52 protein-coding genes and 2 pseudogenes (2 of these 54 running past the window's edge) are annotated in these 55,393 nt (G+C 73.3%); 21 read left to right on the top strand and 33 right to left on the bottom strand.

All coding sequences use genetic code 11. The features are described 5' to 3' along the window. The 4 genes from ACZ8ZB_RS05035 to ACZ8ZB_RS05020 form a co-directional block, all read right to left on the bottom strand. Positions 1-492, bottom strand: partial view of a SpoIIE family protein phosphatase gene (locus ACZ8ZB_RS05035; protein ID WP_470736508.1) — the beginning only. Its footprint begins 1,956 nt before the window's first position; the window shows 492 of its 2,448 coding nt (coding positions 1-492); it begins with the start codon at positions 490-492; its stop codon lies beyond the left edge, outside the window. A gap of 124 nt (positions 493-616) precedes the next feature. Beyond that, complete coding sequence (rocD, locus tag ACZ8ZB_RS05030) at positions 617-1,843, bottom strand: ornithine--oxo-acid transaminase (protein ID WP_470736507.1); 1,227 nt, start codon at positions 1,841-1,843, stop codon at positions 617-619. Next, positions 1,840-2,652, bottom strand: coding sequence for a dimethylargininase (gene ddaH, locus ACZ8ZB_RS05025; protein ID WP_470736506.1), 813 nt, complete (start codon positions 2,650-2,652; stop codon positions 1,840-1,842). The genes rocD and ddaH overlap by 4 nt, the downstream gene beginning before the upstream one ends. A gap of 124 nt (positions 2,653-2,776) precedes the next feature. Next, entirely contained in the window at positions 2,777-3,280 is a 504-nt protein-coding gene (locus tag ACZ8ZB_RS05020) for an Lrp/AsnC family transcriptional regulator (protein WP_470736505.1), read from the bottom strand. A 77-nt stretch (positions 3,281-3,357) separates the two neighbouring features. On the opposite strand from ACZ8ZB_RS05020, the gene ACZ8ZB_RS05015 reads away from it, so the two are divergent. From ACZ8ZB_RS05015 to ACZ8ZB_RS05000, 4 genes are read left to right on the top strand one after another with little or no spacing between them, the layout of a single operon-like run. Beyond that, positions 3,358-4,128 carry a LytR/AlgR family response regulator transcription factor gene (locus ACZ8ZB_RS05015; protein ID WP_470736504.1) on the top strand — a complete coding sequence of 257 codons (771 nt, stop codon included), beginning with the start codon at positions 3,358-3,360 and terminating at the stop codon, positions 4,126-4,128. A 14-nt stretch (positions 4,129-4,142) separates the two neighbouring features. Further along, entirely contained in the window at positions 4,143-4,502 is a 360-nt protein-coding gene (locus tag ACZ8ZB_RS05010; RefSeq protein ID WP_470736503.1) for a hypothetical protein, read from the top strand. 19 nt (positions 4,503-4,521) lie between these two features. Then, positions 4,522-6,234, top strand: a complete 1,713-nt coding sequence (locus ACZ8ZB_RS05005; protein WP_470736502.1) for a sodium/solute symporter — start codon at positions 4,522-4,524, stop codon at positions 6,232-6,234. After that, positions 6,231-7,436 carry a sensor histidine kinase gene (locus ACZ8ZB_RS05000; RefSeq protein WP_470736501.1) on the top strand — a complete coding sequence of 402 codons (1,206 nt, stop codon included), beginning with the start codon at positions 6,231-6,233 and terminating at the stop codon, positions 7,434-7,436. Before ACZ8ZB_RS05005 ends, ACZ8ZB_RS05000 begins: the two co-directional genes overlap by 4 nt. Positions 7,437-7,456: 20 nt before the next feature. Here the strand turns inward: ACZ8ZB_RS05000 and ACZ8ZB_RS04995 are convergent, their stop codons facing one another. From ACZ8ZB_RS04995 to ACZ8ZB_RS04970, 6 genes are all read right to left on the bottom strand, one after another. After that, entirely contained in the window at positions 7,457-7,633 is a 177-nt protein-coding gene (locus tag ACZ8ZB_RS04995) for a membrane protein (RefSeq protein WP_030822347.1), read from the bottom strand. A gap of 13 nt (positions 7,634-7,646) precedes the next feature. Further along, positions 7,647-8,456, bottom strand: a complete 810-nt coding sequence (locus ACZ8ZB_RS04990; RefSeq protein WP_470736500.1) for a septum formation family protein — start codon at positions 8,454-8,456, stop codon at positions 7,647-7,649. Positions 8,457-9,171: 715 nt separating this feature from the next. Continuing rightward, a complete protein-coding gene (locus tag ACZ8ZB_RS04985; RefSeq protein ID WP_470736499.1) occupies positions 9,172-10,122 on the bottom strand; it encodes a cytochrome c oxidase assembly protein in 951 nt (316 codons plus the stop codon). A 206-nt stretch (positions 10,123-10,328) separates the two neighbouring features. After that, the gene (locus ACZ8ZB_RS04980; protein ID WP_470736498.1) at positions 10,329-11,354 is read right to left on the bottom strand and encodes a 6-phosphofructokinase; all 1,026 of its coding nucleotides are present in this window, start codon (positions 11,352-11,354) and stop codon (positions 10,329-10,331) included. 213 nt (positions 11,355-11,567) lie between these two features. After that, positions 11,568-12,296 carry a type 1 glutamine amidotransferase gene (locus ACZ8ZB_RS04975; RefSeq protein ID WP_470736497.1) on the bottom strand — a complete coding sequence of 243 codons (729 nt, stop codon included), beginning with the start codon at positions 12,294-12,296 and terminating at the stop codon, positions 11,568-11,570. A gap of 25 nt (positions 12,297-12,321) precedes the next feature. Next, positions 12,322-13,560 (bottom strand): MurT ligase domain-containing protein, encoded by a 1,239-nt coding sequence (locus tag ACZ8ZB_RS04970; protein ID WP_470736496.1) that lies wholly within the window; start codon positions 13,558-13,560, stop codon positions 12,322-12,324. Between the two features lie 146 nt (positions 13,561-13,706). Between ACZ8ZB_RS04970 and def the strand changes: the two genes are divergently transcribed. Next, the gene (def, locus tag ACZ8ZB_RS04965) at positions 13,707-14,252 is read left to right on the top strand and encodes a peptide deformylase (protein WP_470736495.1); all 546 of its coding nucleotides are present in this window, start codon (positions 13,707-13,709) and stop codon (positions 14,250-14,252) included. Between the two features lie 4 nt (positions 14,253-14,256). Here the strand turns inward: def and ACZ8ZB_RS04960 are convergent, their stop codons facing one another. Beyond that, the gene (locus ACZ8ZB_RS04960; protein WP_030822369.1) at positions 14,257-14,898 is read right to left on the bottom strand and encodes a TetR/AcrR family transcriptional regulator; all 642 of its coding nucleotides are present in this window, start codon (positions 14,896-14,898) and stop codon (positions 14,257-14,259) included. A 169-nt stretch (positions 14,899-15,067) separates the two neighbouring features. Here ACZ8ZB_RS04960 and ACZ8ZB_RS04955 point away from each other — a divergent pair, with 169 nt between their 5' ends. Then, positions 15,068-16,297, top strand: a complete 1,230-nt coding sequence (locus ACZ8ZB_RS04955) for an acyl-CoA dehydrogenase family protein (protein ID WP_470736494.1) — start codon at positions 15,068-15,070, stop codon at positions 16,295-16,297. A gap of 101 nt (positions 16,298-16,398) precedes the next feature. Next, positions 16,399-17,055, top strand: a complete 657-nt coding sequence (locus ACZ8ZB_RS04950; RefSeq protein ID WP_470736493.1) for a thiaminase II/PqqC family protein — start codon at positions 16,399-16,401, stop codon at positions 17,053-17,055. 65 nt (positions 17,056-17,120) lie between these two features. On the opposite strand, the gene ACZ8ZB_RS04945 is transcribed toward ACZ8ZB_RS04950, so the two are convergent. From ACZ8ZB_RS04945 to ACZ8ZB_RS04925, 5 genes are all read right to left on the bottom strand, one after another. Beyond that, the gene (locus tag ACZ8ZB_RS04945; RefSeq protein ID WP_371238970.1) at positions 17,121-17,354 is read right to left on the bottom strand and encodes a DUF6213 family protein; all 234 of its coding nucleotides are present in this window, start codon (positions 17,352-17,354) and stop codon (positions 17,121-17,123) included. A gap of 25 nt (positions 17,355-17,379) precedes the next feature. After that, on the bottom strand, positions 17,380-18,765 hold the full coding sequence (locus ACZ8ZB_RS04940; RefSeq protein ID WP_470736492.1) for an NADP-dependent succinic semialdehyde dehydrogenase: 1,386 nt from the start codon (positions 18,763-18,765) through the stop codon (positions 17,380-17,382). A gap of 76 nt (positions 18,766-18,841) precedes the next feature. Further along, positions 18,842-19,306, bottom strand: coding sequence for an NUDIX hydrolase (locus ACZ8ZB_RS04935; protein ID WP_470736491.1), 465 nt, complete (start codon positions 19,304-19,306; stop codon positions 18,842-18,844). Then, on the bottom strand, positions 19,303-20,841 hold the full coding sequence (locus tag ACZ8ZB_RS04930) for an ATP-dependent DNA ligase (RefSeq protein WP_470736490.1): 1,539 nt from the start codon (positions 20,839-20,841) through the stop codon (positions 19,303-19,305). Before ACZ8ZB_RS04930 ends, ACZ8ZB_RS04935 begins: the two co-directional genes overlap by 4 nt. Before the next feature lie 52 nt (positions 20,842-20,893). After that, positions 20,894-21,838 (bottom strand): NAD(P)/FAD-dependent oxidoreductase, encoded by a 945-nt coding sequence (locus ACZ8ZB_RS04925; RefSeq protein ID WP_470736489.1) that lies wholly within the window; start codon positions 21,836-21,838, stop codon positions 20,894-20,896. A 77-nt stretch (positions 21,839-21,915) separates the two neighbouring features. Here ACZ8ZB_RS04925 and ACZ8ZB_RS04920 point away from each other — a divergent pair, with 77 nt between their 5' ends. The 6 genes from ACZ8ZB_RS04920 to ACZ8ZB_RS04895 all read left to right on the top strand — a co-directional run bounded on the left by ACZ8ZB_RS04920 (position 21,916) and on the right by ACZ8ZB_RS04895 (position 27,171). Beyond that, positions 21,916-22,491: a helix-turn-helix domain-containing protein gene (locus tag ACZ8ZB_RS04920; RefSeq protein ID WP_470736488.1), complete on the top strand. Its 576-nt coding sequence runs from the start codon at positions 21,916-21,918 to the stop codon at positions 22,489-22,491. Positions 22,492-22,607: 116 nt separating this feature from the next. Beyond that, the gene (locus ACZ8ZB_RS04915; protein WP_470736487.1) at positions 22,608-23,585 is read left to right on the top strand and encodes an NADPH:quinone oxidoreductase family protein; all 978 of its coding nucleotides are present in this window, start codon (positions 22,608-22,610) and stop codon (positions 23,583-23,585) included. Beyond that, positions 23,582-24,763 carry an acyl-CoA dehydrogenase family protein gene (locus tag ACZ8ZB_RS04910; protein WP_470736486.1) on the top strand — a complete coding sequence of 394 codons (1,182 nt, stop codon included), beginning with the start codon at positions 23,582-23,584 and terminating at the stop codon, positions 24,761-24,763. The genes ACZ8ZB_RS04915 and ACZ8ZB_RS04910 overlap by 4 nt, the downstream gene beginning before the upstream one ends. After that, a complete protein-coding gene (locus tag ACZ8ZB_RS04905; RefSeq protein WP_470736485.1) occupies positions 24,760-25,836 on the top strand; it encodes an acyl-CoA dehydrogenase family protein in 1,077 nt (358 codons plus the stop codon). Before ACZ8ZB_RS04910 ends, ACZ8ZB_RS04905 begins: the two co-directional genes overlap by 4 nt. Before the next feature lie 174 nt (positions 25,837-26,010). Next, positions 26,011-26,874: a phosphatidylinositol-specific phospholipase C/glycerophosphodiester phosphodiesterase family protein gene (locus ACZ8ZB_RS04900; protein ID WP_470736484.1), complete on the top strand. Its 864-nt coding sequence runs from the start codon at positions 26,011-26,013 to the stop codon at positions 26,872-26,874. 102 nt (positions 26,875-26,976) lie between these two features. After that, positions 26,977-27,171, top strand: coding sequence for a hypothetical protein (locus tag ACZ8ZB_RS04895; RefSeq protein ID WP_470736483.1), 195 nt, complete (start codon positions 26,977-26,979; stop codon positions 27,169-27,171). Between the two features lie 21 nt (positions 27,172-27,192). On the opposite strand, the gene ACZ8ZB_RS04890 is transcribed toward ACZ8ZB_RS04895, so the two are convergent. The 3 genes from ACZ8ZB_RS04890 to xylB form a co-directional block, all read right to left on the bottom strand. After that, entirely contained in the window at positions 27,193-27,588 is a 396-nt protein-coding gene (locus ACZ8ZB_RS04890; RefSeq protein ID WP_470736482.1) for a luciferase domain-containing protein, read from the bottom strand. A gap of 314 nt (positions 27,589-27,902) precedes the next feature. Continuing rightward, the gene (locus tag ACZ8ZB_RS04885) at positions 27,903-29,111 is read right to left on the bottom strand and encodes an ROK family protein (protein ID WP_470736481.1); all 1,209 of its coding nucleotides are present in this window, start codon (positions 29,109-29,111) and stop codon (positions 27,903-27,905) included. Between the two features lie 177 nt (positions 29,112-29,288). Continuing rightward, positions 29,289-30,734, bottom strand: coding sequence for a xylulokinase (gene xylB, locus ACZ8ZB_RS04880; RefSeq protein ID WP_470736480.1), 1,446 nt, complete (start codon positions 30,732-30,734; stop codon positions 29,289-29,291). A 127-nt stretch (positions 30,735-30,861) separates the two neighbouring features. Between xylB and xylA the strand changes: the two genes are divergently transcribed. Further along, on the top strand, positions 30,862-32,028 hold the full coding sequence (gene xylA, locus ACZ8ZB_RS04875) for a xylose isomerase (RefSeq protein WP_470736479.1): 1,167 nt from the start codon (positions 30,862-30,864) through the stop codon (positions 32,026-32,028). Between the two features lie 467 nt (positions 32,029-32,495). Here the strand turns inward: xylA and ACZ8ZB_RS04870 are convergent, their stop codons facing one another. Together ACZ8ZB_RS04870 and ACZ8ZB_RS04865 are read right to left on the bottom strand one after the other, a co-directional pair. Next, a complete protein-coding gene (locus ACZ8ZB_RS04870) occupies positions 32,496-33,767 on the bottom strand; it encodes an SWF or SNF family helicase (protein ID WP_470736478.1) in 1,272 nt (423 codons plus the stop codon). Beyond that, positions 33,764-36,580 (bottom strand): DEAD/DEAH box helicase, encoded by a 2,817-nt coding sequence (locus ACZ8ZB_RS04865; protein ID WP_470741422.1) that lies wholly within the window; start codon positions 36,578-36,580, stop codon positions 33,764-33,766. Before ACZ8ZB_RS04865 ends, ACZ8ZB_RS04870 begins: the two co-directional genes overlap by 4 nt. 336 nt (positions 36,581-36,916) lie before the next feature. Between ACZ8ZB_RS04865 and ACZ8ZB_RS04860 the strand changes: the two genes are divergently transcribed. Next, positions 36,917-37,099, top strand: a complete 183-nt coding sequence (locus ACZ8ZB_RS04860; protein ID WP_030822433.1) for a hypothetical protein — start codon at positions 36,917-36,919, stop codon at positions 37,097-37,099. A gap of 4 nt (positions 37,100-37,103) precedes the next feature. Here ACZ8ZB_RS04860 and ACZ8ZB_RS04855 read toward each other — a convergent pair. The 3 genes and pseudogenes from ACZ8ZB_RS04855 to ACZ8ZB_RS04845 form a co-directional block, all read right to left on the bottom strand. After that, positions 37,104-37,274, bottom strand: a pseudogene (locus tag ACZ8ZB_RS04855) (tannase/feruloyl esterase family alpha/beta hydrolase); the annotation flags it as partial. Further along, positions 37,234-38,059: pseudogene (locus ACZ8ZB_RS04850) on the bottom strand (hypothetical protein); the annotation flags it as partial. The pseudogenes ACZ8ZB_RS04850 and ACZ8ZB_RS04855, both read right to left, overlap by 41 nt. 137 nt (positions 38,060-38,196) lie before the next feature. After that, on the bottom strand, positions 38,197-38,493 hold the full coding sequence (locus ACZ8ZB_RS04845) for a hypothetical protein (protein ID WP_470736477.1): 297 nt from the start codon (positions 38,491-38,493) through the stop codon (positions 38,197-38,199). A 96-nt stretch (positions 38,494-38,589) separates the two neighbouring features. Between ACZ8ZB_RS04845 and ACZ8ZB_RS04840 the strand changes: the two genes are divergently transcribed. Continuing rightward, positions 38,590-39,471, top strand: a complete 882-nt coding sequence (locus ACZ8ZB_RS04840; RefSeq protein ID WP_470736476.1) for an oxygenase MpaB family protein — start codon at positions 38,590-38,592, stop codon at positions 39,469-39,471. A gap of 24 nt (positions 39,472-39,495) precedes the next feature. Here ACZ8ZB_RS04840 and ACZ8ZB_RS04835 read toward each other — a convergent pair whose 3' ends face one another. Beyond that, complete coding sequence (locus ACZ8ZB_RS04835) at positions 39,496-40,095, bottom strand: class I SAM-dependent methyltransferase (protein WP_470736475.1); 600 nt, start codon at positions 40,093-40,095, stop codon at positions 39,496-39,498. Positions 40,096-40,696: 601 nt separating this feature from the next. On the opposite strand from ACZ8ZB_RS04835, the gene ACZ8ZB_RS04830 reads away from it, so the two are divergent. Continuing rightward, positions 40,697-41,104, top strand: coding sequence for a roadblock/LC7 domain-containing protein (locus ACZ8ZB_RS04830; protein ID WP_470736474.1), 408 nt, complete (start codon positions 40,697-40,699; stop codon positions 41,102-41,104). 340 nt (positions 41,105-41,444) lie between these two features. On the opposite strand, the gene ACZ8ZB_RS04825 is transcribed toward ACZ8ZB_RS04830, so the two are convergent. Together ACZ8ZB_RS04825 and ACZ8ZB_RS04820 are read right to left on the bottom strand one after the other, a co-directional pair. Continuing rightward, a complete protein-coding gene (locus tag ACZ8ZB_RS04825; protein WP_470736473.1) occupies positions 41,445-42,311 on the bottom strand; it encodes an acyl-CoA thioesterase in 867 nt (288 codons plus the stop codon). 19 nt (positions 42,312-42,330) lie between these two features. Further along, the gene (locus ACZ8ZB_RS04820; protein ID WP_470736472.1) at positions 42,331-44,844 is read right to left on the bottom strand and encodes a DEAD/DEAH box helicase; all 2,514 of its coding nucleotides are present in this window, start codon (positions 44,842-44,844) and stop codon (positions 42,331-42,333) included. A gap of 145 nt (positions 44,845-44,989) precedes the next feature. On the opposite strand from ACZ8ZB_RS04820, the gene ACZ8ZB_RS04815 reads away from it, so the two are divergent. Further along, on the top strand, positions 44,990-45,784 hold the full coding sequence (locus ACZ8ZB_RS04815) for a metal-dependent hydrolase (protein WP_470736471.1): 795 nt from the start codon (positions 44,990-44,992) through the stop codon (positions 45,782-45,784). Positions 45,785-45,804: 20 nt separating this feature from the next. On the opposite strand, the gene ACZ8ZB_RS04810 is transcribed toward ACZ8ZB_RS04815, so the two are convergent. The 5 genes from ACZ8ZB_RS04810 to ACZ8ZB_RS04790 form a co-directional block, all read right to left on the bottom strand. Next, positions 45,805-46,059 carry a type B 50S ribosomal protein L31 gene (locus tag ACZ8ZB_RS04810; RefSeq protein ID WP_470736470.1) on the bottom strand — a complete coding sequence of 85 codons (255 nt, stop codon included), beginning with the start codon at positions 46,057-46,059 and terminating at the stop codon, positions 45,805-45,807. A gap of 15 nt (positions 46,060-46,074) precedes the next feature. Then, entirely contained in the window at positions 46,075-46,548 is a 474-nt protein-coding gene (locus ACZ8ZB_RS04805) for a DUF5709 domain-containing protein (RefSeq protein ID WP_470736469.1), read from the bottom strand. A 545-nt stretch (positions 46,549-47,093) separates the two neighbouring features. Further along, on the bottom strand, positions 47,094-48,875 hold the full coding sequence (locus ACZ8ZB_RS04800; RefSeq protein ID WP_470736468.1) for an ABC transporter ATP-binding protein: 1,782 nt from the start codon (positions 48,873-48,875) through the stop codon (positions 47,094-47,096). Beyond that, the gene (locus tag ACZ8ZB_RS04795) at positions 48,872-50,704 is read right to left on the bottom strand and encodes an ABC transporter ATP-binding protein (RefSeq protein ID WP_470736467.1); all 1,833 of its coding nucleotides are present in this window, start codon (positions 50,702-50,704) and stop codon (positions 48,872-48,874) included. The genes ACZ8ZB_RS04800 and ACZ8ZB_RS04795 overlap by 4 nt, the downstream gene beginning before the upstream one ends. Before the next feature lie 193 nt (positions 50,705-50,897). Further along, complete coding sequence (locus tag ACZ8ZB_RS04790) at positions 50,898-51,362, bottom strand: MarR family winged helix-turn-helix transcriptional regulator (RefSeq protein ID WP_470736466.1); 465 nt, start codon at positions 51,360-51,362, stop codon at positions 50,898-50,900. A gap of 105 nt (positions 51,363-51,467) precedes the next feature. On the opposite strand from ACZ8ZB_RS04790, the gene ACZ8ZB_RS04785 reads away from it, so the two are divergent. Next, complete coding sequence (locus ACZ8ZB_RS04785) at positions 51,468-53,270, top strand: ABC transporter ATP-binding protein (protein ID WP_470736465.1); 1,803 nt, start codon at positions 51,468-51,470, stop codon at positions 53,268-53,270. 43 nt (positions 53,271-53,313) lie between these two features. Continuing rightward, positions 53,314-54,192: an endolytic transglycosylase MltG gene (gene mltG / locus ACZ8ZB_RS04780; RefSeq protein ID WP_470736464.1), complete on the top strand. Its 879-nt coding sequence runs from the start codon at positions 53,314-53,316 to the stop codon at positions 54,190-54,192. An 18-nt stretch (positions 54,193-54,210) separates the two neighbouring features. Here the strand turns inward: mltG and ACZ8ZB_RS04775 are convergent, their stop codons facing one another. Further along, positions 54,211-55,290 carry an NAD(P)-binding domain-containing protein gene (locus tag ACZ8ZB_RS04775; RefSeq protein ID WP_470736463.1) on the bottom strand — a complete coding sequence of 360 codons (1,080 nt, stop codon included), beginning with the start codon at positions 55,288-55,290 and terminating at the stop codon, positions 54,211-54,213. An 83-nt stretch (positions 55,291-55,373) separates the two neighbouring features. On the opposite strand from ACZ8ZB_RS04775, the gene ACZ8ZB_RS04770 reads away from it, so the two are divergent. Next, positions 55,374-55,393: the 5' portion of a secondary thiamine-phosphate synthase enzyme YjbQ gene (locus ACZ8ZB_RS04770; RefSeq protein WP_470736462.1), read on the top strand. 403 nt of this gene lie beyond the right edge of the window; the window shows 20 of its 423 coding nt (coding positions 1-20); its start codon is at positions 55,374-55,376; its stop codon lies beyond the right edge, outside the window.

Below are 55,393 nucleotides of genomic sequence, written 5' to 3'. Positions count from 1 at the left end.
CGGCCCGCCGCCGAACTGCTCGAGCGCGGCGTTGGACCACACGAAGCGCAGCTCCGTGTCCACGATCGCGACGCCGATCGGCGCACCGGCGACCATCTGCTCCAGCACGGCGCGGCTCATGTCCCAGCCGGCCGAGCCGGCCAGCTCCGACAACAGGGCCAGCATCGACGAACGGCCCTGCGGCTCCACGGCCGGCGTGATCCGCACCATCACCGCGACCGGCCGCCCGTCCCGGTGCCGGGCCGTCAGCAGGCCCGCCCAGTCGCCGTCCGACCGGCACCGCTCGACCAGGTCCGGCACCCGCTCGGCGTCCTCGGGGACCAGCAGCTCGGCGAACTTACGGCCCACGGCCTCGGAGGCGCGGTACCCCAGCAGCCGCTCGGCCCCGCCGGTCCAGCCCGACACCATGCCGTGCGGGTCGAGCAGCAGGGGAACGGCGTCGGCCACATCGAACCCCTGCCGGGCAACGTCCTGCTCCTTGTGTCCGCCCACGGCCGACCTCTCTGTCGCTGAGAGTGGTCTACCCCCTCTTGTCCCCATCTTCACCCTTGGGGCGGTATGAGAGCTCTGTGGGGCGAGCCGTCCCCTTCCGGGCCCGGAAGGGGACGGCGGCGGCTCAGGCGTTCCCGGCCAGGACCTTCTCCACGGTGTGCAGGGCGCTCTGCAGCTCCTCCGCCGTGACGGTCAGGGGCGGGGCCAGGCGGATGGTGGAGCCGTGGGTGTCCTTGACCAGGATGCCCTCCCGCATCAGGCGCTCGCTGATCTCGCGGCCGGTGCCGAGCGCCGGGTCGATGTCCACGCCCGCCCACAGACCGCGGGACCGGAAGCCGACCACGCCCTTGCCGACGAGCGACTCCAGGCCCTCGCGCAGGATCCCGCCCAGCTCCGCCGCCCGGCGCTGGAACTCGCCCGTCTCCAGCAGCTCCACCACGGCCGTGCCGACCGCCGCGGCCAGCGGATTGCCGCCGAAGGTCGACCCGTGCTCACCCGGATGGAGCACCTGGAGCACCTCCCGCCGGGCCACCACCGCCGACACCGGGACGATGCCGCCGCCCAGCGCCTTGCCGAGCAGGACGACGTCCGGGACGACCGACTCGTGCTCCACCGCGAGCGTACGGCCCGTGCGGCCCAGACCCGACTGGATCTCGTCCGCGACGAACAGGCACCCCGCGCGGCGCGTCAGCTCCCGCACCCCGGCGAGGTAACCGTCGTCCGGGACGATCACCCCCGCCTCGCCCTGGACCGGCTCGATCAGCACCGCCGCCGTCGTCTCGTCGACCGCCGCCTCCAGTGCCGCCGGGTCGTTGTACGGCACCACCCGGAAGCCCGGGGTGAAGGGCCCGAACCCGCTCCGGGCGACCTCGTCCGTCGAGAAGCTCACGATCGTCGTCGTACGGCCGTGGAAGTTGTCCGCCGCCACCACGATCGTCGCCCGGCCGTCCGGGACGCCCTTCACGTCGTAGGCCCACTTGCGGGCCACCTTGATCCCGCTCTCCACCGCCTCCGCGCCGGTGTTCATGGGCAGCACCATGTCGAGACCGGTCAGCGCGGCCAGCCGCCGCGCGAACTCGGCGAGCCGGTCGTTGTGGAAGGCGCGCGAGGTCAGCGTGAGCCGGTCCAGCTGGCGGTGCGCCGCCTCGATCAGCGCCGGATGCCGGTGGCCGAAGTTGAGCGCCGAGTAGCCGGCCAGCATGTCGAGGTACCGCCGGCCCTCCACGTCCTCCACCCACGCGCCCTCCGCGCGGGCGACGACCACGGGCAGCGGGTGGTAGTTGTGCGCGAGGACCGGCTCCTCCGCGCCGATCAGCTCGGCGGACGTACGCGCGGGAACGACAGCGGTCATGAGCGGATCTCCTGTGTGCAGCACTTGATGCCCCCGCCCGCCTTGTGGAACTCGGACAGGTCGACGGGGACGGGGACGTAGCCGCGGTCGGCGAGCCGGGCGGCGAGGGCCGTGGCCCCCGGGGAGACGAACACGTGGCGGCCGTCGGAGACGGAGTTCAGCCCGAACGCCGTCGCGTCCTCACGGGTCGCGAGCACCGCGTCCGGATACAGCCGGGCCAGCACCTCGCGACTGCCCGGCGAGAACGCCTCCGGGTAGTACGCGACGTTCTCCTCGTCCAGCACGAACAGCGCCGTGTCCAGGTGGTAGAAGTACGGATCCACCAGCGTCAGGCCGATCACCGGAACCCCGAAGAACTCCTGCGCCTCGCGGTGCGCCTCGGGGGTGGTGCGGAAGCCGGTGCCGGCGAGGATCCAGCGCCCTGCGGGCACCAGGTCGCCCTCGCCCTCGCACACCGACCCGGGGCGGTGCACCTCGTACCCCCCGGCCTTGAACCAGGCCTCGTACGGCACGGACTCCGGGCGCCGCTCGGGCGCCAGGAACAGGGAGCCGAAGACGCGGCCCGCCACGACGACCGCCGCGTTCGCGGCGAACACCATGTCGGGCAGTCCGGGCTCCGGCTTCACGGTCTCCACGGTATGGCCGTGGTCGCGGTAGGTGTCGATCAGCGTCCGCCACTGGCGTAGGGCGAGGGCGACGTCGACGGGACGGTCGGGGTGCATCCAGGGATTGATCGCGTACCGCACGGCGAAGTGTCTGGGTTCGCAGACGAGGTATCGCCGCCGGGACGCCACACGGAAGTCGGGCACAGAGGGGTTCCTCCGCTTCCACGCGGTCTCGACAGGGGGTGGGACCACGGTAGGAAGCGGGCGATACGGGCGACAAGGAACAGGAGCTGCGTGTTCGCGCAGGAACGCTGCGCAGTTCCGCGGTTCAGCGCACGTCTGATGCGCCCTCCGGCGCGGGCTGACTCACTCCTGCCTCAGGACTGTCCGGCAGCAGATGGGACAGCACCATCACGCTGATCGTCTTCCGGATGAACGGCTCCTGGCGGATCCGCTCCAGCACCTCCTCGAAGTGCTGCACGTCCCGCGCCCGCACGTGCAGCAGCGCGTCCGCACCGCCGGTCACCGTCATCGCCGCGGCGATCTCCGGATGGTTGCGCACCACCTCCGCCAGCCGCCGGGGCGGCGCCGCCCCCTCGCAGTACACCTCGACGTACGCCTCGGTGCGCCAGCCCAGCGCCGACGGCCGTACCGTCGCCGTGAAGCCGGTGATCACGCCGCTCTCGCGCAGCCGGTCCACCCGGCGCTTGACCGCCGTCGACGACAGCCCGACGGCCGCGCCGATCTCGGCGAAGGACGTCCTGGCGTTCGCCATCAGCGCGGTGACGATCTTCCGGTCGAGTTCGTCGAACGACGCGGGCCTGCTGTTCATGCGGGCACTGTATCCAGCGCGAACGCCCACGTCCGGGGCATGTCCAGACGTGGAAAACCCCCCTACACTCCACCTTCATGCTGCGCGCCCTCGCCGTCGACGACGAACGCCCCTCACTGGAGGAACTGCTCTACCTGCTGAACGCCGACCCCCGGGTCGGCAGCGCCGAGGGCGCAGGCGACGCCACCGAGGCGCTGCGCCGCATCAACCGCGCCCTGGAGTCGGGCCCCGAGGGGCCCGAGGCCATCGACGTCGTCTTCCTCGACATCCAGATGCCCGGCCTCGACGGCCTCGACCTCGCCCGGCTGCTCAGCGGGTTCGCCCGGCCGCCGCTCATCGTGTTCGTCACCGCCCACGAGGACTTCGCCGTCCAGGCCTTCGACCTCAAGGCCGTCGACTACGTGCTCAAGCCCGTCCGCAAGGAACGGCTGGCCGAGGCCGTCCGCCGCGCCGCCGCGCAGCGCGGCGCCACCCCGCGCGACACCGCCCCGCGCATCCCCGTGCACGAGCCCGACCCCGACCACATACCCGTCGAGCTCGGCGGCGTGACCCGCTTCGTCGCCGTCGACGACATCACCCACGTCGAGGCCCAGGGGGACTACGCCCGCCTGCACACCGACCGGGGCAGCCACCTCGTACGGATCCCGCTCTCCACCCTGGAGGAGCGCTGGCGCTCCCGCGGCTTCGTCCGCATCCACCGCCGTCATCTGGTCGCCCTGCGCCACATCGGCGAGCTCCGGCTCGGCGCGGGCACCGTGAGCGTCCTGATCGGCTCCGAGGAACTCCAGGTCAGCCGCCGGCACGCCCGCGAACTGCGGGACCTGCTGATGCGCCGGACCACGAGCTAGGCGGGGGAGCGCACATGCCACAGGACCCGGCCGAACGCCGCGTGGTCGTCACCGGCCCGCCCCGCCGCACCCTCCGCTCCTCCGGCTACTACCGTCCGCGCACCGAGATCGACGAGCAGACCACCCTCGGCCACACCTACGTCCGCTCCCTGATGCGCATCCAGCTGCGCACCGGACTCGCCGTGTTCGCCGTCCTCGCCCTGCTCATCGGACCGCTCCCGCTGGTCTTCGCCGTCGCCCCCGACGCCCGCCGCCTGGAGTGGGCGGTGCTCGGCTTCGGGCTCTACCCCCCGCTGGTCCTGCTCGCCCGCTGGTACGTGCGCCGCGCCGAACGCAACGAACGCGACTTCGTGCGGCTCGTCGAGGACCGCTGAGACCGGGACCGCCAGCACCGTGAACTCCACCTACGCCGTTCCCGCCGTCGCCCTCGTCGTCCTCGCGACCGTGCTCGTCGGCGCCTTCGGCCTGCGCATCTCCCGCACCACCTCCGACTTCTACGTCGCCTCCCGCACCGTCGGCCCCCGCCTCAACGCGGCCGCCATCAGCGGCGAGTACCTCTCCGCCGCATCCTTCCTCGGCATCGCGGGACTCGTCCTCGTCCAGGGCCCGGACATGCTCTGGTACCCGGTCGGCTACACCGCCGGCTACCTGGTGCTGCTGTTGTTCGTCGCCGCACCGCTGCGCCGCTCCGGCGCCTACACCCTGCCCGACTTCGCCGAGGCCCGGCTCGCCTCGCAGACGGTACGGCGGCTCGCGGGCGCCTTCGTCGTCGGCGTCGGCTGGCTGTACCTGCTGCCGCAGCTCCAGGGCGCCGGGCTCACCCTGACCGTTCTCACCGGAGCACCCGACTGGCTCGGCGGGGTGATCGTCGCCGTGGTGGTGACCGTCATCGTCGGCGCGGGCGGCATGCGCAGCATCACCTTCGTGCAGGCCTTCCAGTACTGGCTGAAACTCACCGCCCTGCTCGTCCCCGCCCTTTTCCTGATCGCCGCCTGGCAGAGCGACGGCGCCCCCAGCCGCGCCTTCGACGAACCGGCCGCCTTCCGCGAACAACGAGTGGTCCGCGTCGACGACACCCTCGACCTCCGGCTCGAGAGGCCGCTCACCGTCACGGTGGACGGCACCGTCGACGGCCGCGAGCTCGACGGCGCCGAGACCGGGCTGTCCGCGGGCCCCCACCGCATCGACGGCGGCACCCGGCTCACCTTCGCCGAGGGCGCCGAGGTCCCCGCCGCCGGACGCGGCGCCGACGACGCCCTGTCGCCCTCCCGCGCCGAGTCCCGCGAGGAACGCCCGCTGTACGCCACGTACGGACTGATCCTCGCCACCTTCCTCGGCACCATGGGACTGCCCCACGTCGTGGTCCGCTTCTACACCAGCCCGCACGGTGTGGCCGCCCGCCGCACCACCGTCGCGGTCCTCGGCCTGATCGGCGCCTTCTACCTCCTCCCCCCGGTCTACGGAGCCCTCGGCCGTCTCTACGCGCCCGAACTCACCCTCACCGGCGACGCGGACGCCGCCGTCCTGCTCCTGCCCGGCCGGATGATCGGCGGGACGGGCGGCGACCTCCTCGGGGCGCTGGTCGCCGGGGGCGCCTTCGCCGCGTTCCTGTCGACGGCCTCCGGCCTCACCATGGCCGTGGCCGGCGTGCTCACCCAGGACGTGCTCCCCTCGCGTGGCGTACGGCACTTCCGGCTCGGCACCGTCCTCGCCATGGCCGTACCGCTCGGGGCGAGCCTCCTGGTCGGCGGACTGCCGGTGGCCGACGCCGTGGGGCTCGCCTTCGCCGTCTCCGCCTCGTCGTTCTGCCCGCTGCTCGTCCTCGGCATCTGGTGGCGCCGGCTGACCCCGCCCGGCGCGGCGGCCGGGATGCTGGTGGGCGGCGGCTCCGCGTTCGCCGCCGTCGCCGCGACCATGGCCGGCTACCCGGGCGCGGGGCCCTGGCACGCCCTGCTCGCCTGGCCCGCGCTCTGGTCGGTGCCGCTGGGCTTTCTCACCATGATCCTGGTGTCCCTGGCCACCCCCGGCCGGGTGCCGCCCGGCACGGCGGCGGTCCTGGCCCGCTTCCACCTGCCGGAGGAACTCCGTACGGAGGTGTCCGCATGAGCGGTTTCCTCGCCGGTCTGCTCGTCGCCGTCCTGCCCCTGCTGGCCGCGGGATTCTGGATCGGCCGGCGCACCGCCCGTCCCACCAGCCTCGCCGGACTCGGCACCCCCGTCGAGCACGCCACCTTCGAGACCCTGCACACCGCATCCCTGGCCACGCCCCCGCTGCGGGCCGGCCTGACGGAGGAGGCCGCCGGCAAGTCCGCCCGCAAACTGCGCTCCCTGCTCGGCACGGACGCCCTCTGCCTCACCGACCGCGAACGGGTCCTCGTCTGGGACGGCGCCGGCGCCCACCACCGCGCCGAGATCATGGAACGCCTCACCGGCCCCCTCGACACCGGCCGCGGCGAGGCCTTCCCGCTCACCTGCGACACCCCCGACTGCTCGGTGCGCTGGGCGGTCGTCGCCCCGCTCACCGTCGACGACCGGGTGCACGGCGCGCTCGTCGCCTGCGCGCCGCGCGAGTCCGCCGTCCTCGTCCGGGCCGCCGGGGAGGTGGCCCGCTGGGTCTCCGTCCAGCTCGAACTCGCCGACCTCGACCAGTCCCGCACCCGCCTCATCGAGGCCGAGATCAGGGCCCTGCGCGCCCAGATCTCCCCGCACTTCATCTTCAACTCGCTCGCCGTGATCGCCTCGTTCGTACGCACCGACCCCGAGCGGGCCCGCGAACTGCTCCTGGAGTTCGCCGACTTCACCCGCTACTCGTTCCGCCGGCACGGTGACTTCACCACCCTCGCCGACGAACTCCACGCCATCGACCACTACCTGGCGCTGGTGCGGGCACGCTTCGGCGACCGCCTCTCCGTCACGCTGCAGATAGCCCCCGAGGTACTGCCGGTCGCCCTGCCCTTCCTCTGCCTCCAGCCGCTGGTGGAGAACGCCGTCAAGCACGGCCTGGAGGGCAAGGCCGACACGTGCCGCATCCAGATCACCGCGCAGGACGCCGGCGCCGAGGCCCTCGTCGTCATCGAGGACGACGGCGCCGGGATGGACCCCGGCCTGCTGCGCCGCATCCTCGCCCGCGAGGTCAGCCCCACCGGGGGCATCGGACTGTCCAACGTCGACGACCGGCTCCGCCAGGTCTACGGCGACGACCACGGCCTCGTCATCGAGACCGCCGTCGGCGCGGGCATGAAGATCACCGTCCGGCTGCCGAAGTACCAGCCGGGCGTGCACCTGACGGGGCGGCTCACCCCGAAGTGAGGCATGCCGCCCGGACCCCCTCAGGCGCTGCGGGTGGCGACCATTCCCAAGGTGATCAGCCCCAGGACGACCCAGCCGAACCACAGCCAGCCGTTGCTGCCGAGCGCCACCGTGTACGCCGTGACGGCGACCAGACCGCCGACGGTGAGCACTCCCATGGTCTTCGTCGACGTGGAACCGTTCGTGGAACCGGGCATCGCGGCACCCTCCTCATGGTTCGGCTCCCTCCATGGTGCCCCCGTTCCGCCTCCTCACGGTGCGCACGGCGACATGTGTGACGGATTTCCACGCCCCTTCGCCGGTCCACGACCCGGCTTCGTGGACCGACGGGTCGAAGCCGTGGTCACGCGGCGGCACGTCGCGCGCGCACGCCGCGTCCGACGCGGTGCGCGCCTCGGCGAGCGTGACGTCCTCGCCCAGTCGGGTGAACCCGAGCACCTGCTCGTCGTACCTCCCGGCGCACGACACCAGCCGCGCCTCACGGCGGGACCGCACGTCCAGGCAGTCCCGCCGTCGCATCGTCGCCGTGTCGGCGGACGCCGTCCCCGAGCGGCCCGTACACCGGCCCGTGCGCCCCCAGCACCAGACAGGCGGTACGCCCCCCGGCCGCCTCGAACCCGTCCGCCGTCGGTACGACGGCCGGACCGCGGACGTCGGCCGGCCGGCCGCACAGCTCCCACGTCCGCTCCTCGCACAGGGCGGGGCCCCGCTCTCGCGCCTCCTCGTCCGAGGAGGCCTCGGCGAACGCCACGCCTGCCCGTCGGGCGCCCGGTCCGCACAGGTCGGGTCGAGGGTCAGCCGGGGCGCGCCGTCGAAACGGGCGCCACCGGGCCGGTCGGCCCGTACGCGGTCGCCCTCCTCCAGCGGCTCGGCCAGCCCGACGGCCTCCCCGTACGGCGCCGCCGTCCCGCCGCCGCTCTCCCGGTCGGCCGGCGCGTACCAGGCGCCGCCCAGCCGGTGCGGCAGCAGATAGCGGCCGGCGACCACCCGGCCCGCTCCCGGCGGCGGTGATGAGGCCATCCGGTCACTCCCGGGTTCGCCGGGGGTGCTCGGCGGGGTGCTCGCGGTGGACGCGTCGGAGGCGGCGGGCACGCTCGTGGCCGGAGCGCCGCCCGCGGGCCCGCCGGCGGGCGGCGTGGGGCCGGCCGGTGCGGACGTGTCAGCCGGCGATCCGCCGGGCGACACCGGCCGCCCGGACTCCGCCGCCCCCGAGGCCGACGCGGACGGCGGCGAGCCGGAGGCCTTCGTCTCCCGAGACGGATCCGCGCCCGGGGGAGCGGCCCCGCCGCCGGACGTCCCCGTGTCCTCCGCCACGCTCAGCATGACGTGCGTCCCGGCGAGGGGCGGAACCGCCCGCCGCTTGCGCGCGCCGAAGGCGGTGTCCTCCTCGCCCGTCGCCCGCCGGCCGCACGACCACGACCTCGGAACGGTCGTACCCCTTCCGTTTCTCGTTTCCGTCGTCGAACGGGACGGAGATCCTGTTCCGTTCTGTTCTTCTCGAAGGGGCGCAATGGATTTCCGCAGGAGCACCTCACCGCCGGAAGTCCCCGTTCATCGGCCGGAGACGCGATTCCCGTCCGTCGGCGACGAGAAGTGGCAACGACAGGACGGCGATCTTCCGGGACACCGCTTTCCCGCCCTGTGCGTGAATGCGCGAAGTACCGTCACCGCTCCCCCTGAAGCATTCAGGCTACCGGTGGACATTCCTGTTCAAAGGGGACGGGGGACGGCGAACTCAGTTTCCGCGTGTGTTCAGTGAGGCCAGGTAGGCGTTGTACGCCTCGAGTTCCTTGTCCCCGTCCCGGTCGGCGGCGCGGTCCTCGCGCTTCGCCTGCCGCTGGTCCGAGGCGTACCACTGGAACAGCAGCGCGAGCAGCACCAGGACGGAGGGGACTTCGCTGAACGCCCAGGCGATGCCGCCGGCCGCGTTCTGGTCGGACAGGGCCTCGACCCCGAGCGAGGCGGGCGGGTTCTCGAACGTCGTGACCATCGGGGTGGACGCCATCATCAGCGCGATGCCGAAGAACGCGTGGAACGGCATGCCCGCGAACAGCTCCAGCATCCGCATCAGATACCCCGGCCGGTGCGGCCCCGGGTCCACACCCATGATCGGCCAGAAGAAGACCAGGCCGACGGCGAGGAAGTGCACCATCATCGCGATGTGCCCCGGCCCGGAGTCCATCAGGAAGTCGAAGAGCGGAGTGAAGTACAGGCCGTACAGGCTGGCGATGAACATCGGGATGGTGAACACCGGGTGGGTGACGACCCGCATGTAGCGGCTGTGCAGCAGCATCAGCAGCAGCTCACGCGGCCCCTTGCGGCCCCGTCCGGCCGGCGGCAGCGCGCGCAGGGCGAGGGTGATCGGGGCGCCGAGCAGGATCAGGATCGGCGACACCATGCTGATCACCATGTGCTGCACCATGTGCACGCTGAACATGACCATGCCGTAGTCGTTCAGCCTGGTGCACATCATGAGCCCGATGCTCAGCACACCGGTGACGAACGCGACGGTCCGTCCCACCGGCCACTTGTCGCCGCGCCGGACCAGACGGACCACGCCCCAGCCGTACAGCGCCAGCCCCAGCAGGCAGGCGACGAGGAAGAAACCGTCCGCCGACCAGGCGAGCCCCCGCCCCAGCGTGAACGGCGGCAGATCCATGGTCGTGCCGTGCCCGCTGTGATCCATCCACCGGCTCCTGTTTCGTGCAGGTTACGCGCAATCTGTCCGCACTCAGAGTACGGCCGACCCCGGCCACGCCTGTGACCGGGGTCGGCAAAGCGCCCTCGGGGGCGCGGGGCTGTACGGACATGCGGCTGCGCCGTGCGGGCGCGATCGACCACCCACGGCCCGCACCCGCGGCGGACCGCCACGGCTTGGGCCCTACCGGCGTCTCACAGAACGCACTCCGCTTCCGCGTACCGCGATTCCGGCACCGTCTTCAGCGTCTCGACCGCCTCGGCGAGGGACACCATCACGATGTCCGTGCCCCGCAGCGCGGTCATCCGCCCGAACTCCCCCCGGTGCACCGCCTCCACCGCGTGCCACCCGAACCGCGTCGCCAGCACCCGGTCGTACGCCGTGGGCGTCCCGCCCCGCTGCACGTGCCCGAGGATCACCGGCCGCGCCTCCTTGCCGAGCCGCGACTCCAGCTCCAGGGAGAGCTGCCGCGCGATCCCGGCGAACCGCTCGTGGCCGTAGACGTCCTTGCCGCCCTCGTCGAAGTCCATGGTCCCGGCCTTCGGCTTGGCCCCCTCCGCGGCGACCACGATCGCGAACCGCTTGCCGGCCGAGAACCGCTCGCCGACCTTCGCGGTCAGCTCGTCGATGTCGAAGGGCCGCTCGGGGACGACGACGGCGTGCGCGCCGGCCGCCATGCCGGAGTGCAGGGCGATCCAGCCCGTGTGCCGGCCCATGACCTCGACGATCAGCACCCGCTGGTGCGACTCGGCGGTGGTCTTCAGCCGGTCCAGGGCCTCGGTCGCCACGCCGACGGCCGTGTCGAAGCCGAAGGTGACGTCGGTGACGGCGATGTCGTTGTCGATGGTCTTCGGCACACCCACTATCGGCAGGCCGTTGTCCGACAGCAGCCGGGCCGCCTTCAGCGTGCCCTCACCGCCGATCGGGATGATCGCGTCGAGGCCGAGTTCCCGGACGTGCCCCTTGGCCCGCTCCACGCCGTCCCGCAGATGCTCGGGACGCACCCGGGAGGAGCCGAGGACGGTGCCGCCGAGGGCGAGGATGCCGCTCACCGCGTCGAGGTCGAGCTTGAGGTAGTCGCACTCCAGGAGGCCCTTCCAGCCGTCCCGGAAGCCGATGACCTCGTCGCCGTGGTCGACGACGGCACGGTGCACGACGGACCGGATGACGGCGTTCAGGCCGGGGCAGTCGCCGCCGGACGTGAGGACACCAATGCGCATAGCCCGAAACAACCTTCTCGATGTGGGCCGGGACCGGACCGCGCTGTCCGGCTCGATCACCGCCACCCTAGCCGCTCCGGGGGGCGGGACAGCACCTGGCGTCCGCCTGCTGGACGACCCCGCTCACCTGTGCGGACCAGCCGTCAGACGGGCCGGCCGGGCCCGTCCGACGCCCAGGTGTCCGCGCTCCGCGGACGGGGTCCGCGGACCTGCTCAGGCGGTCTGCTGCGCCGCCGCGATGCGCTCGTTGCGCAGCGCCTCGTACCAGCGGTCGTCGGTCGGCGGCAGCGCGTTGACGTCGAGCGCGAGCTTCAGCAGCAGGTCCGCGATCTGCGGGTTGCGGGCCAGCACCGGACCGTGCATGTACGTGCCGAAGACGGTCTCGTTGAACGCGCCCTCCGTGCCGTCCCCGGTGCCGTTGCCGTTGCCGAAGCGCACCTGGGCGAGCGGGCGGGCCGTGGGGCCCAGGTGGGTGACGCCCTGGTGGTTCTCGAACCCGGTCAGCGGGGGCAGCCCCAGCTGCGGGTTGACGTCCCCCAGCACGTCGCCCACGCACCGGGCGCCCTCACCGCGTACCGAGACCACGTCGAGCAGGCCGAGACCGGGCTCGCGCTGGCCGAGGTCGTTGATGAACTCGTGGCCGAGGATCTGGTACCCGGCGCAGACCGAGAAGACGATCGCGCCGTTCCCCACCGCCCGGTGCAGACCGCCGTCCCGGCGCAGCCGCTCGGCGGCCAGCCGCTGCGGACGGTCCTCGCCGCCGCCGATCAGGTAGATGTCGCCGGAGGTCGGGATCGGCTGGTCGCTGCGGACGTCGAGCCGCGCCACGTCCAGGCCGCGCTGCCGCGCCCGGCGCTCCACGACGAGGACGTTGCCCTGGTCGCCGTACGTGCTGAGCAGGTCCGGGTAGATCCACACGACCCGCAGCTGGTTGTCGCTCACTTCAAGTCCCCTGGGGTGTCGTTGGTCAGTTGCCGACGCGGCGGCGCAGGTCCTGGAACGCGGTGTAGTTGGCGATGACCTCGATCCGGCCCGGCGGGCACAGCTGCACCGCCTGGTCGAGGTTCTCGCAGACCTGGAACTGCTGGTCCGCGACCTCCAGGCGCACCGCGAGGTCCAGCTTCCGGTCGCCGACGACACAGATCGGGTGGCCGGTCAGCCGGGTGTAGTCGACGTCCCACAGCCAGGAGGTGTCGGTGCCGTCGGCGGAACGCGCGTTCACCGAGAGGATCACCGGCGTGGGCGGCGGGTCGATCAGCGAGAACGTCTCGAGCCAGCCCGCGGGGTTCTTGGCGAGCAGCAGGCGCAGGTCACGGCCCTCGAACTGCACGACGTCGTAGCGGCCGGCCACGGCCTGGACCTGGTACATGCGCTCCAGGGCGACCTGCGGCGGCACCCCGAAGACGGCGGCGACGGCCGCGGAGCTCGCGGCGTTGGCCTTGTTGGCACGGCCCGGCAGCTGGAGGTGGATCGGCCAGGCGGAGCCGTGCGGGTCGAGCACGTGGTCGCCGGAGAGCGCCCAGCTCGGAGTGGGCCGGCGGAAGCCGCACTCGCCGCAGAACCAGTCGTCGCCCGGGCGCTGCATCACACCGCCGCAGGACGGGCAGGACCAGGCGTCGTCCTTCCACATCTGGCCGGCGGCGACCCAGATCACGTTGGGGGAGGAGGACGCGGCCCACACCACCAGCGGGTCGTCGGCGTTGGCGACGATCACGGCCTTGGTTCCGGCCAGGCCCTCGCGCCAGTTCTCCGCGAGCATCCGGGTCTCGGCGGCCCGGTCCAGCTGGTCGCGGGAGAGGTTGAGCAGGGCGATGCACTTGGGGTCGGTGTCCCGGGCGACGCCCGCGAGGTACTTCTCGTCGACCTCGATGACGCCGAACTTGGCGTCCGAGCCGCCGGCCAGCGCCGAGGTGATGCCGGCCGGCATGTTGGCGCCGAGCGCGTTGGAGACGACGGGTCCCGCGGCCCGCAGCGCCTCGGCGATGAGCCGGGTGGTGGTGGTCTTGCCGTTGGTCGCCGAGACCAGGACGCAGTCCAGGTTCTGCGCGAGCCGGGCGAGGAGATCGGGGTCGAGCTTGAGCGCCACCCGGCCGCCGATCACCGAACCGCTGCCGCGCCCGGCGGCGCGGGATGCCGCCGCGACCGCCTTGCCCGCGGTCACGGCCAGCTTGGCCCGCGGCGTGAGCGGGTCCGAGTTGCCTGCCATCAGTTCTCGATCCTCCTTGCGTACGCGCCGCATCTGTGCCTGACGGCCACGTGGTGAGACCTCAGCCTATCGAGATCCATTCGCACTCCTGAACCGCGGCACCATCGTGAGACGGGCGCTGCTGGTAGGACCGTACTCTTGCCGTCATGCGACACGGCTCCATCCCCGGCGTCCACGGACGTGTGCGGCCCCTCACCCTGCTCGGCGGCCCGGTGCTGCACGCGCCCTGCCGGGAGGTCACCGACTTCGGCCCGGAACTCGCCCGCCTGGTGGACGACTTGTTCGCCACGATGTACGCGGCGCGGGGCGTGGGCCTGGCCGCCAACCAGATCGGCGTGCCGCTCAGGGTGTTCGTCTACGACTGCCCGGACGACGAGGACGTCCGCCACCTGGGCCATGTGGTGAACCCGGGGCCGGTCGAGACGGACGGGGTGGTGGTGCGCGGCCCGGAGGGCTGTCTGTCCCTGCCCGGCCTGGAGGCGGGGACGGAGCGGTACGACCACGCGGTCGTCGAGGGCTTCACGGTGACCGGCGAGCCGGTCACCGTCCACGGCACCGGGTTCTTCGCCCGGTGCCTGCAGCACGAGTGCGACCACCTGGAGGGCAGGATCTACGCCGACCGTCTGACGGGGCGGCGGCGCCGCAGGCTCATGCGGCAGGTGAGCCGGGCCTCCTGGCGCCGGCCGGATTGAGCGGTCAGAATCCGGGTCCGCCGACCTTGTCGCCCGCGGCGGCCAGCCGCCCCCACAGCAGGTCCGCCAGGCTGCGCACCAATTCGGCCCGGGAGCAGGGGCGCTCGCCGAGCCACCAGTCGCCTGCCGCGTGCATCATGCCGACGATGCCGTGCCCCCACACCCGGGCCAGCTGCCGGCCGCCCGGCCCGAGGTCCAGTCGTTCCCCGATGACCTGGGCCAGCTCCTCGCCCATCCGGCGCAGCAGCGGAGCCGAGTGCTTGCCGACGTCGAAGCCCTGGTCGCTCTGCGACTCCTCCGCCGGGTGCATCAGGAACCGGTACACCTGGGGCCGTGCCTCGATCGCCGAGAGGTAGGTGTCCAGGGTGGCCTCGACCCGTTCGCGCCGGTCCGCCGGGGCGTCCAGCGCGGCCCGCAGCGAGTCCAGGAGGGCGTCGGTGTGCCGTTTGGCCAGGGCGGCGTAGAGTCCCCCCTTGTCACCGAAGTGCCGGTAGAGGATCGGCTTGGTGATGCCTGCCTCGGCGGCGATCGCGTTCATCGAGGCCTGCGGGCCGTCGCGGAGCACCACCCGGTCGGCGGCCTCCAGCAGCTCGCGCCGGCGTCGGTCGGCGGACCGCTGCTGGTCGGTCCGCTGTGTGGTGTTCATGAGCTCTCCCCACCCGTGCTGATTCGGTGACGCCTGCGCAAACTAACACTGAAGGCGATCCGCTCCTCGAACGGGATGCCGACGGTCCCGGGGAGTTGACTTTCCCTACCCGCTGGTAACAGACTCGGTGTTACCGCAAGTAACATGCATGTGCGCCGCTGGAGGGGTCATGGCCGAGTTCACCATGGAGCTCAACGACGAACAGAAGGAGGTCCGGGACTGGCTGCACGGCTTCGCCGCCGATGTGATCCGCCCCGCGGCCGCCGAATGGGACGAGCGTGAGGAGACCCCCTGGCCGGTCATCCAGGAGGCCGCCAAGGTCGGCATCTACTCCCTGGACTTCTACGCCCAGCAGTACTTCGACGCGACCGGCCTCGGCATCCCGATGGCCATGGAGGAGCTCTTCTGGGGCGACGCCGGCATCGCCCTGTCGATCGTCGGCACCGGTCTGGCCGCCGTCGGCGTCCTCGCCAACGGCACCGAGGAGCAGATCGGCACCTGGATCCCCCAGATGTACGGCGACGCCGACGACGTCAAGGTCGCCGCGTTCTGCTCCTCCGAGCCCGACGCCGGCTCCGACGTGGCCTCGATGCGCACCCGCGCGGTCTACGACGAGGCCAAGGACGAGTGGGTGATCAACGGCACCAAGACCTGGGCCACCAACGGCGGCATCGCCAACGTCCACGTCGTGGTCGCCGTCGTCGACCCGGACCTCGGATCCAAGGGTCACGCCTCCTTCATCATCCCGCCGAACACCCCCGGCTGCTCCCAGGGCCAGAAGTTCAAGAAGCACGGCATCCGCGCCTCGCACACCGCCGAGGTCATCCTGGACGATGTGCGCGTCCCCGGCTCCTGCCTGCTCGGCGGCAAGGAGAAGCTGGACGAGCGCCTCGCCCGCGCCCGTGAGAAGGCCGGGAAGGGCGGAATGGGGAGGGTCAAGAACGCCGCCATGGCCACCTTCGAGGCGTCCCGCCCCGCCGTCGGCGCCATGGCCGTGGGCACCGCCCGCGCGGCCTACGAGGCCGCCCTGGAGTACGCCACCACGCGCGAGCAGTTCGGCCGTCCGATCATCGACAACCAGGGCGTCGCCTTCCAGCTCGCCGACATGCGCACCCAGATCGACGCCGCCCGCCTCCTGGTGTGGCGCGCCTCCTGGATGGCGATCAACGGCAAGCCGTTCACGGCAGCCGAGGGCTCGATGTCCAAGCTGTTCGCCAGCGAGACCGCCAAGAAGGTCACCGCCCAGGCGATCCAGATCCTCGGCGGCAACGGCTACACCCGCGAGTACCCGGTGGAGCGCATGCACCGCGACGCCGCGATCTACACCATCTTCGAGGGCACGAGCGAGATCCAGCGCCTGGTGATCGCCCGCACCCTGTCGGGCGTGCCCATCCGCTGAGGCGGCCCCCGGACGACCCGGCGGTGCGGGCGGCACCGCCGGGTTACCGCCTCCCCCCTCCCGGGGAACGCTCGTGGGTGACCGACACGAGGGAGGACGCGATGACACGCACGGCCCGGGAACTGCTGGAGACGACGACGAGGGAACTCGCTCCCGACCCGCGCTCCAATCCCCTCGTGCCCCTGATCGCCCGCGGCGAGGCGGACCGCGCCGTCCTGGCCGCGCTGGCCCTGGAACAGAGCCGGGTGATCCCGGCGGACCGCCGCGCCTTCCTGCATCTGGCGGAGCGGGCCGCCCCGGAGCCGGCCGCGTACTTCACCGCCCTGGCCGAGGGCGAGGCCCTGGCGGAGCAGCACCTGCGGACGTTCGCGGCGGCGTGCGGCGTGGACGGGGCTCGCGCGTCGGCCTACGCCCCGCTGCCGGGCTGCCAGGCCTACCCCGCGTACGTCGCCTGGCTGGCCCTCAACGCGGACCCGACCGACGCGGTCCTGGCCCTGACCGCCAACTTCTCCGCCTGGGGCGGCTACTGCGCGACGATCGCGCAGGCCCTGCGCACCCACTACGGCTTCACGGAAGAGGCGTGCGCGTTCTTCGACTTCTTCGCGGAACCGGCCCCGCCCCTGGACACCCTGGCCACGGAGGCCGTCCGGAGGGGGCTGGAGGAGGGAAGCCTGGACGAAACCCGCGCACACCAGTACGCCCATGCGCTCCAGATCTACGAGGCGATGTTCTGGAGGGCGCTGGCGCAACCGGTCTGACAGGGGCGCGGGGGAGCGCGCGACGAACAGCCGACCGTCCGCACGCGGCAGCGGGGCGCCGTGTCCTACGGCGTCCCGCTGCTGTGGGCGATGCACGCCACGTCGATCCGGTCGGCGAGCTTCGCGAGCTCGATGGTCAGCGCGGCCACCGTGTCCTCGTCGAGCCCGTCCTCCCCCGCCTCGACAAGCCGGACCCACCGCCCGCCCACCGTACGCAGCAGCTTGCTGACATCGGCGGCGGCCACCTGCAAGGTCCCGCGGTCGTCGACGATCAGAGGCAGAGTCACTTCGCGGTTCACAGTCGGGATCGTAACCGCGCGGCCGTCACGCACCCTGCCAAACCGTGGTGATGTTGCAGAACTCGCGGATTCCGTGCCCGGACAGCTCACGTCCGTAACCCGACCGCTTCACCCCGCCGAAGGGGAAGGCCGGATGGGACGCCGTCATCCCGTTCACGTACACGCTTCCCGCATCCAGGTCCCGTACGAACCGGTCGACCTCCGCCTCGTCGCGGGTCCAGACGTTGGAGCTCAGCCCGAAGTCGGTGTCGTTGGCGATCAGGACCGCCTCGTCGACGTCCGCCGCGCGGTACAGCGTGGCCACCGGGCCGAAGGCCTCCTCGCGGTGGATGCGCATCTCCCGGCCGATGCCGGCCAGGACGGTCGGCGGGTAGAACCAGCCGGGCCCGTCGGGGCGCTCGCCGCCGCACAGCACGGTGGCGCCCGCGCGGACGGCGTCGTCGACCAGTTCCTCCAGATCGTCCCGGCCCCGTTCGCTGGAGAGCGGGCCGACGTCGGTCTCCTCGTCCGTCGGATCGCCGACCCTCAACGCCTTCATGCCCGCGACGAACCGCTCGGCGAAGGCGTCGTAGACGTCCGCGTGCACGATGAACCGCTTGGCGGCGATGCAGGACTGCCCCGCGTTCTGCGTCCGCGCGGTGACCGCGACCTCGGCGGCCCGGTCCAGGTCGGCGGAGGGCATGACCACGAACGGGTCGCTGCCGCCCAGCTCCAGCACCGTCTTCTTGATCATCTCCCCGGCGGTGGAGGCGACCGCCCGGCCCGCGGGCTCGCTCCCGGTGAGGGTGGCCGCCTTCACCCGCTCGTCCCGCAGGATGTCGTCGACCGCGGCGGAGCCGATGAGCAGGGTCTGGAAGCAGCCCTCGGTGAAGCCCGCGCGGTGGAAGAGGTCCTCCAGGTACAGCGCGGTCTGCGGCACGTTCGAGGCGTGCTTGAGCAGTCCCACGTTGCCCGCCATCAGCGCGGGCGCGGCGAACCGCACCACCTGCCACAGCGGGAAGTTCCACGGCATCACGGCGAGCACCGGGCCGAGCGGCCGGTAGCGCACCAGGACCCGGGAGGCGCCGGAGTCCTTCACGTCGGTGGCGTCGGGTTCCTCGTCGGCGAGGAGCCGCGCCGCGTGATCGGCGTACCAGTGCATCGCCTTGGCGCACTTCGCGGCCTCCGCACGGGCCTGGGTGATCGGCTTGCCCATCTCCGTGGTGATCACCCGGCCGATGGTCTCCCGGTCCTCGTCGAGGATCTCGGCGGCCCGGTGCATCAGGCGGGCGCGCTCGTCGAAGGTCGTCGTCCGGTACGTGCGGAACGTGGCCTCCGCGAGCTGGATCCGGTGCCCGATCTCCTCCTCGTCCATGGGGTGGTACGTCTTGACCGTCTCCCCGTTCGCCGGGTTCACCGTGGCGATGTGCATCGCTGACCTCCCTGGGGCGGGCTGTGCCTTCCGACCTTCCCGCGCGGTGGTGGGCGGCGCAACGCGGGAGGTCTCCTCAGGGCGAGTGCTCCGCCAGGCGGTCGAGAAACGCGGCCTGCGCGCCGACGATCACGCCGCGGGCCCGCTCCAGGGGGAACCACGCCACCCGGTCCAGCTCCGGGAACTCCTGGACCCGCCCCGATCCCGGCGGCCACTCCATCGCGAAGGTGCCGGGGACGACCGCCGCCGGATCGAGGTCCGCCTCCACCGCCCAGGCCGTGACGGTCTTCCCGCCGGACTGCCGGACCTCCCCGAGCGGCAGCGCCTTCCCGTCCGGCGGCTCCAGCCCCAGCTCCTCCCGGAACTCGCGGCGCGCCGCCTCCCAGGCAGGCTCACCGGGGTCGTACTCGCCCTTCGGCACGGTCCACGCCCCGCTCTCCCGCCGGGCGAAGAACGGGCCGCCCATATGACCGAGCAGCACCTCGACGCCCTGACCGGTGTGCCGGAACAACAGCAGCCCGGCGCTCCGGGCGCCCTTCACGGCCGTACCCCGGGATGCGCGGCGAGCAGGGCCTCGACCGTGTCCGCCTCCTCCGGGCGCTTGTCCTCGCGGTAGCGGATCACGCGGGCGAACCGGAGGGCGACCCCGGCCGGGTAGCGGGTGGAACGCTGGAGCCCGTCGTAGGCGATCTCCACGACGAGTTCGGGGCGCACCGTCACGACGTGTCCGCTCTCGTCGACCGCCAGCTCCCGCAGCCGTTCGGTCTGCCAGGCCAGCACCGCGTCGGTCAGGCCCTTGAAGGTCTTGCCGAGCATGGCGAAGCCGCCGTCGGAGGTGCGGGCGCCCAGGTGCAGGTTGGAGAGCTTCCCGGTGCGGCGGCCGTGGCCCCACTCGGCGGCCAGCACCACCAGGTCGAGCGTGTGGACGGGCTTGACCTTCAGCCAGGACGCGCCGCGCCGGCCCGCGCTGTAGGGGGCGTCCAGGCCCTTGGCCACGACGCCCTCGTGGCCGCGTTCCAGCGTCCCGGCGAGGAACTCCTCGGCCGCGCCCAGGTCCCCGGGGCCGGACACCAGGGTGCGGCGCACCCGCAGGGGCTCCGGGACCAGCCGGGCCAGCTCCGCGTGGCGCTCGCCGAACGGCAGGTCCAGCAGGTCGCTGCCGTCGACGGAGAGCGCGTCGAAGAAGACGGGGGAGACGGGTACCTCCCGTGCGGCCGCGGCCACGTCCACCCGGGAGCCGACCCGTCCGGCGGTCTCCTGGAAGGAGCGGGGGCGGCCGTCCTCGCCGAAGGAGATCACCTCCCCGTCCAGGATGAACCGCTCGCCCCGCAACTCCCGTGCCACAGCCGTCACTTCCGGCAGCCGGGCGGTGATGTCGTCGAGGGTACGGGTGTACACGCGCACGGTGTCCCCGTCGCGGTGCACCTGGACGCGGATGCCGTCCAGCTTCTCCTCCACCGCGCAGGCCCCCAGCTTCTCGACCGCCTCCGCGACCGAGGAGGCGCTGTGCGCCAGCATCGGCAGCACCGGGCGGCCGACGGTGAGCCGGAACCGCTCCAGCGCCCCGGGGCCGCCCGCGAGCAGCGCCTCCGCCACCGACTGGAGCGAACCGGCCAGCATCACGGCCCGCCGCACGTCCGCCGGGGGCGCCCCGGTCGCCCGCGCCAGCCCTTCCACCGCGACCGCGTCCAGGGCGCCCTGCCGGACCTCGCCGGTGAGCAGTCCGGACAGGAACCGCTGCTCGTCCTCGGTGGACGCGCCCAGCAGTTCGCCGACCAGCCGGGCCCGCTCCGCCTGGGAGCCCGGGCCGGACACCCCGCCGAGCGTGGTGAGCAGCGCGTCGACCTCGCGCACCGTCAGGGACGGTTCGGCGGCGGGGGCGACCGGACGGGCCAGCACCTTCCACCCGACCCCGATGCGGCCCTGCGGCAGCCGGCCGGCCAGGTACGGGATGACGACCGGCACGTCGTCCGCCTCCGCCTCCCGGAACAGCTCGGCGAGCAGATCGATCTTCCGGGACCGCGCCGAGACGGCGGCGACCTCCTGGGACACACGGGCCAGCCGGGACAGCAGCATGCAGTCATAGTGCTCCGGAGACGGGCGCTCCACACCCCCGGCCGTCCGGCGCCTACCCGTTCACCGCGGCGTCCAGGCCGGACATCAGCAGGTCCCCGACGATCGCGGCCGCCGCGCGGTAACCGCCGCTCGCCGCGTGCACCACCTGCTCGGCGAAGCCGATCGCGTTGCCCGCCGCCCAGACCCCGGGCACCGTGGTCAGGCCGGTCGGGTCGACCACCGGGTACGTGCCGAAGGGGGTCTCGTTCATCTCGGCGCCCAGCCGCTCCAGCAGGCTCGTCCGCGGCACCGGACGCGGCCCGACGAACAGCACGGAACGGGCGTGCGTGGTGCCGTCGGCCAGCCGCACCCCGGTGAGCCGGTCGTCCTCGACCACCAGTTCCGCGACCTCTCCGGGCACCACCTCGACCCCGGCGGCGGCCAGCCGGCGCAGGTCCTGGTCGGACAGCTCCTCCTCGGCGACCCGGTGCAGGAAGAAGGTGACGTCCTTCGACCACTGGGACACCATCAGCGCCTGGTGCACGCTCGCCGCGCTCGACGCGAGCACACCGAACGGCTCGTCGCGCACCTCCCAGCCGTGGCAGAACGGGCAGTGCAGCACGTCCCGCCCGAACCGCTCGGCGACCCCGGGGACCGCCGGCATCTCGTCCTTCAGCCCGGTGGCGACGACCAGCCGCCGGGCCCGTACGGCCGGTCCCTGTTCGAGTACGACGGTGAAGTCCCCGTCCCGGGCGACGTCCGTGACCCGGTCCTGGACGAGCTCCACGCCGTAGCGCGCGATCTCCTCCCGGCCCAGCGCCAGGAACTCGGCCGGCGCCATCCCGTCCCGGGACAGATAGCCCTGCATGTGGGACGAGGGCGCGTTGCGGGGCTCGCCCGCGTCGACGACCAGCGTGCGGTGCCGGGCCCGGCCGAGCACCAGCGCGGCGGACAGTCCCGCCGCCCCGCCGCCGACGACGACCACGTCGTACGTCTCGTTTCCGAATGTCTCGTTCATCGTGACCACCTCCACCACGACGGTGGCCCAGGAGCTGCCGCATTGACAAACGACTTTGCCGAACCTGCAATATCCGTATGACTACGGACGACGTTCTTACGGAAGTGGGCCCCCGGCTGCGGCGGATCAGGAAGGAGCGGGAGGTGACCCTCACGGCGCTGTCCGAGGCGACCGGCATCTCCGTGAGCACCCTCTCCCGGCTGGAGTCCGGGCTGCGCAGACCCAGTCTGGAACTGCTGCTGCCGATCGCCCAGGCACACCAGGTGCCACTGGACGAACTGGTCGGCGCGCCGCCGGTCGGCGACCCGCGCATCCGCGCATCCGCGCCGATCGTGCGCCACGGCCGCACCCACTGGCCGCTCACCCGTCAGCCCGGCGGTCTCCAGGCGTACAAGGTGCTGGAGCCGAAGCGGAGACTCGAACCCGAGCCGCGTACCCACGAGGGCTACGAGTGGCTGTACGTGCTGTCCGGGAAGCTGCGGCTGGTGCTCGGCGAGCACGACGTGGTGCTGGCGGCGGGGGAGGCGGCCGAGTTCGACACGCGCGTGCCGCACTGGTTCGGTTCGACGGGGGAGGGGCCCGTGGAGTTCCTCAGCCTGTTCGGGCCGCAGGGGGAGCGGATGCACGTGCGGGCGCGGCCCAGGCGGTCGTGACGGACGGGAATCGCGGCGTGCGGGACGAGACTGTTCCCCGATGGGCAAGCGACCGCTTAGTATGCGGTGGACCCGGTCAGGCGAACACGACGTTCACACTCCCGTGGAGGCCCCGCATGCAGGCATGGCAAGTGCACGAGCTCGGCGAGCCGGGCGAGGTGATGCGCCTCGTGGAGGCGGAGCGGCCGGCGCCCGGTGACGGGCAGGTCCTGCTGAAGGTGCGTGCCGCCAACGTCAACTTCCCGGACGCCCTGATGTGCCGGGGCCAGTACCAGGTCAGGCCGCCGCTGCCGTTCACCCCCGGCGTGGAGGTCTGCGGTGAGACCGAGGACGGGCGCCGCGTGATCGCCAATCCCGTGCTGCCGTACGGCGGCTTCGCCGAGTACGCCGTCGCGGACGCCGCCGCGCTGCTGCCCGCGCCCGAGGCGCTGGACGACGCCGAGGCCGCCGCCCTGCACATCGGCTACCAGACCGGCTGGTTCGGTCTGCACCGCAGGGCCGGTCTGGAGGCCGGCGAGACCCTGCTCGTGCACGCCGCCGCGGGAGGGGTCGGCAGTGCGGCCGTGCAGCTCGGCAAGGCGGCGGGCGCCACCGTCATCGGCGTGGTCGGCGGCGCCGCGAAGGCGTCCGTCGCCCGTGAGCTGGGCTGCGACGTGGTGATCGACCGGCGCGAGCAGGACGTCGTCGCCGCCGTGAAGGAGGCCACCGGCGGCCGGGGCGCCGACGTGGTCTACGACCCCGTCGGCGGCCAGGCCTACGCCCAGTCCGCCAAGGCCGTCGCCTTCGAGGGCCGGATCGTCGTCGTCGGCTTCGCGAGCGGGTCCATCCCGAGCCCCGCCCTGAACCACGCCCTCGTCAAGAACTACGCGATCCTCGGCCTGCACTGGGGCCTGTACAACACCAGGAATCCCAAGCTGGTTCAGCACTGCCACGAACAGCTCACCGAACTCGCCGCGCGGGGCGCGATCAGGCCGCTGGTGAGCGAGCGGGTGCCGCTCGCCGGGGCCGCCGACGCCGTGCGGCGGGTCGCGGACGGCGTCACCACCGGGCGCGTCGCCGTGCTGCCCTCGCTGGAGAACGGAGCCGCCGCATGACCGACGCCGCCGAACTGCGCCGCCGTACCCAGGAGTTCCTGTCCGCGTACCCACCGTCCCGCACCGGCCGCCTCGACTTCCTGCGCGCCCGCTTCGACGCCGGACTCGCCTGGGTGCACTTCCCCGAAGGACTCGGCGGACTCGGTCTCCCGCGCTCGCTCCAGGCCGTCGTGGACGCCGAACTGGAGGCCGCCGGGGCCCCCGACAACGACCCGCGCCGCATCGGCATCGGCCTGGGCATGGCCGCGCCGACGATCCTCCAGTACGGCACGCAGGAGCAGAAGCGGCGCTTCCTGAAGCCCCTGTGGACCGGCGAGGAGGTCTGGTGCCAGCTCTTCAGCGAGCCGGGCGCCGGATCCGACCTGGCGGCGCTCGGCACCCGTGCCGTCCGGGAGGGCGAGCACTGGGTGGTGAACGGGCAGAAGGTGTGGACGTCCAGCGCCCACCTCGCCCGCTGGGCCATCCTCATCGCCCGCACCGATCCGGACGTGCCCAAGCACCGGGGCATCACGTACTTCGTGTGCGACATGACCGACCCCGGTGTCGAGGTGCGGCCACTGCGCCAGATCACCGGTGAGGCCGAGTTCAACGAGGTCTTCCTCACCGGCGTCCGCATCCCCGACACCCACCGTCTCGGAGAGGTCGGCGACGGCTGGAGGGTCGCGCAGACCACCCTGAACAACGAACGCGTCGCCATCGGCGGCATGCGGCTGCCCCGCGAGGGCGGCATGATCGGCCCGGTCTCGAAGACCTGGCGCGAACGGCCCGAACTGCGCACCCACGACCTGCACCAGCGGCTGCTGAAGCTCTGGGTCGAGGCGGAGGTCGCCCGGCTCACCGGCGAGCGCCTGCGCCAGCAGCTGGTCGCCGGACAGCCCGGCCCCGAGGGCGCCGGCCTGAAGCTCGCCTTCGCCCGCCTCAACCAGGAGATCAGCGGCCTGGAGGTGGAACTGAGGGGCGAGGAGGGCCTGCTGTACGACGACTGGACCATGCGCCGCCCCGAACTGGTCGACTTCACCGGCCGCGACGCCGGCTACCGCTACCTCCGCTCCAAGGGCAACAGCATCGAGGGCGGGACCAGTGAGGTCCTGCTGAACATCGTCGCCGAGCGTGTCCTGGGCCTGCCCGCCGAGCCGCGCACCGACAAGGACGTCGCATGGAAGGACCTGGCCCGATGAGCGATCTCCTGTACTCGGAGGAGGAAGAGGCGCTGCGCGCCGCCGTCCGGGACCTGCTCACCGACCACTGCGACGCGGCGGGCGTGATCGCCCGTACCGAGTCGGACGCCCCGCACGACCTGTCCCTGTGGAAGGTGCTCGCCGACGGCATGGGACTCGCCGGTCTGCTGGTCCCCGAGGACCGGGGCGGCCAGGGCGCCACCCACCGCGAAGCCGCCGTCGTGCTGGAGGAGTTGGGGCGCGCGGTCGCCCCCGTGCCGTATCTGACGAGCGCCGTGGTGGCCACCGAGGCGCTGCTGGCCTGTCAGGACGGCGACGACCTGCTCGCCGAGCTGGCGTCCGGGCGCGGGATCGGCGCCCTCGCCGTCGGCCTGCACACCGCTCCCGGTGCCGCGTTCGCCACCGTACGGACGACGGACGGCACGCTGCACGGGGAGCTGACCGGCATCGCGGACGCCGCCGTCGCCGACGTCCTGCTCGTACCGGCCGACGACGGCGGGCTGTACGCGGTGCGGGCCGACGCGGTCACCGTCACCCCGCAGGTCTCCCTGGACCTGACCCGCCCGGTGGCCCGCGTGCTCCTGGACGGCGCGCCCGGGCGCAGGCTGGGCGACGCGGGGACCGCCGTGCCCCGCGCCCTGCGGGCCGGCGCCGGACTGCTCGCCTCGGAGCAACTCGGCCTCGCCGACTGGTCACTGACGGAGACCGTCCGCCACCTGAAGGACCGCACGCAGTTCAACCGTCCCGTCGGCGGCTTCCAGGCCCTCAAGCACCGGCTCGCCCAGCTCTGGCTGGAGACCGTCAGCCTCCGCGCCGCCGCCCGGGGCGCCGCCGACGCGCTCGCGGCCGGGGAGGACGCCGACGTGGCGGTCGCCGTCGCCCAGGCCTACGCCGCGCCCGTCGCGGTCCGGGCCGCCGAGGAGGCGCTGCAACTGCACGGCGGCATCGGCATGACCTGGGAACACCCGGTGCACCCGCACCTCAAGCGGGCCAAGGCCGACTCGATCGCCTACGGCACGGCGGGCGCCCACCGCGAGGCGCTCGCCGAGCTGGTCGACCTGCGAGCGCCCTGACCGATCGAACCACGGAGGAAGCCCGCCCCCGGGGCGGGCTTCCTCCGTGGTTCGCACCGCTGAGGTGAACACACGACGGCGGATCGGCCAACTCCCCCCGCGGCCCTGCTCTTCGGACACCGGCGGACCCCATACTCACTGAGGTCCCGTCCGGCCCTTCCAGGAAGGCAGAGCATGGCCCTCACCACCCGTCGCAGAGCCCTCACCACCCTCGGCGCCGCCCTCGCCGGCTCGGTCGCCCTCCCCGCGACCCAGGCGCTGGCCGGCGGACGCCAGCACCGCCCCCGCCCGTTGTGGCAGGCCCACGCCCACAACGACTACGAGCACCCCCGTCCCCTCCTCGACGCCCTCGACCACCGCTTCGGCAGCGTCGAGGCCGACATATACCTGGTCGACGGCCAACTCCTGGTCGCCCACGACCCCGAGGACCTCGATCCGTCCCGCACTCTCGAATCCCTCTACCTCGACCCGCTCGCCGCCCGGGTCCGCGCCCACCACGGCTCGGTGTACCGCGGGCACCGCGGGTCGCTCCAGCTGCTGATCGACATCAAGACCGAGGGCGCGTCCACCTATCTCGAGCTCGACCGCCGTCTGCGCCGCTACCGGCACCTGTTCACCACCTGCGCCCACGGCAGGGTGCTGCCCGGACCGGTCACCGTCGTCGTCTCCGGCGACCGCGCGGCCCGTGCCCCCATGGAGGCCCAGCGGGTCCGCCGCGCCTTCTACGACGGCCGGCTCACCGACCTCGGCAGCACCGCACCGGCCTCCTTCGCCCCCCTGATCAGCGACAACTGGACGCTCAACTTCACCTGGCAGGGCGTCGGCGCCTTCCCCGCCGCGGAGCGCCGGAAACTGCGCGGCATCGTGGGCGCCGCCCACGCGCGCGGGCAGCGGGTGCGGTTCTGGGCCACCCCCGACCTGCCGGGCCCCGCCCGCGACGCGCTCTGGGGCGAACTGGTGGCGGCGGACGTCGACCACCTCAACACCGATGACCTCGCGGGCCTGGAATCCTTCCTCGACGCCCACCGGCGGGTGTGACACCACACGTTCGGAGGACAGGCCAGCAGCCCGGACGAACCCTCCGCTACGCCACACTTGCGGCCGAACGCCGCAAAACGGATGTGGCGGAGGAGGTTGACGATGGCCATTTCCATCTCTGTGGTGCTGTTGCTCTCGGTCCTTGCGGTGATCTTCCTGCGCAACAGCGGTCTGAAGATCTCCCACGCGCTGGTCTGTCTGCTGCTCGGTTTCTACCTGGCGAGCACGAGCATCGCGCCCACGATCCACAGCGGCCTCACGGCGACCGCCGACATCGTCGGCGGCCTGCGGCCGTGAGGCCGCCGCGACGGGCGCGGTTCAGCGGTCGGAGACCGCGTCCCGCGGCAGCACGGTGACGCGGTGGAAGTTGCACCCCGCCGGTGCCGGCGGTGCGGAGGGGGATGTGTTCTGGTGCGCCTTGAGGGCGACGCTCACCAGGCTCAGCAGCAGGTCCACGTCCGTGGCGCAGTCCAGATGCACCGTCACCCAGCAGGAGTCCGGCACCAGTTGTATCGCGCTCGACCCGTCCAGGTCGTAGTGGAAGCGCTGGATGGCGCGACGGGTGAGGTGGAGGTCCACGTCCCGCGCCGAGTGGAAGTGGACGATCTCGTCACGGGCGGTGCGGAGTGCCTGCCCCGTACCGCAACCGGCCGGACAGGCCGTGAGATCGGACCAGGTGAGCAGTCTCTCCATGGCTCGCTGTGCCGGTGTCATGACCTCATCGTTACCTGCTAAACGTACGGACACCAGGAGTTGGGCGATTCGTAATCGAGCGGTGAGGTGGTGGGGCGGGCGGGAGCCCGGCACGTGATCATGTCATGGCGGTCGACGGGCTCGTGGCCCGGCGCGGCGTTCCCGTCCTCGCGCGCGACCGGGACGGCCGGAAGCCGAGCGGCGGTGACACCGCCCCCGATCCGCGGCGCCCTGCGGGAGGCGGACCGCGGCCACCGGATGCGGTCCGCGGCCGGCCGCGCGGAACCCGGGGGAGGGCTCGCGCGCGGGTGGTCCGCGTGCTCCGGGGCCGCGCGTCAGCCCCGTTCGGCCACCGCCGCCGGGTCGTCCAGGACTCCCCGCACCACCGAGTGCGCCGCGCCCAGCAGCGGGCCCTCGGGGCCCAGCGGGGAGACGGAGACGGGACAGGCCGGCCCCGCGGTACGGCGGGCCAGTTCGGAGCGGAGCGACGGCAGCAGCCAGGGCGCGAGCCCGGACAGGGCTCCGCCCAGCACCACGCTCTCGGGGTCCAGCAGGTTGACCGCCCCGGTCAGGGCGATCCCGAGCGCCGTCCCCGCGTCCTCCAGGGCGCGTCGTACGTCCGTGTCGCCCTGCTCGGCGCGCCCCGAGAGGAGGCCGACGCGGTCCTCGCCCGGCTCCAGTCCGGCCGCGCGCAGCACCGCCTCCTCACCGGCGTACTGCTCCAGACAGCCCCGTCCGCCGCAGGCGCATTCCGGCCCGTCCGGCCGTACCGGTACATGGCCCAACTCACCCGCGAAGCCGCGGTTTCCGTGCAGCAGCCGTCCGTCCACGACGACCGCGGCGCCGATGCCGATCTCGGCGGACACATGGAGGAAGTCGCGCGGGGTGTCCTCGCCGAGCCACAGTTCGGCCAGCGCGCCGAAGTTGGCCTCGTTGGCCACGGTGAGCGGCAGGCCCGCCGGGAGCAGGTCGCCCAGGTCCGTGTCGAGCCAGCCGAGGTTCGGGGCGCGCACGACGGTCCGGGCGTCGCGCGCCACCAGACCCGGTACGGCCACGGCGAGCCCCGCCGGCCACAGGCCCTCGGCCTCCACCTCGGCGACGACCCGCTCCGTCAGCCCGGTGAGCTCCCCGAGCACCGGTCCGGGGGAGCGGTCCCGGTTCGGGACGTGCCGCACCGCCCGGGACCGGACCCGTCCGCGCAGGTCGACCGCGCAGACCGCGAGGTGGTCGACGCCGATCTCGGCGCCGATCCCCGCGGGGCCGCGCCCGCTGACGGCGAGCGCCGAGCCGGGACGGCCCACGCGTCCGGGCCGCTCGGGTCCCAGTTCCTCCAGCAGGCCCGAGCGGATGAGCTCGTCGACCAGCGTGGACACCGCCGCGCGGGTCAGGCCGATGCGGGAGGCGACGGCGGCCCGGGACAGCGGTCCCTCGGCTCTGACCGTGTGCATCACCCGCGAGAGGTTGCGGCGGCGCATGCCCTGCTGGGTGTCGGGCAACACGCGCCCCGGGCCGGCCGGGCGGGCCTTGTGCAGCGGTGCGCTCATTCCTCCGTCGTTCCTCGGTCTCCGCGGCCGTCGGTGCGCTGACGGCCGCTGCGGCTGGTCGGCCTGTCGGTCGGTGCGGCTGGTCGGCCTGTCGGTCGGTGCCGGCGGTCCGTGACTGCCGGCCCGTACCCGCCGGGCGGCGGGCACGGGCGGCCGGTGCCGTGCCGGTGGGCGCCGTCAGCCGGCGGTCGTGCCGCGGTTCAGCAGCGGGGCCGCGTCGGAGAGTACCCCGGCCAGCCCGGCCAGCGTCTCCTCGTCCCGTTCCACGGCCTCCAGCACCGGGCCCGCCGCCGTGTCCCAGCGCCGGGCGACCGCGGCCGGGTCCTCCCCGGTGAGCAGCCCGGCGGCCTGCGCCGCCGCACCGAGCGCGACCAGTTCCTTGGCCCGGGGCACCTGCACCGGCCGTCCCGACAGCCGCCGCACGGTCTGCTGCCAGGCCGTGCCCCGGGCGCCGCCGCCGATCAGCAGCAGGGGCGCCGACGGGTCGGCGTCCTCGTCGAGGACGAGGTCGAGCGCGGCCAGCAAGGAGTACACGGCGCCGTCGTAGGCGGCCTGGAGCAGCTGACCGCCGGTGGTGTCGTGGCGCAGCCCGTGCAGCAGGCCGGAGGCGTGGGGGAGGTTCGGGGTGCGTTCGCCGTCCAGGAAGGGCAGCAGCGTGACGCCGCGCCCGGGTTCGACGGCCTCGCGGTCCAGGTTCAGCAGCGCCGCGACCCGGTCCACGGCCAGCGTGCAGTTGAGCGTGCAGGCCAGCGGCAGCCAGTCGCCGCGCGCGTCGGCGAACCCCGCCACCGTGCCGGTCGGATCGGCCGGCCTGCGCTGCGTCACCGCGTACACGGTGCCCGAGGTGCCGAGGCTCATCACCGGCGTGCCGGGACGCACCCCGAGGCCCAGCGCGGCGGCGGCGTTGTCACCGGTGCCGCACGCCACCAGGGTTCCCTTGGAGAACGGCAGGTCGTGGCCGTCGCGCACGGTCCCGGCGACCTCCCCGGGACGCACCACGCGCGGCAGCAGCGCCGGGTCGAGCCCCACGTGCGCGAGGATCTCCTCGTCGTACGCCTCCGTCCCCGAGGCCCACCATCCGGTGCCGGACGCGTCGCCGCGGTCGGTCGTGCCCTGCCCGGTGAGCCGCTCGGTGAGGTAGTCGTGGGGGAGACGGACCGCCTTGGTGGCGCGCACCGCGTCCGGCTCGTGCTCCGCCAGCCAGGCCCACTTGGTGACCGTGAAGGAGGCGGCCGGCACGCTTCCGGTGCGCTCGGCCCAGAACTTGGAGCCGCCCAGCTCCTCGATCAGCCGCCGGCCCTGCGGAGCGGAACGCACGTCGTTCCACAGCAGCGCCGGACGGACCGGCTCGCCGTTCCCGTCCAGGGTGACCAGGCCGTGCTGCTGCCCGCCGATCGACACCGCGGCGGCCTCGTGCGCCGCCTCGCCGCACTGGCGCAGCGCCTCCGACAGGGCGTCCCACCACTGGCGCGGATCGCTCTCCCGGCCGGCCCCCGAGGTCACCGTGTGCGGGGCCTGGCCGCTCGCGACGACCCGGCCGGTGGCCACGTCGACGACCAGGGCCTTGGTGGACTGGGTGGATGTGTCCACGCCGACGACGAGCGGACCCTCGGCTGCTGACATCGGTCTCTCCCTCTCCCACGACCCACTTCCGCGACTCGGCGGGGTGTGTCTCTTCCCAGAAATGTTCCTGCATACTAATTTGTAAACCGCCATGACGAAATAGCCTCAGCGAGCAAGGAGCCGCGGCATGAACTACCAGCCCACCCCCGAGGACAAGTTCACCTTCGGACTGTGGACCGTCGGCTGGCAGGGACGGGACCCCTTCGGCGACGCCACGCGGGGTGCCCTCGACCCGGCCGAGTCGGTGCGGCGCCTGGCCGAGCTGGGCGCCCACGGCGTCACGTTCCACGACGACGACCTCATCCCCTTCGGCTCGAGCGACAGCGAGCGCGAGGAGCACATCAAGCGGTTCCGGCAGGCGCTGGACGACACCGGCATGAAGGTGCCGATGGCCACCACCAACCTGTTCACCCACCCGGTGTTCAAGGACGGCGGGTTCACCGCGAACGACCGCGACGTGCGCCGCTACGCGCTGCGCAAGACCATCCGCAACATCGACCTCGCGGTCGAGCTCGGCGCCGAGACCTACGTGGCCTGGGGAGGTCGTGAGGGTGCCGAGTCCGGCGGCGCCAAGGACGTGCGGGACGCCCTCGACCGCATGAAGGAGGCCTTCGACCTGCTCGGCGAGTACGTCACGGCCCAGGGCTACGACATCCGCTTCGCCATCGAGCCCAAGCCGAACGAGCCGCGCGGCGACATCCTGCTGCCCACCATCGGCCACGCCCTGGCGTTCATCGAGCGTCTGGAGCGCCCGGAGCTGTACGGCGTCAACCCGGAGGTCGGCCACGAGCAGATGGCCGGGCTGAACTTCCCGCACGGCATCGCGCAGGCGCTGTGGGCGGGCAAGCTCTTCCACATCGACCTCAACGGCCAGTCCGGCATCAAGTACGACCAGGACCTCCGCTTCGGCGCGGGCGACCTGCGCGCCGCGTTCTGGCTGGTGGACCTGCTGGAGTCGGCCGGGTACGAGGGCCCGCGGCACTTCGACTTCAAGCCGCCGCGGACCGAGGACTTCGACGGCGTGTGGGCCTCGGCGGCCGGCTGCATGCGCAACTACCTGATCCTCAAGGAGCGCGCGGCGGCCTTCCGCGCGGACCCCGAGGTGCAGGAGGCGCTGCGCGCGGCCCGGCTGGACCAGCTGGCCCAGCCCACGGCGGCCGACGGCCTCCAGGCCCTGCTCGACGACCGGTCCGCCTTCGAGGACTTCGACGTCGACGAGGCCGCCGCGCGGGGCATGGCCTTCGAGCGCCTGGACCAGCTGGCGATGGACCACCTGCTGGGCGCCCGGGGCTGAGCCCCGACCGCGAGGGCGCGGCCGTCCCGCCCCTGCCACGGGACGGCCGCGCCCTCGCACGCGCGTCCGGGAGGGCCGCGCCCCCGCGTGCGGTTCGCCCCCGGTCGTGCGCGCGGTGGCACGCGTCCGGGCCGACGCGGGACCTCCCGGCGGCGACGTCCCGCGCGTGACGGCGCGGTCCGCACCGGCCCGGTGCGCATCCCGCGTGCGCCCTCGCGCGGCACGGCCGTGCCGCGCACGCGAGAGCGGGCCGCCGAGCGGCCTGGAGTCGCTCCTGCCGTCCCCGGGCGACGCGGAACCGCCCCGACGACACCGCACGAGACGCGGTCACCCCCCGGAGAGGCCTTCCCCCGAGACCGTCGCCGGATCCCTGCGGGAACTCCCGCCGGGGTCCGGCGACCGTGTTCCTCGCGGCACGGCCGCCGGGGCCGGTCGTGGTCCTGGCGTGGTGGCGAACTCGCCGGCGGCTACCTTTCGGGTGCGCGCTCCGCCGAGGCCAGTGCCGTCGCCGGGTCCCGGGAGGAATCCCCCGCCGGGACCCACCGGCCGCGTTCCTGGCGGTACGGCCACCAGCGCCCCTCGCGGCCCAGGCGCAGCTGGACGGGTGCGCCGGCCACCGTCCACCGGTTGGCCCGGGCCCGAAGCACCGGACGTTCGCCCTCGTCCCACGCCGTGTCGAGGGCGGCACGCGCGCGGGCCAGCCGTTCGCCGTCCACGGTCCACTCCTCGTCGAGCACGGCCAGGGCCGCCGTACCGCCGTGCCGCCAGGCCCGTACGGCCACGGCCAGCCCTTCCCGGCCGCGCCCCGACCCCTCGGCGAGCCGCCCCGCCAGCGCGCTGCCGGGTTCCCCGGCGGCCAGCCGCACCGCGTCCTGCGCGACGGTCGGTTCCGGTTCCACGGGCTGCCGTTCGTGCCCGTCCCGGAGCGCCCGGGCCAGCATCCGGTGGGCCTGTACGGCGGTCCGGGCGGCCAGGAACTCCAGCGCGGGCGGATCGATCCCGGCCGCGGGCTCCGCCTCCGTGTCCAGCGACGGCGGAATCCCCGGCTCCGCGGGGAGGGCGGGGGCGTCGGGAAGCGACGGCAGGATGTCACCGGCCGCGTACGCCTCGGCCGCGTCCACGCCTTCCGGGCCCCGGGCGGGCCGCCCGGCGGACGCGTCGCCCCCGGCCTGGAGCGCGTCCAGCAGGGTGCGTTCGCCCCGCCCCCGCACCAGCAGCAGGACGAACGGGTCCTGGTCCAGCAGCCGGGCCACCTGATAGCACAGCGCCGCCGTGTGACCGCAGTGGTCCCAGGCGCCGCAGCCGCACTCCGGCTCCAGATCGCCCGGGCCCGGCAGCAGTCCGACGCCGGCCAGCTCCGCGTCCTCGACCAGATGCGTCGGCATCTCGCGGTCGAGCAGCGCCGCGACGTGCCCGGCCCGCTCCACGGTCATGGCCAGGAAGCGGTCCCACTGTTCCTCGGACAGCTCCTGCAGCAGCACGTCCGCGCGGTGGGCCGTGCCGTCCCGGTCCTGTACGACCGCCGTGATGCGTCCCGGCCGCACGGACACCGCGCCGACCGCGCCCGCGCGGGCGAGCCCGCGGCCCGCCTTGAGCTGCCCGGAGTCCAGTGCCGTGCCCTTCAGCGCCGTCAGCCAGGCCCGGCCCCACCAGGTCTGTGCGAAACCCCGCCCCCGGGCGGGCGGCAGCGCGGCGAAGGTGCGCTCCGCGCCGGCCCCGTCACCGTCGTACCGGGTCATCCCAGTCCCCCTCGCAGTTCGACCAGCTCCGCCAGCTCGGTGTCGGTCAGTTCGGTGGGTGCCGTCTCGCCGGAGCCGAGCACCGCTTCGGCCAGCTCGCGCTTGCGCTCCAGCAGTCCGGCGATGCGGTCCTCGACGGTCCCCTCGGCGATGATGCGGTGCACCTGCACCGGCCGGGTCTGGCCGATGCGGTACGCGCGGTCCGTCGCCTGCGCCTCGACAGCGGGGTTCCACCAGCGGTCGTAGTGCACGACGTGCTCCGCGCGGGTGAGGTTCAGTCCGGTCCCCGCCGCCTTGAGCGACAGCAGGAAGACCGGGACCTCGCCGTCCTGGAAGCGGCGCACCATCGCCTCGCGTTCGGCGACCGGCGTGCCGCCGTGCAGGAACTGCGTCGGCACGCCCCGTGCGGCCAGGTGCCGCTCCAGCAGCCGGCCCATCCGTACGTACTGCGTGAACACCAGGACAGCGGCCCCCTCGGCCAGGACCGTGTCGAGGAGTTCGTCCAGCAGCTCCAGCTTCCCCGACCGCCCCGCGACCACCGGCCGCTCCTCCTCGAGGAACTGCGCCGGGTGGTTGCAGATCTGCTTCAGGCCGGTCAGCAGCTTCACGATCAGTCCGCGCCGCGCCGTGCTGTCGGCGCCCGCGATCTTGGCCATCGCCTCGCGCACCACGGCCTCGTACAGCGCCGTCTGCTCCTGGGTGAGCGAGACGGCGTGATCGGTCTCCGTCCTGGGCGGCAGCTCGGGCGCGATCCCGGGGTCCGACTTGCGGCGGCGCAGCAGGAACGGCCGCACCAGACGCGCCAGCCGGTCCGCCGCGGCCGGATCCTGCCCGCCCTCGACGGCGTCCGCGTACCGCCGGCGGAAGGTGCCGAGCCGGCCCAGCAGTCCGGGGGTCGTCCAGTCGAGGATCGCCCACAGTTCCGACAGGTTGTTCTCCACCGGCGTGCCGGTGAGCGCCACGCGCGCGCGTGCGCCGATGGAGCGCAGCCGGCGGGCCGTCGAGGAGTACGGGTTCTTCACGTGCTGGGCCTCGTCGGCGACGACCATGCCCCAGGGGACCTCGGCGAGCCGGGAGGCGTCCAGCCGCATGGTGCCGTACGTGGTGAGCACGAACGCGCCGTCGGCCAGGCCGTCCAGCGCCCGCCGCGCGCCGTGGAAGCGGCGCACCGGGGTGCCGGGCGCGAACCGCTCGATTTCCCGCTGCCAGTTGCCCATCAAGGAGGTCGGGCAGACCACGAGAGTGGGGCCCGCGGACTCCGGATCGGTCTGGCGGTGCAGGTGCAGGGCGATCAGGGTGATGGTCTTGCCGAGCCCCATGTCGTCGGCGAGACAGCAGCCCAGGCCCAGGGCGGTCGTCCGGGCCAGCCAGTCCAGGCCGCGCCGCTGGTAGTCCCGCAGTGTGGCGGCGAGGGCGGCGGGCTGTTCGACGGGCTCCTGCGCCCCGGGGTCCGCGAGCCGGTCCCGCAGGGCCGCCGGCCAGCCGGTGGGCCGGACCTCGATCCGGCTGCCGTCGACCTCCACGGAGCCCGTCAGGGCCGCGCCGAGCGCGTCGATCGGAGTGACCCTGCGATCCTTCCGGGCACGGGCGCGGGCCAGCTCCTGCGGGTCGATCAGGACCCACCGGTCGCGCAGTCGCACGAGGGGACGGTTCGCCTCGGCCAGCCGGTCCAGCTCCTCGCGCGTGAGCCGCCGGTCGCCCAGGGCGAACCACCAGTCGAAGGCGAGCAGCGCGTCGGCGGACAGGAACGACGGCCCGTCCGCGGATCCGGTCCTCCCGGACCCCGGCCCGTCGTCGGCGGGACCGATCTGCGCACGGGTGGTGAGTTCGCGGACCAGCTCCTTGGGCCAGTGCACGTCGACGCCCGCACCGGCGAGCGCCCGGCCGCCGTCGCCGAGGAGTTCGGCGATCTCCTCCTCCGCCAGGTCCACCGCGTCCGGCACGGTCGCCGACAGCAGGGGGGCGAGCGGCGCCCAGGCCCGCGCCGCTCGGCGGAGCGCCAGCAGGGCGTCCATCCGCGCGCGGGAGTCGAAGGCCGCGTCGAAGGACCCGGCCCACACCTCGCCGGCGTCCGCGACGAGCGCGGGGTCGCCCACGCCGTGCATCTGCAGGACGGCCCGGAACGACACGTCCGCAGTGTCGGCCGCGTCCGTGAGCCCGCGCGCCTCGATCCGCAGGGACAGCCGTACGCCGGCGTCGTGGCCGGCGGCGACGCCGGCCGCCCAGGCCCGCAGCCCGGGCAGCCGCCGAGGCCCCGGCACCGCGAAGGCGGGGGCGCCGGTCACGAGGTGGGCGGCGGGGGAGCGGGGGAGGGTGTCGGCGACCGCGTCGAGGAAGGCGCGCAGCAGCCGTTCGGGCTCGGGCAGCCGCGGCGGCCCGGAGCCGTCCAGCGGCGTCGCGTGCGCCTCGGGCGGCATCGCGGCGGCGAGCCGGCGGATCGCCTCGACGTCCTCCGCGCCCAGCGGGCCGGCGCGCCAGGCGTCGTGGTCGGCGGGGGAGAGGCCGGGCAGCAGCAGACCGCGCGCCACCAGGTGCAGGGCGTGCACGGCGGCGGCGCCCCAGAACAGGGTGGCCCGGTGCCCCGCGCCACCGGCGCGCGCACGCGTGAGGAACGGGAGCGCGTCGCGCACCGGCAGCAGGGCGGCGGGCACGCGTACCACCTCGATCCCGTCGTCGCCCGGCACCACGACGGTCAGCTCCTCGGCCGACGCCGTGTCCACGGCCGGGGGAGGCGAGCCGTCGGGCCGCCAGAACGCGACCCGACCGGTGTGAGCGGGGTCACCTGGTACGAACACGGCCGGACAGCCGGCCAGCTCGGGGTGTGCGGGGTGTGCGGGGTGTGCGGGGTGTGCGGAGGGGGGCGTCGGGGGAGTCGTCTGCGCGGTGATGACAGAGGTCCTCAAACTTGACTAGTGAAGCCGGAGTCGCCGAGGATACAGCACGGACGATGTCGCCGGGTATGTCTTTGATGTGATCCAGGTCACTATGGAGGTACGTCGTGGACCTCCGGGGCGGAGGCCCGCGAGGGGTTCCCGGAGGCCCTAGGGGCGCATCTCAGGGACGTCTCGGGGTCGCGGTCCGGAACCGCCGCGGGCGCGGGCCCGTTCTCACGGCAGAGAGCGGCAGTGGCCGCGAAGGAGGCGACACTCATGTCGAAGAACGCCAAGATCGCCGCGGGGGGCGTGGCGGCCGGACTGATCCTGCTCATCTGGCTGCCCTGGTGGGCCGCGCTCCTGATCGTCCTGGGAGTCCCGGCCGCCGCGTACCTCGCCCTGGACCCCGCACAGCGGCGCAGGCTGCGCCGCGTCTCGCGCAAGGAGCTGGGCCGCTGAGGCGTCAGGGCGTCACCGCCTCACCGGAGCCCAGCGCGCAGGAGTCGACCACGTCGTCGTCCGCGGGCCTGCCGACCGTCCGGTCCGCGGGCGGCGCGGCTCCGCGCTCCACCCGTGCGACCAGGGCGTCGAACGCCGAGCGGTAACAGGGCAGGATCGGCCGCAGCCGGTCCGGGCAGGACGAACGCGATGTCGTCCGTCCGGGCCACCAGCGACCAGCCGGGGCCGTCGGCGCGCAGGGTGCGTGCGCCGCCCGGGGCGAAGGACGAGCGGACCCGGCCGAGCGGCGGCGGCGAGTCGACGTACGCGTGTGCCTCCGCCAGTACCCGCCGGATCCCGCTGTGCCCCGGCCGTCCGTCCGGACGGCCCGCCCGCTTCCTCCGCCCGGCCGTCCTCCGCGGGCTCCTGCGCGCCGCCGGCCGCCCCGGCCGCCCCGGCCGGGCCGCCCGGTGCCGGGAACGCCGCGTCGTCGACCTGCTCGCGCCAGACCGTCCACCGCAGCGCGATCTCGTCGGCGCCCAGCCGGCGCTGGGCCGGCCCCCAGGTCCCGGCGTCCGGCGGGGTCAGCGGGGACCCGTCCGCGGCGCCCGGGCCGGGATCGTGCGGCGCGGGCACGCCCGGCGCCGCGACGGCCACCGCGAGAGGCCAGCCGGGCAGCGCGGCGACGACCGTGCGCTCGTCCGGCGACAGGTCGTGCTCCATCCCGCAGTCCCAGGACGCGATCACGACGGCGACCAGCGAGACGTCGTCGACGACGACGGTCCAGCGGGCGCCCTCGCCGTCCTGGCCGAGTACCAGCCCGTACCCGTCGGCGAGGGGCGGAAGGCCGAGCGCCGCGCACGCCTCCGGGTAGTCGTCGCCCGGCACGCTCGGGAACTTCGCCGGTGTCAGCAGCGCCGCCGTGAGCACGTAGAGCGCGTCGTCCGCGGCGGCGACGGCTTCCTCGTCCGTCCGGGCCATCCCGCCTCCCCATCGGTTCGTCCACCGGCGCGCACCCTATGCCGACCCCGAGCCGCTTGTCACGACCCCACGGCCGTGCCCGGAGCTGCGGTTCTCCGGCCCGACGGGGCGAATCGGCCCCCACGCCGGCGGGCGGTTCAGGCGGCCGGAAGACCCAGCAGCGCCCGCGCGACCGTCCGCGGGGACTCGTCCCGCTCCCGTGCGAGAGCGATCACCGCCCGGCACGCCAGCTCGTTCACCCCGAACGACAGGGCCTCCGGCGACACCCAGCCGGCCGCCTCGTCGATCCGGTCCTGATCGTCCTCCGCGCAGGCCGAGACGTACGCCGCGGCGGCCTCGAACAGATTGCGCGGACGCTCCCCCCGCACGGCCCGTTCCCCCGCGCGCGCACTGCCGGTCACTCTGCTCCCGATCCCCCGGGCCCATCCCCACATGCGGTCCACCTTCCCGGCACGACTGCCGTCGCCGACCGTTCATCTCCTGCCACCCAACGTAGAGTTGCGGCTCCGACGGCAGAAGGGGGCAACACGGTGCGACGCTTCGAACGGCTGGAACGGATCCGGCGGATGGACCCCTACCGGGAGGCGACGGAGATCTACCGGCTCAGCGCGGCCTACGAGTTCCCCTGGGACTTCACCCGGGCCCTGGAACTGGCCCTCTACCGCACCTACGCCGTTCCCCGGATCGGCCGCCTGCTCGCCGGGACCGCGGAGCTCACCGACCGGTCCCAGAAACGCTACGACGACACCTCCCTCCTCCTGGACGCCATCGTCGAGCACGGGTTCGGCAGCACCCGGGGCAGGACCGCGATCCGCCGCATCAACCGGATGCACCACGCCTACGACATCCCCGACGACGACATGCGGTACGTCCTGTGCACGTTCGTGGTGATGCCCAAGCGGTGGATCGACTCCTACGGCTGGCGCAGGCTGTCACGGCACGAGACCGTCGCCGCCACCGTCCACTACCAGACCCTGGGACGGTACATGGGCATCAAGGACATCCCCGGGTCCTACGAGGAGTTCGAAAGCTTCCTGGACGCCTACGAGGAGGCCCACTTCGGCTGGGACGAGGGCGCGCGGCGGGTCTCGGACGCCACGCTCGACCTCATGATCTCCTGGTATCCGCGCCCGCTCGCCCCCGTGCTGCGCACCGCCACGCTCGCGCTGCTCGACGAGCCCCTTCTGCGCGCCTTCCGCTACACCCCGCCGAGCGCGGCCACCCGCGCGTGGGTGCGCCGCGCGGTGCGGTTGCGGGGCCGCGCCGTCCGCCTGCTGCCGCCGCGGCGCGCCCCGCACTTCGCCCGGCAGAACCGGGAGATCAAGAGCTACCCGAACGGCTACCGGCTGGACGACCTGGGCACCGAACCCGTTCCGGGACTGCGGGGGTGTCCGGTGCGGCACGCGGACTGAGCAGCCGGCCACGCGGCCGGGCGCTCAGTCCGTGCGGACGGCCAGCGCCAGGAAGCGCGTGTCCTCGTCGGCGTACGACGTCATGCGCCACCCCGAACGGGACAGCAGCGCACGGAGATTCGGCTCCGCGCGCAGGTCCCCCGGGGTGAGCGTGCGGCCCTGCCGGGCGGCGAGCGCCGCCCGGCCGACCGGATGGAACAGCGCGAGCACGCCACCCGGCCGTACCACCCGCGCGATCTCCCGGAGGTTGCCGGCCGGGTCGGGCAGATGGGCGATCAGACCCGCCGCGAACACGGCGTCCAGCGCGGACGGGCGCAGTGGCAGCGCGGCGACGTCGGTCAGCACCAGCACCCCGTCACGGTCCCGACCGGCCCGTGCCGCCTGCCGCAGCATGGCCGGCGTCAGGTCCACGCCGAGGACCACGCCCGTGGGTCCCACGGCCGCACGCAGCGGAGGCAGGGCGCGCCCGGTACCGCAGCCCGCGTCGAGCACCCGGTCCCCCGCGCGCAGACCGAGTCCGGCGACCGCGGCGGCGTAGGCCGGACCGTCGTCGGGGAAACGGCGGTCCCAGTCGGCGGCACGCGCGGTGAAGAACTCCTGGACGTGTGTGCGGTCGTCGCTCATGCTCCGTATGATCCCCTACCGGGACGAGCGGTGCCCTTGTGCGCACGTTCGAGCGAGACGGGGTCGTTCCGGTGCACCACCGCGTCATGCTTCAGCCGTTTCCGGAACGTTCCCTTCGCGCGTCCGCGCCCTCCGGCGTTTTGGGCCATGGGACCTCTGGACCGCGCCGCACCGTCCGCGCGCTCGTCGTCACCGGCAGCCCCCATGAGCGGGTTCTCCGCGAGGTGTTCGAGGTGGTCGAAGGGCTGAGGTGGTCGAGGGGCTGTGGGTCCCGTGGGCGACACCGCGCCCCGGGCGAGGACCGCTTCGCGTGAGCCCGGTGCCACGACACGGAAGACGTCTGCCGCGGGCTCGGGGGAGGAGGTGCTGATCCGGCTCGTCGAGTACGCCGAACGCGTAGGCACCGCCCGGCCGCCCGGCTCGGCGGGACGGCCGCGGGATCCGGGCTCGCGCCACTGTTCCTCGGTCATCTTCCGCCCCCTGGCCCCGTCCTCCTTGCCCGGCGCCCGGTCGTGGGGAAGGCTGGCGCGAGGGCCCTCCCGCACAGGAGGGAACGGCACACGGGGCAGAACACGGGGAAGACCAGGGGGAGACACACGACATGGCGCACAACCGGGGACTCGACTGGCTGCTGGACGACCTGACCCAACGAGTCGAACACGTACGGCACGCGCTGGTCCTGTCCAGCGACGGGCTGGTGACGGGCGCGAGCACGGGGCTGCGGCGCGAGGACGCGGAGCACCTCGCCGCCGTCTCGTCCGGACTGCACAGTCTCGCCAAGGGCTCGGGACGGCACTTCGGCGCGGGCGGGGTGCGCCAGACGATGATCGAGTTCGACGACGCGGTGCTCTTCGTCACCGCGGCGGGCACCGGCAGTTGTCTGTGCGTACTCAGCGGGGCGGAGGCCGACATCGGCCAGATCGCGTACGAGATGACCCTGCTGGTCAACCGGGTCGGCGAGCACCTGGACGTGGACGCCCGCCAGCCGGAGCCCGGCACAGAGCTCTGACCTGCGAGGTCGTGCTCCGTCGCGGAGTTGTCCACAGGCTCGTCACGGAGAGTGGCAAAGGGGCTACGGTTCTTCCGGGCGGGCGCATCCGGCGCCGGCCGCCCACACTCCACGGGGGAGGACGAGCATGCCCGGACAGCACATCGCCGCGCACGACACCACGGCCACCGCCGGGCGGCCCGGGACGCCTGGGCCGTCCGGGCCGTGCGGCCCGCGAACTCGGTCTCGGGGAAACCGAGTTCGACCTCACCGTGCAGCTCGGGCGGATCCGTGCGCTCCCCGGTGACGAGCTCCGTCCCGCTCTCCCCGCCGACCCGGTGGAGGCGCGGACACCGGTGACCTACAGCGCCCGGAACAAACCCTCCTGGACGACGGACACCAGCATCCGGCCCTCCAGGTCGTAGATCCGGCCGCGGGCCAGGCCCCGCCCGCCCGTGGCGATCGGTGATTCCTGGTCGTACAGGAACCACTCGTCGGCGCGGAACGGACGGTGGAACCACATGGCGTGGTCCAGCGACGCCATGTCGAAGCCGCGCGGCCCCCACAACGGCTCCACGGGGATCCGCACGGCGTCCAGGAGGGTCATGTCACTGGCGTACGTCAGGGCACAGGTGTGCACCAGCGGATCGTCGCCGAGCGGGCCGACCGCGCGCATCCACACCGCGCTGCGCGGCTCGGAGCCCCTGACGGCGTCGGCGTCCCAGCGCAGCCGGTCCACATAGCGGATGTCGAAGGGCTGGCGGCGCGCCATCCGCTCCAGCTGCTCCGGCAGCGCGCCCAGATGCTCACGGATCTCGTCCGTCACCGTCGGCAGCGACTCGGGGTCCGGGACCTCGCGGGCCGGCGGCAGCTGGTGTTCAAAGCTTCCCTGTTCAGGCTTGTGGAAGGAGGCGGTCAGATTGAAGATCGTGCGGCCCTGCTGCACCGCGGTGACCCGACGGGTCGTGAACGACCGGCCGTCACGCACCCGTTCGACCTGGTACACGATCGGCACCCCGGGCCGGCCCGGACGAAGGAAGTACGCGTGCAGGGAATGCACCGGGCGGTCGCCCTCCGTGGTGCGGCCGGCGGCGACCAGGGCCTGGCCGGCCACCTGGCCGCCGAAGACCCTCTGGAGGGACTCCTGCGGGCTGCGGCCACGGAATATGTCGACCTCGATCCGCTCCAGGTCGAGCAGGGCGACGAGGCTCTCGGCCGGATTCGTCATGGGTGGGCTTCTCCTGTCCTCACAGCTGGCCGACACCGGTGACCCGGACGACCGCACGGCCCTCCGCGTCGGAGGCGGTGAGGTCGACCTCGGCGCTGATGCCCCAGTCGTGGTCGCCGTTCGGGTCGTCGAAGATCTGCCGGACCCGCCACAGCCCGTTCTGCGGCTCCTCCTCGATGAGCAGCAGCTTCGGTCCGCGGGCGTCGGGACCGGTGCCGAGTTCCTCGTACTCGTCCCAGTACTTGTCCATCGCCTCGCCCCAGGCGTCCGCGTCCCAGCCGCTCTCGGCGTCCAGCTCGCCCAGTTCCCCCACCTGATCGAGGGCGGCGAGCTCGACCCGGCGGAACATGGCGTTGCGGACCAGGACGCGGAAGGCGCGCGCGTTGGCGGTGACCGGCTTGACCTGGTCGGCCCTCTCCTGCGCCTCCTCGGCGGTCATCTCCTCCGGATTGGCCAGCTGTTCCCACTCGTCCAGCAGGCTGGAGTCGACCTGGCGCACCGTCTCGCCCAGCCAGGCGATCAGATCCTCCAGGTCCTCCGACTTCAGGTCGTCCGGGACGGTGTGCTCCAGCGCCTTGTAGGCGCTCGCGAGGTAGCGCAGCACGATGCCCTCGGTGCGGGCCAGCTCGTAGTGGGACACCAGCTCGGTGAACGACAGCGCCCGCTCGTACATGTCCCGGATCACGGACTTCGGCGACAGCGGATGGTCACCGACCCAGGGGTGGCTCTTGCGGTAGGTGTCGTAGGCGTGGAAGAGCAGCTCCTCCAGCGGCTTCGGGTAGGTGATGTCCTGGAGCCGCTCCATGCGCTCCTCGTACTCCACCCCGTCGGCCTTCATCGCGGCGACCGCCTCGCCGCGCGCCTTGTTCTGCTGGGCGGCGAGGATCTGGCGCGGATCGTCCAGCGTGGACTCCACGACGGACACCATGTCCAGCGCGTACGACGGCGACTCGGGGTCCAGCAGCTCGAACGCGGCCAGCGCGAACGTGGACAGCGGCTGGTTCAGCGCGAAGTCCTGCTGCAGGTCCACGGTGAGGCGGACGATCCGGCCCTCGGCGTCCGGCCGGTCGAGCTTCTCGACGATGCCGCCGTCCAGCAGCGAGCGGTAGATGGCGATCGCCCGCCGGATGTGCCGCAGCTGCTGCTTGCGCGGCTCGTGGTTGTCCTCCAGCAGCCGTCGCATGGCCTCGAAGGCGTTGCCGGGCCGGGCGATCACCGACAGCAGCATGGTGTGCGTGACCCGGAAGCGGGAGGTCAGCGGCTCCGGCTCGGAGTCGATGAGCTTCTCGAAGGTCTGCTCGCTCCAGGCGACGAAGCCCTCGGGTGCCTTCTTGCGCACGACCTTGCGGCGCTTTTTCGGGTCGTCTCCGGCCTTGGCCAGCGCCTTCTCGTTCTCGATGACGTGTTCGGGAGCCTGGGCCACCACGAAGCCCTCGGTGTCGAAGCCGGCGCGACCGGCGCGGCCCGCGATCTGGTGGAACTCACGGGCCCGCAGCGTGCGCACGCGGCTGCCGTCGTACTTGGTCAGGGCCGTGAACAGCACCGTGCGGATGGGGACGTTGACGCCCACCCCGAGCGTGTCGGTGCCGCAGATGACCTTCAGCAGACCGGCCTGCGCGAGTTTCTCCACCAGCCGCCGGTACTTGGGCAGCATGCCGGCGTGGTGCACGCCGATGCCGTGCCGGACGTAGCGGGACAGATTGCGACCGAACTTGGTGGTGAAGCGGAAGTTGCCGATCAGCTCGGCGATCTTGTCCTTCTCCTCGCGCGTGCACATGTTGATGCTCATCAGCGCCTGTGCCCGCTCCACCGCCTGCGCCTGCGTGAAGTGCACGATGTACACCGGCGCCTGCCGGGCCTCGAGCAGATCGGTGAGCGTCTCGGTGAGCGGCGTGTACCGGTACTCGTAGGACAGCGGCACGGGCCGGGTCGCGGAGCGGACCACGGCGGTGGGGCGGCCGGTGCGGCGGGTGAGGTCTTTCTCGAAGAAGGAGACGTCGCCGAGCGTCGCCGACATCAGCACGAACTGCGCCTGCGGCAGCTCGAGGAGCGGGATCTGCCAGGCCCAGCCGCGGTCCCCTTCCGCGTAGAAGTGGAACTCGTCCATCACGACCTGGCCCACGTCGGCGTCCTTGCCGTCGCGCAGCGCGATCGACGCCAGCACCTCGGCGGTGCAGCAGATGACCGGGGCGTCGGCGTTGACGGACGCGTCGCCGGTGAGCATGCCGACGTTCTCCGTGCCGAAGATCTTGCACAGTTCGAAGAACTTCTCCGACACCAGCGCCTTGATGGGCGCCGTGTAGAAGGTGACCTCGTCGCGCGCCAGGGCGGCGAAGTGGGCGGCCGCCGCGATCATGCTCTTGCCGGAGCCTGTGGGCGTCGACACGATCACGTTCGCCCCGGAGACCACCTCGATCAGCGCCTCCTCCTGGTGGGGATAGAGCGTGAGACCGCGTTCCCGGGCCCACGACTCGAAGGCTTCATAGAGGGCGTCGGGGTCGGCGGTCGGCGGAAGCTGATCGATGAGGGTCACGCCCCCATCTTGCCTGCCCGCCCGTCCGATGGGGGAATCGGCTGCGGGCGCGAAGATCACGAACGCTACGCTGTGTCGCCGGCGGAGCGTCAACGCGCCCGGTCAACCGGACAGCGGCGAACGAGGGATGGGACGGGCAACGGCGATGATGGGACCAGCACACTCACTGTCGGGCGCCGCTGCCTGGCTCGGGGTCGGCGCGGCGACGGCCGCGGCCGGACACCCCATGCCCTGGCCGGTCCTCCTGGCAGGCGCCCTGATCTGCGCCGGCGCCGCCCTCGCCCCGGACCTGGACCACAAGGCGGCCACCATCTCGCGGGCCTTCGGACCCGTGTCCCGCTGGCTGTGCGAGATCGTCGACAAGCTGTCCTACGCCGTCTACAAGGCCACCAAGAAGCAGGGCGACCCGCGTCGCTCCGGCGGGCACCGCACGCTCACCCACACCTGGCTGTGGGCGGTCCTGATCGGTGCCGGCACCGCGACCCTGGCTATCACGGGCGGCCGCTGGGCGGTGCTGGCCATCCTCTTCGTGCACATGGTGCTGGCCATCGAAGGCCTGCTGTGGCGGGCGACGCGAGGATCCGGCAGCGATGTCCTGGTGTGGCTGCTGGCGGCGACCAGCGCCTGGATCATCGCGGACGTCCTGGACCAGCCGGGCATGGGCTCGGACTGGCTGTTCACCGAACCCGGCCAGGAGTACCTGTGGCTGGGGCTGCCGGTCGTGCTGGGCGCGCTGGTGCACGACATCGGGGACGCGCTGACCGTCTCCGGCTGCCCGATCCTGTGGCCGATACCGGTGGGCCGCAAGCGCTGGTACCCGATCGGTCCGCCGAAGGCGATGCGGTTCCGGGCGGGCAGCTGGGTGGAGCTGAAAGTGTTGATGCCCGTGTTCATGCTGCTGGGCGGAGTGGGCTGCGCGGCGGCGCTCAACGTGATCTGAGGGGCGCTCCGGTCCCGGAGTCAGCCGGGACCCCCACCGCCGTACCGGCGCTCGAAGCGAGCGACGCGGCCCTCCGTGTCCACGGTCCGGGCCCTGCCCGTGTAGAACGGATGGCTCTCCGAGGAGATCTCCACCTCCACCACCGGGTAGGTCTCGCCGTCGTCCCATTCGATGGTCTGGTCGCTGGTCGCGGTGGACCGGGTGAGGAAGGCGTACCCGGCGGCACGGTCACGGAAGACGACCGGGTGGTAGTCGGGGTGCTTGTCCTGCTGCATGAGTGCTCCTCGGGATCAGCCCGGCAGGTTGTCCTCGTCGACGACGTGCATCGCGGCCTCCTCGGCGGAGGCGGCCGCGCCGTCGATGCCGACGTCCATGGCGACCAGGGCCTCCTCCTCGTCCTCGTGCGCCCCTTCGTCGGGGGCCACGAGCCGGCCGGAGCGTGCGGCGCCGACCTCGTCGTCGAGGAGTTCCCCGTCGGTGCCCGAGGAATCACCGATGCCGTCGCCGTCGTCGCCGTCGGCGAGATCGGGCAGTTCCTCGGCGAGACGCTGGTCCAGCGTCTCGCCCTCGTGGCGCTCCGCCGCCGTCACGCCGTAGTGCTCCACGGCCCAAGGCCGCTCAGGAGGGGACCAGCCCCGGTCGAGGGGGTCGGCGACGCCGTCGTTCTCCAGGGTGTCCTCGGCGTCGAGCAGTCCGGCGTCGTCCTGAATCTCGGACGCGTCGGGCTGGTAGACGTCGTCTCCCCAACCGTCGGCGCTGTTCACGGGTACCTCCAGGGGGTGGGGGCGGGCCCGTTCCCGCCGCGGCCCGCGGCGAGCCGCCGGTACGAGGCACTGGTGCCTCCGATGCCGGGTCCACCGGGCTCCCGGGTGCTCCCCGAGCCGGTGCCTGACTCCAGCCTTCCACCGGAGCTCCCCACCGCGCAACGGCACACCCCGCTCCCGACGCCCTCCGGGCCCTCTTCGCGGCCGCGGGTCGACAACCTCGCCGCCGACCCGGCACGGCCCCGGCCAGGTGCCCTCCCCGGACGGCCCACCCGTACGGGTCGGGGCGCCCCCGCCGCCCCGGCCGGGAAAGGCCGACCGCCACGGATCGCGCCCCGGCCTGCCGCCGCCCGGCCGGACGACCGGCCCGGTCGACGGAATCCCGGCCCGGAGCCGGGGCACGGGGCCGCACCGCCCCGGGTCCCCGGAGCGGTGCGACGCCGTCACCGAGCCGGAACGCCGCGGGCTCACCGCGGTCGACGGCCGGCTCCGGGACGGCGTTCGCACAGCCCCGCGGGAGGCCTCCCCGCCGGTGCGGCGCGGCCTCAGCCGTGCCAGGAGCGCCACAGTGCCGCGTACGCCCCGTCCGCCGCGACCAGGTCGTCGTGGCTGCCCAGTTCGCTGATGCGGCCGTCCTCCACGACGGCGATGACGTCCGCGTCATGGGCGGTGTGCAGACGGTGGGCGATGGCGACGACGGTCCTGCCGTCCAGGACACGGGCCAGGGAGCGTTCCAGGTGCCGTGCCGCGCGCGGGTCGAGCAGCGAGGTCGCCTCGTCCAGGACCAGCGTGTGCGGGTCAGCCAGCACCAGCCGGGCCAGCGCGATCTGCTGGGCCTGGGCCGGGGTGAGCGCGAATCCGCCGGAGCCGACCTCGGTGTCCAGGCCCCCGTCCAGCGCACGGGCCCAGCCGTCCGCGTCGACCGCCCCGAGCGCCGCCCACAGTTCGGCGTCCTCCGCGTTCGTCCTGGCGAGCCGCAGATTGTCGCGCAGGGAGCCCACGAAGACGTGATGCTCCTGGTTGACCAGGGCCACATGCTCCCGGACCCGTTCCGCGGTCATCCGCGACAGCTCGGCGTCGCCCAGGGTGACCCGCCCGTCCCGGGGCGCGTAGATCCCGGCGAGCAGTCGGCCCAGGGTGGACTTGCCCGCGCCCGAGGGACCGACCAGTGCCAGCCTGGTCCCGGGGGCGACCTCGAGGGACACCTTGCGCAGCACGTCGACGCCCTCCCGGTAGCCGAAGCGCACCCGGTCCGCCCGCACCCGGCGCCCGTCGGGGGTGAGTTCCGCGTCACCGGCGTCGGGCTCGATCTCCCGGACCCCGACCAGCCGGGCCAGCGACACCTGCGCCACCTGCAGCTCGTCGTACCAGCGCAGGATCAGTCCCACCGGGTCGACGAGCATCTGCGCGATCAGCGCGCCCGTGGTCAGCTGACCGACACCGATCCAGCCCTGGAGGACGAACACCCCGCCGATCATCAGCACCGAGCCGAGCACGGTGACGTGGGTGATGTTGACGACGGGGAAGAGCACCGACCGCAGCCAGAGGGTGTAGCGCTCCCAGGCCGTCCACTCCTTGACCCGCTGGTCGGACAGCGCCACCCGGCGCGCGCCGAGACGGTGCGCCTCCACGGTCCGCCCCGCGTCCACGGTCTCGGCGAGCGCGGCGGCCACGGCGGCGTACCCGGCGGCCTCCGAGCGGTAGGCGGCCGGCGCCCGCCGGAAGTACCAGCGGCAGCCGATCACCAGCAGTGGCACGGCGAGCAGCACGGCCGGCGCCAGCTCGGGCGCCGTGACGACCAGTCCGCCCAGCAGCAGCACCGCCCACACCACGCCGATGGCCAGCTGGGGCACGGCCTCGCGCATGGCGTTGCCGAGCCGGTCGATGTCGGTCGTGATCCGCGACAGCAGATCACCCGTGCCCGCCCGTTCCAGCACGCCCGGCGGCAGCCCGACCGACCGCACCAGGAAGTCCTCGCGCAGATCGGCCAGCATCCGCTCGCCGAGCATCGCCCCGCGCAGCCGTACCTGCCGGACGAACACCGCCTGGAGGACCAGCGCGAGCACGAACAGCGCGACCGTGAGCCCCAGATGCAGCTCCCGCTCCCGGTCCGAGACCCGTTCCACGAGTCCGCCCAGCAGGTAGGGGCCCACCATCGAGGCGAGCACGGCGACCGTGTTCACGGTGATCAGCAGCACGAAGGCCCGGCGGTGCCTGCGCAGCAGCTCGCTCACGTAGGTGCGGACGGTCGCGGGCGCACCCACCGGCAGCGTGCTGGCCGCGGTCGGGGCCGCCGGGTCGTAGGCCGGTGGCGCCACGCCGATCATGCCGTCTCCTCGATCTCTTCCAGTTCTTCCAGCCGGTGCAGGACCTCGTCCTCACGCAGGACGCCGTCCTTGTCCAGGACCTCCGCCGACGCAGCCTCGTCCTCGGTCTCACGCGTCACCACGGCCCGGTACCGGGGCTCGGTGCGCACCAGCTCCCGGTGGTCGCCGACCGCCGCGACGGTGCCGTCGTGCAGGAACACCACCCGGTCGGCGCGGTCCAACAGCAGCGGGGACGAGGTGAACACCACGGTGGTGCGCCGCGCCCGCAGTTCGCGCACGCCCTGGGCGACACGGGCCTCGGTGTGCGAGTCGACGGCCGAGGTCGGCTCGTCCAGGACGAGCACCTCCGGGTCCGTGACCAGCGACCGGGCCAGCGCGAGCCGCTGGCGCTGCCCGCCGGACAGGGACCGCCCGCGCTCGGTGATCCGCGCGTCCATCGGGTCGTCGGCGTCCACCGAACCCTGCACCAGCGCCGCCAGTACGTCCCCGCACTGCGCGGCGTCCAGCGCGTCGCGCGGATCGACCGTGCCGGACGCCGGCACGTCGAGCAGCTCGCGCAGGGTGCCGGAGAGCAGCACCGGATCCTTGTCCTGCACGAGGACGGCCCGGCGGGCGGAGTCCAGCGGCAGTTCGTCGAGCGGCACCCCGCCGAGCAGCACCGGGGCGCCCCGCTCGGAGGCGTGCCCGCCGAGCCGTTCGGCCAGCCGTCCCGCCGCGTCCGGGTCCCCGCACACCACGGCGGTGAGCCGGCCCGCGGGGGCGAGCAGACCGCTCTGCGGGTCGTACAGGTCCCCGGCCGGGTCCTCGGCGGCGCGCGACCCCGCGGTGTCCGTGGCCCGCTCCAGCGACAGCACGCGCGCGGCCCGCTTCGCCGAGGGACGCGAGAAGGAGTACGCCATCGCGATCTCCTCGAAGTGCCGCAGCGGGTAGGTGAGCACCATGACCGAGCTGTAGACGGTGACCATCTCACCGACGGTGATCCGGCCCTCGCGGGCGAGATGAACGCCGTACCAGACCACCGTGATCAGCAGGATTCCCGGCAGCAGTACCTGGATCGCGGCGATCAGGGCCCACATCCTGGCGCTGCGCACGGCGGCGTGGCGGACCTCCTGGGAGGCGCGGCGGTAGCGGTCGAGGAAGAGTTCCTCGCCGCCGATGCCGCGCAGTACGCGCAGCCCGGCGACGGTGTCCGAGGCGAGCTCGGTGGCCCGGCCGGCCTTCTCGCGCTGGACGTCCGCCCGCCGGGTGGCGCGGGGCAGCAGCGGCAGCACCGCGATCGCCAGCACCGGCAGTCCCACGGCGACGACAACCCCCAGCGCCGGCTGGTAGACGACCAGGCCGACGCAGACCAGCACGATGGTGACCGCCGCCGCGGTGAACCGCGACAGGGCCTCCACGAACCACCCGATCTTCTCGACGTCACCGGTGGAGACCGCCACGACCTCACCGGCGGCGACCCGCCGGGTCAGCGCGGAGCCCAGCGTCGCCGCCCTGCGGGCCAGCAACTGCTGGACGCGGGCGGCGGCGGTGATCCAGTTGGTGACGGCGGCGCGGTGCAGGAAGGTGTCGCCGATGGCGTTGCCCGCGCAGGCCAGCGCCATCAGGCCGCCGGCCAGCGCGAGCCGGCCGCCGGAGCGGTCGACCGCGGCCTGGACGGCGACGCCGACGCAGAACGGCAGCGAGGCCACGGAGGCGAAGTGCAGCAGGCCCCAGGCCAGCGACTTGAGCTGCCCGGAGAGCTGATTCCGGAAGAGCCACCACAGGAATCGGGGACCCGAGCGCGCGTCGGGCACCCCCGGGTCGGGAAACGGAAGGTCTTGAATCTGCATGACGTCCCAGTGGCTCGGATCAGGGGGCGGCGGAAACGGGGAAAGGACGGAGGCGCGCGCAGTCCGAGGACGGCGGCAGCAAACCGTGACAGGTTGGCCCCGCTGCGTACCGGGAGGCAAACGGTTTTCCACACGACCGCACGGAACCGGCGGTCCGGGCGGCCGGCGCCGCCGTACCGTCACGTCACACGGGTCATACGGACGCGTCGCCGCACCGCGTGGGGACCGCCCCGTCGATCAGGGTGTCCAGCAACTCGCCCAGGGCCTCGCGCTGGGCGCCCCCCAGCGGGGCCAGGATCTCCTCCGCGGCGGACCGGCGCGCGGCGCGCAGTTCCCGCAGGGCCGCGCGCCCGTCGTCGGTGAGCTCGATCCGGATCACCCGCCGATTGGCCGGATCCGGCACCCGCCGCACCTTGCCGTGCGCCTCCAGCCCGTCGACCAGGGTGGTGACGGCGCGGGGGACCACCTCCAGCCGCTCGGCCAGATCGGCCATGCGGGGCGGCGAAGCGTAGTGCGCGAGGGTGCGCAGCAGCCGCGACTGGGCAGGGGTGATGCCGAGCTCGCGCCGCTCCAGATGGCGCTTCTGGATGCGGTGCACCCGGCGGGTCAGCCGAAGCAGCTGCTCGGCCAGCAGGCCGTCGGGATCGGGGGCGGTCATGCGGGAACAATATCAGGATGCCGTTCATTGTGAGTATAGGTAACAATGAGCTAGGCTCCGCTCGCCCTCGGGCCACCACCCCGGGCGCCCGTCCCGAAGGAGACCATGCACCCCGACCGCGAACCCGACTGGACCCCGCCCGCCGACGCCGAGGGGCAGCCCCGGCAGGTGCGGCGCATTCTGAAGCTCTTCCATCCCTACCGGGGCCGCCTCGCGGTCGTGGGCCTGCTCGTCGGCGCCGCGTCGCTGGTCTCGGTCGCCACCCCGTTCCTGCTGAAGGCGATCCTCGACGTCGCCATCCCCGAGGGCCGCACCGGACTGCTCAGCCTGCTCGCGCTCGGCATGATCCTCAGCGCCGTCCTCACCAGCGTCTTCGGTGTGCTGCAGACCCTGATCTCGACCACCGTCGGCCAACGCGTGATGCACGACCTGCGCACCGCCGTCTACGGCCGGCTCCAGCGCATGTCGCTCGCCTTCTTCACCCGCACCCGCACCGGAGAGGTCCAGTCCCGCATCGCCAACGACATCGGCGGTATGCAGGCCACCGTGACCTCCACGGCGACGTCCCTGGTCTCCAACCTCACCAGCGTGGTCGCCACCGTCGTCGCGATGCTGGCCCTCGACTGGCGGCTGACCGTGGTCTCCCTGGTCCTGCTGCCGGTGTTCGTCTGGATCAGCCGCCGCGTCGGCAACGAACGCAAGAAGATCACCACCCAGCGCCAGAAGCAGATGGCGGCGATGGCCGCCACGGTCACCGAGTCGCTCTCGGTCAGCGGCATCCTGCTCGGCCGCACCATGGGCCGCTCCGACTCCCTGACCGGCGCCTTCTCGGAGGAGTCCGAGCGCCTGGTCGACCTGGAGGTCAGGTCGAACATGGCCGGCCGCTGGCGCATGGCCGTCATCACGATCGTCATGGCGGCCATGCCGGCGATCATCTACTGGACGGCCGGCATCGCCCTGCGGACGGGCGGCCCCGAGGTCTCCATCGGCACCGTCGTCGCCTTCGTCTCGCTCCAGCAGGGGCTCTTCCGCCCGGCCGTGAGCCTGCTGTCCACCGGTGTCCAGATCCAGACGTCACTCGCGCTCTTCCAGCGCATCTTCGAGTACCTCGACCTCCCGATCGACATCACCGAGCGCGCGGATCCGGTCCGCCTCGACCGGGTCAAGGGCGAGGTCCGCTTCGAGGGCGTCACCTTCGGATACGACGACAAGGGCGGCCCCGTCCTGGACGGCATCGACATCACCGTCCCCCCGGGCGGCAGCCTCGCCGTGGTCGGGCCGACCGGCGCCGGCAAGTCCACCCTCGGTCACCTCGTGCCGCGGCTGTACGACGTCACGGGCGGTCGGGTCACCCTCGACGGTGTCGACGTCCGCGACCTCGACTTCGGCACGCTGGCCCGCGCGGTGGGCGTCGTCTCACAGGAGACGTACCTCTTTCACGCCTCGGTCGCGGACAACCTGCGCTTCGCCAAGCCGGACGCGACCGACGAGGAGCTGCAGGCGGCGGCGCGGGCCGCGCAGATCCACGACCACATCGCCGCCCTGCCCGACGGGTACGACACGGTGGTCGGCGAGCGCGGCCACCGCTTCTCCGGCGGCGAGAAGCAGCGCCTGGCGATCGCCCGCACCATCCTGCGCGACCCGCCGGTCCTGGTGCTGGACGAGGCCACCAGCGCCCTGGACACCCGTACCGAGGCCGCCGTCCAGCAGGCCATCGACGAGCTGTCGGCCGACCGCACCACGGTCACCATCGCCCACCGGCTGTCCACCGTCCGGGGTGCCGACCAGATCGTGGTCCTCGACTCCGGCCGTGTGGCCGAACGCGGCACGCACGAAGAGTTGCTGGAGCGTGGCGGACGCTATGCGGCCCTCGTGCGCCGGGACGCCCGACTGGAGCCGACAAGATGAAGATATGTCGAGTTTGTGGCGATGTGCGGGTTACCGTGCCCGCATGCAGACGAACACTCCGTCACGGAGCACGATCCGACTGACGCGCCGGGGCCGTCTCGCCCTCGCGACGCTCGGGGCCGTCGTGGCCGGCACCGCCGTGGCGGTGCCGCTGCTGATCCTGAACGACGACGACCCCCGCCCCACGACCCTGGTGGTCCCGGAGGGCTGGCGCGCGGGCCAGGTGTACGCCGCCGTCGACGAGGTCCTCGACCTGCCCGCCGGCACCACGAGGAAGTCCCTCGCCAAGGCGGAGCTGAAGCTGCCCGACGAGGCCGGGGGCAACCCGGAGGGCTACCTCTTCCCGGCGACCTATCCGGTCCGGGAGAAGGAGACCCCCGGGAAACTGCTGTCCCGCATGGTCGCCACCGCCGACAAGAAGTTCAACGGAGCACCGGTCGCCGCCGGCGCGCAGCGCAACGCGATGAACGTCTACCAGTCGGTCACCGTCGCGAGCATCGTCCAGGCGGAGGCGGCCACCAGGGCCGACATGGGCAAGGTGGCCCGGGTGATCTTCAACCGGCTGGAGCGCGGGATGCCGCTCCAGATGGACTCCACCGTCAGCTACGCCCTGAACCGTACGATGCCGCGCACGACGGCCGCCGACACCGAGGTCGACAGTCCCTACAACTCCTACCAGCGCATGGGACTGCCCCCGACCCCGATCGGCAACCCCGGCGAGGAGGCGGTGCGCGCCGCGACCAACCCGGCTCCGGGCGACTGGCTCTACTTCGTCACCGTCAAGCCGGGCGACACCCGCTTCACGGCCGACTACGCGGAACACCAGCGCAACGTCGCCGAGGCCGAAGCCCGGCAGAAGGCCGAGGCCGAAGCCCGGCAGAAGAAGGTGAGCGGGAAGGCGAGCGAACCGTCGGCGAAGTGAGCGGCCGGCCCCCGGCCGTCACGCCGCGGTCCGTTCCTCCCGCGCCAGCAGCCGCCGGATGTCCCGCACCGCCGCGCGTCCGGCCCGGTTGGCGCCGATGGTGCTCGCCGAGGGGCCGTAGCCGACCAGATGGACCCGCGGGTCGGCGACCGCCCGCGTGCCCTCGGCCCGGATCCCGCCCCCCGGCTCCCGCAGCCGCAGCGGGGCGAGATGTCCGACGGCGGGGCGGAAGCCGGTCGCCCACAGGATGACGTCAGCCGCCACCCGCCGCCCGTCCGTCCACTCCACGCCGTCGGGCGTGATCCGGTCGAACACGGGATGCCGGTCGAGCACACCGTCCGCCAGTCCCCGGCGGATCGCGTCGTTGAGCGGCAGCCCCGTCACGGCGACGACACTGCGCGGCGGCAGGCCCTGCCGCACCCGTTCCTCGACGAGCGCCACGGCCGCCCGGCCCGCCTCCTCGTCGAAGGGACCCTCACGGAAGACCGGGGGCCGCCGGGTCACCCATGTCGTGGCCGCCGCGTACGGCGCGATCTCCAGCAGGTGCTGGGTCCCCGACGCGCCGCCGCCCACCACGACCACCCGCTGCCCGGCGAACGCCTCCGGCCCCGGGTACCGCGCCGTGTGCACCTGCCGCCCCCGGAAGGTCTCCTGGCCCGGATAGTGCGGCCGGAACGGCCGGTCCCAGGTGCCGGTGGCGTTGATCAGAGCCCGCGTCGACCAGTCGCCGTCCGAGGTCTCCACCAGCAGCCGTCCGCCGGTCCCCTCCCGCACGGCCCGCACATCCACCGGACGCCTTACCCGCAGGTCGAAGGCCTTCTCGTAGCGGTCGAAGTACTCGCCGATCACCTCGGAGGAGGGCCGCGCCGGATCGGCGTCGCCCAGCTCCATGCCGGGCAGCGCGTGCATCCCGTGCACCTTGCCGTACGTCAGTGAGGGCCACCGGAACTGCCAGGCGCCACCGGGCCCGGGGGAGTGGTCCAGCACCACGAAGTCGCGGTCCGGCTCGAAGCCGGTCCGCCGCAGGTGATAGGCGCTCGACAGCCCGGCCTGCCCGGCGCCTGTGACGACCACCTCGACCTCGCGTGTGCTGTTCACATGTCAACCAACCAGGAGGAGGCCATGGATCTTCCCGGCACCGTTCCCCCGCGAAGCCGGGCGCATGGGCCAGGATGGAGCGCATGTCCGATGCCTTCACCAC

The organism is Streptomyces sp. 12E (assembly GCF_055633275.1).
Note: the sequence above shows the minus strand (reverse complement) of the source record. Positions and strands in the feature narration are given on the sequence as shown.

Bases quoted from the DNA above. Each gene is read 5' to 3' on its own strand.
- ACZ8ZB_RS04920 (WP_470736488.1), top strand. From the start codon at position 21,916: ATGACTACGGACGACGTTCTTACGGAAGTGGGCCCCCGGCTGCGGCGG.
- ACZ8ZB_RS04895 (WP_470736483.1), top strand. From the start codon at position 26,977: ATGGCCATTTCCATCTCTGTGGTGCTGTTGCTCTCGGTCCTTGCGGTG.
- ACZ8ZB_RS04900 (WP_470736484.1), top strand. From the start codon at position 26,011: ATGGCCCTCACCACCCGTCGCAGAGCCCTCACCACCCTCGGCGCCGCC.
- ACZ8ZB_RS04890 (WP_470736482.1), bottom strand. From the start codon at position 27,588: ATGACACCGGCACAGCGAGCCATGGAGAGACTGCTCACCTGGTCCGAT.
- ACZ8ZB_RS04885 (WP_470736481.1), bottom strand. From the start codon at position 29,111: ATGAGCGCACCGCTGCACAAGGCCCGCCCGGCCGGCCCGGGGCGCGTG.
- ACZ8ZB_RS04825 (WP_470736473.1), bottom strand. From the start codon at position 42,311: ATGACGAATCCGGCCGAGAGCCTCGTCGCCCTGCTCGACCTGGAGCGG.
- ACZ8ZB_RS04845 (WP_470736477.1), bottom strand. From the start codon at position 38,493: ATGTGGGGATGGGCCCGGGGGATCGGGAGCAGAGTGACCGGCAGTGCG.
- ACZ8ZB_RS04940 (WP_470736492.1), bottom strand. From the start codon at position 18,765: ATGCACATCGCCACGGTGAACCCGGCGAACGGGGAGACGGTCAAGACG.
- ACZ8ZB_RS04815 (WP_470736471.1), top strand. From the start codon at position 44,990: ATGATGGGACCAGCACACTCACTGTCGGGCGCCGCTGCCTGGCTCGGG.
- mltG (WP_470736464.1), top strand. From the start codon at position 53,314: ATGCAGACGAACACTCCGTCACGGAGCACGATCCGACTGACGCGCCGG.
- ACZ8ZB_RS04930 (WP_470736490.1), bottom strand. From the start codon at position 20,841: ATGCTGCTGTCCCGGCTGGCCCGTGTGTCCCAGGAGGTCGCCGCCGTC.
- ACZ8ZB_RS04790 (WP_470736466.1), bottom strand. From the start codon at position 51,362: ATGACCGCCCCCGATCCCGACGGCCTGCTGGCCGAGCAGCTGCTTCGG.
- ACZ8ZB_RS04830 (WP_470736474.1), top strand. From the start codon at position 40,697: ATGGCGCACAACCGGGGACTCGACTGGCTGCTGGACGACCTGACCCAA.
- ACZ8ZB_RS04970 (WP_470736496.1), bottom strand. From the start codon at position 13,560: ATGGCAGGCAACTCGGACCCGCTCACGCCGCGGGCCAAGCTGGCCGTG.
- ACZ8ZB_RS04925 (WP_470736489.1), bottom strand. From the start codon at position 21,838: ATGAACGAGACATTCGGAAACGAGACGTACGACGTGGTCGTCGTCGGC.
- ACZ8ZB_RS04995 (WP_030822347.1), bottom strand. From the start codon at position 7,633: ATGCCCGGTTCCACGAACGGTTCCACGTCGACGAAGACCATGGGAGTG.
- ACZ8ZB_RS04795 (WP_470736467.1), bottom strand. From the start codon at position 50,704: ATGCAGATTCAAGACCTTCCGTTTCCCGACCCGGGGGTGCCCGACGCG.
- xylA (WP_470736479.1), top strand. From the start codon at position 30,862: ATGAACTACCAGCCCACCCCCGAGGACAAGTTCACCTTCGGACTGTGG.
- ACZ8ZB_RS05015 (WP_470736504.1), top strand. From the start codon at position 3,358: ATGCTGCGCGCCCTCGCCGTCGACGACGAACGCCCCTCACTGGAGGAA.
- ACZ8ZB_RS05010 (WP_470736503.1), top strand. From the start codon at position 4,143: ATGCCACAGGACCCGGCCGAACGCCGCGTGGTCGTCACCGGCCCGCCC.
- ACZ8ZB_RS04800 (WP_470736468.1), bottom strand. From the start codon at position 48,875: ATGATCGGCGTGGCGCCACCGGCCTACGACCCGGCGGCCCCGACCGCG.
- ACZ8ZB_RS04910 (WP_470736486.1), top strand. From the start codon at position 23,582: ATGACCGACGCCGCCGAACTGCGCCGCCGTACCCAGGAGTTCCTGTCC.
- ACZ8ZB_RS04985 (WP_470736499.1), bottom strand. From the start codon at position 10,122: ATGGATCACAGCGGGCACGGCACGACCATGGATCTGCCGCCGTTCACG.
- xylB (WP_470736480.1), bottom strand. From the start codon at position 30,734: ATGTCAGCAGCCGAGGGTCCGCTCGTCGTCGGCGTGGACACATCCACC.
- ACZ8ZB_RS05000 (WP_470736501.1), top strand. From the start codon at position 6,231: ATGAGCGGTTTCCTCGCCGGTCTGCTCGTCGCCGTCCTGCCCCTGCTG.
- rocD (WP_470736507.1), bottom strand. From the start codon at position 1,843: ATGACCGCTGTCGTTCCCGCGCGTACGTCCGCCGAGCTGATCGGCGCG.
- ACZ8ZB_RS05020 (WP_470736505.1), bottom strand. From the start codon at position 3,280: ATGAACAGCAGGCCCGCGTCGTTCGACGAACTCGACCGGAAGATCGTC.
- ACZ8ZB_RS04835 (WP_470736475.1), bottom strand. From the start codon at position 40,095: ATGAGCGACGACCGCACACACGTCCAGGAGTTCTTCACCGCGCGTGCC.
- ACZ8ZB_RS04955 (WP_470736494.1), top strand. From the start codon at position 15,068: ATGGCCGAGTTCACCATGGAGCTCAACGACGAACAGAAGGAGGTCCGG.
- ACZ8ZB_RS04960 (WP_030822369.1), bottom strand. From the start codon at position 14,898: ATGAACACCACACAGCGGACCGACCAGCAGCGGTCCGCCGACCGACGC.
- ACZ8ZB_RS04950 (WP_470736493.1), top strand. From the start codon at position 16,399: ATGACACGCACGGCCCGGGAACTGCTGGAGACGACGACGAGGGAACTC.
- ACZ8ZB_RS04785 (WP_470736465.1), top strand. From the start codon at position 51,468: ATGCACCCCGACCGCGAACCCGACTGGACCCCGCCCGCCGACGCCGAG.
- ACZ8ZB_RS04870 (WP_470736478.1), bottom strand. From the start codon at position 33,767: ATGACCCGGTACGACGGTGACGGGGCCGGCGCGGAGCGCACCTTCGCC.
- ACZ8ZB_RS04980 (WP_470736498.1), bottom strand. From the start codon at position 11,354: ATGCGCATTGGTGTCCTCACGTCCGGCGGCGACTGCCCCGGCCTGAAC.
- ACZ8ZB_RS04915 (WP_470736487.1), top strand. From the start codon at position 22,608: ATGCAGGCATGGCAAGTGCACGAGCTCGGCGAGCCGGGCGAGGTGATG.
- ACZ8ZB_RS04905 (WP_470736485.1), top strand. From the start codon at position 24,760: ATGAGCGATCTCCTGTACTCGGAGGAGGAAGAGGCGCTGCGCGCCGCC.
- def (WP_470736495.1), top strand. From the start codon at position 13,707: ATGCGACACGGCTCCATCCCCGGCGTCCACGGACGTGTGCGGCCCCTC.
- ACZ8ZB_RS04860 (WP_030822433.1), top strand. From the start codon at position 36,917: ATGTCGAAGAACGCCAAGATCGCCGCGGGGGGCGTGGCGGCCGGACTG.
- ACZ8ZB_RS04810 (WP_470736470.1), bottom strand. From the start codon at position 46,059: ATGCAGCAGGACAAGCACCCCGACTACCACCCGGTCGTCTTCCGTGAC.
- ACZ8ZB_RS04990 (WP_470736500.1), bottom strand. From the start codon at position 8,456: ATGGCCTCATCACCGCCGCCGGGAGCGGGCCGGGTGGTCGCCGGCCGC.